58 protein-coding genes (1 of these 58 running past the window's edge) are annotated in these 57,671 nt (G+C 34.4%); 31 read left to right on the top strand and 27 right to left on the bottom strand.

Annotation, left to right across the window (positions count from 1 at the left end; all coding sequences use genetic code 11):
• Positions 1 to 1,530 carry the end of an alpha-2-macroglobulin family protein gene (locus M0D21_RS08670; RefSeq protein WP_248328471.1) on the top strand. It extends 4,503 nt beyond the left edge of the window, so only the last 1,530 of its 6,033 coding nucleotides appear in the window; the start codon falls outside the window, past its left edge; the stop codon is at positions 1,528 to 1,530.
• A 115-nt stretch (positions 1,531 to 1,645) separates the two neighbouring features.
• Positions 1,646 to 2,293, top strand: a complete 648-nt coding sequence (locus M0D21_RS08665; protein ID WP_248328469.1) for a TIGR02117 family protein — start codon at positions 1,646 to 1,648, stop codon at positions 2,291 to 2,293.
• A gap of 10 nt (positions 2,294 to 2,303) precedes the next feature.
• On the opposite strand, the gene M0D21_RS08660 is transcribed toward M0D21_RS08665, so the two are convergent.
• On the bottom strand, positions 2,304 to 3,014 hold the full coding sequence (locus tag M0D21_RS08660) for a hypothetical protein (protein WP_248328466.1): 711 nt from the start codon (positions 3,012 to 3,014) through the stop codon (positions 2,304 to 2,306).
• Between the two features lie 214 nt (positions 3,015 to 3,228).
• On the opposite strand from M0D21_RS08660, the gene M0D21_RS08655 reads away from it, so the two are divergent.
• Together M0D21_RS08655 and M0D21_RS08650 are read left to right on the top strand one after the other, a co-directional pair.
• On the top strand, positions 3,229 to 3,675 hold the full coding sequence (locus tag M0D21_RS08655; protein WP_248328464.1) for a nuclear transport factor 2 family protein: 447 nt from the start codon (positions 3,229 to 3,231) through the stop codon (positions 3,673 to 3,675).
• Between the two features lie 4 nt (positions 3,676 to 3,679).
• Positions 3,680 to 4,735 (top strand): SMP-30/gluconolactonase/LRE family protein, encoded by a 1,056-nt coding sequence (locus M0D21_RS08650; protein ID WP_248328462.1) that lies wholly within the window; start codon positions 3,680 to 3,682, stop codon positions 4,733 to 4,735.
• A 9-nt stretch (positions 4,736 to 4,744) separates the two neighbouring features.
• On the opposite strand, the gene obgE is transcribed toward M0D21_RS08650, so the two are convergent.
• From obgE to M0D21_RS08635, 3 genes are read right to left on the bottom strand one after another with little or no spacing between them, the layout of a single operon-like run.
• Positions 4,745 to 5,743, bottom strand: a complete 999-nt coding sequence (gene obgE, locus M0D21_RS08645) for a GTPase ObgE (protein WP_248328460.1) — start codon at positions 5,741 to 5,743, stop codon at positions 4,745 to 4,747.
• 22 nt (positions 5,744 to 5,765) lie between these two features.
• Positions 5,766 to 6,260 carry a hypothetical protein gene (locus M0D21_RS08640; protein ID WP_248328458.1) on the bottom strand — a complete coding sequence of 165 codons (495 nt, stop codon included), beginning with the start codon at positions 6,258 to 6,260 and terminating at the stop codon, positions 5,766 to 5,768.
• 53 nt (positions 6,261 to 6,313) lie between these two features.
• The gene (locus M0D21_RS08635) at positions 6,314 to 7,420 is read right to left on the bottom strand and encodes an adenylate kinase (protein ID WP_248328456.1); all 1,107 of its coding nucleotides are present in this window, start codon (positions 7,418 to 7,420) and stop codon (positions 6,314 to 6,316) included.
• Positions 7,421 to 7,574: 154 nt separating this feature from the next.
• On the opposite strand from M0D21_RS08635, the gene M0D21_RS08630 reads away from it, so the two are divergent.
• From M0D21_RS08630 to M0D21_RS08620, 3 genes are all read left to right on the top strand, one after another.
• A complete protein-coding gene (locus M0D21_RS08630) occupies positions 7,575 to 8,732 on the top strand; it encodes a 5-(carboxyamino)imidazole ribonucleotide synthase (RefSeq protein ID WP_248328454.1) in 1,158 nt (385 codons plus the stop codon).
• A gap of 19 nt (positions 8,733 to 8,751) precedes the next feature.
• Complete coding sequence (purE, locus tag M0D21_RS08625; RefSeq protein ID WP_248328452.1) at positions 8,752 to 9,237, top strand: 5-(carboxyamino)imidazole ribonucleotide mutase; 486 nt, start codon at positions 8,752 to 8,754, stop codon at positions 9,235 to 9,237.
• 610 nt (positions 9,238 to 9,847) lie between these two features.
• The gene (locus M0D21_RS08620; protein WP_248328450.1) at positions 9,848 to 11,869 is read left to right on the top strand and encodes a M3 family metallopeptidase; all 2,022 of its coding nucleotides are present in this window, start codon (positions 9,848 to 9,850) and stop codon (positions 11,867 to 11,869) included.
• A gap of 74 nt (positions 11,870 to 11,943) precedes the next feature.
• On the opposite strand, the gene M0D21_RS08615 is transcribed toward M0D21_RS08620, so the two are convergent.
• Complete coding sequence (locus M0D21_RS08615; protein WP_248328448.1) at positions 11,944 to 14,469, bottom strand: M20/M25/M40 family metallo-hydrolase; 2,526 nt, start codon at positions 14,467 to 14,469, stop codon at positions 11,944 to 11,946.
• A 173-nt stretch (positions 14,470 to 14,642) separates the two neighbouring features.
• Between M0D21_RS08615 and M0D21_RS08610 the strand changes: the two genes are divergently transcribed.
• The 9 genes from M0D21_RS08610 to M0D21_RS08570 all read left to right on the top strand — a co-directional run bounded on the left by M0D21_RS08610 (position 14,643) and on the right by M0D21_RS08570 (position 19,505).
• Entirely contained in the window at positions 14,643 to 15,146 is a 504-nt protein-coding gene (locus tag M0D21_RS08610) for a GbsR/MarR family transcriptional regulator (protein WP_248328446.1), read from the top strand.
• Between the two features lie 88 nt (positions 15,147 to 15,234).
• Positions 15,235 to 15,558: a hypothetical protein gene (locus M0D21_RS08605; RefSeq protein ID WP_248328444.1), complete on the top strand. Its 324-nt coding sequence runs from the start codon at positions 15,235 to 15,237 to the stop codon at positions 15,556 to 15,558.
• Positions 15,555 to 15,995: a hypothetical protein gene (locus tag M0D21_RS08600; RefSeq protein WP_248328442.1), complete on the top strand. Its 441-nt coding sequence runs from the start codon at positions 15,555 to 15,557 to the stop codon at positions 15,993 to 15,995. The genes M0D21_RS08605 and M0D21_RS08600 overlap by 4 nt, the downstream gene beginning before the upstream one ends.
• 10 nt (positions 15,996 to 16,005) lie before the next feature.
• On the top strand, positions 16,006 to 16,887 hold the full coding sequence (locus M0D21_RS08595; RefSeq protein WP_248328440.1) for a methyltransferase domain-containing protein: 882 nt from the start codon (positions 16,006 to 16,008) through the stop codon (positions 16,885 to 16,887).
• Positions 16,888 to 16,905: 18 nt separating this feature from the next.
• Entirely contained in the window at positions 16,906 to 17,820 is a 915-nt protein-coding gene (locus tag M0D21_RS08590) for a TIGR01777 family oxidoreductase (RefSeq protein WP_248328438.1), read from the top strand.
• Complete coding sequence (locus M0D21_RS08585; protein WP_248328436.1) at positions 17,817 to 18,269, top strand: SRPBCC family protein; 453 nt, start codon at positions 17,817 to 17,819, stop codon at positions 18,267 to 18,269. The genes M0D21_RS08590 and M0D21_RS08585 overlap by 4 nt, the downstream gene beginning before the upstream one ends.
• 130 nt (positions 18,270 to 18,399) lie before the next feature.
• Complete coding sequence (locus M0D21_RS08580; RefSeq protein WP_248328434.1) at positions 18,400 to 18,954, top strand: sigma-70 family RNA polymerase sigma factor; 555 nt, start codon at positions 18,400 to 18,402, stop codon at positions 18,952 to 18,954.
• Positions 18,955 to 18,959: 5 nt separating this feature from the next.
• Positions 18,960 to 19,214, top strand: coding sequence for a hypothetical protein (locus tag M0D21_RS08575; RefSeq protein ID WP_248328432.1), 255 nt, complete (start codon positions 18,960 to 18,962; stop codon positions 19,212 to 19,214).
• 36 nt (positions 19,215 to 19,250) lie between these two features.
• Positions 19,251 to 19,505 (top strand): hypothetical protein, encoded by a 255-nt coding sequence (locus tag M0D21_RS08570; RefSeq protein WP_248328430.1) that lies wholly within the window; start codon positions 19,251 to 19,253, stop codon positions 19,503 to 19,505.
• On the opposite strand, the gene M0D21_RS08565 is transcribed toward M0D21_RS08570, so the two are convergent.
• Entirely contained in the window at positions 19,494 to 20,321 is an 828-nt protein-coding gene (locus M0D21_RS08565; RefSeq protein WP_248328428.1) for a UbiA prenyltransferase family protein, read from the bottom strand. The two genes, M0D21_RS08570 and M0D21_RS08565, sit on opposite strands and share 12 nt — an antisense overlap.
• Before the next feature lie 136 nt (positions 20,322 to 20,457).
• Here M0D21_RS08565 and gcvP point away from each other — a divergent pair, with 136 nt between their 5' ends.
• The 9 genes from gcvP to M0D21_RS08520 all read left to right on the top strand — a co-directional run bounded on the left by gcvP (position 20,458) and on the right by M0D21_RS08520 (position 29,337).
• A complete protein-coding gene (gene gcvP, locus M0D21_RS08560) occupies positions 20,458 to 23,313 on the top strand; it encodes an aminomethyl-transferring glycine dehydrogenase (RefSeq protein ID WP_248328426.1) in 2,856 nt (951 codons plus the stop codon).
• A 67-nt stretch (positions 23,314 to 23,380) separates the two neighbouring features.
• Positions 23,381 to 23,743, top strand: a complete 363-nt coding sequence (locus M0D21_RS08555; RefSeq protein WP_248328424.1) for a group III truncated hemoglobin — start codon at positions 23,381 to 23,383, stop codon at positions 23,741 to 23,743.
• Positions 23,744 to 23,870: 127 nt separating this feature from the next.
• A complete protein-coding gene (locus M0D21_RS08550; protein WP_248328422.1) occupies positions 23,871 to 24,929 on the top strand; it encodes a 3-oxoacyl-ACP synthase III family protein in 1,059 nt (352 codons plus the stop codon).
• Positions 24,930 to 25,012: 83 nt separating this feature from the next.
• Positions 25,013 to 25,540, top strand: a complete 528-nt coding sequence (locus M0D21_RS08545; protein WP_248328420.1) for a class I SAM-dependent methyltransferase — start codon at positions 25,013 to 25,015, stop codon at positions 25,538 to 25,540.
• 48 nt (positions 25,541 to 25,588) lie between these two features.
• The gene (locus tag M0D21_RS08540; RefSeq protein ID WP_248328418.1) at positions 25,589 to 26,437 is read left to right on the top strand and encodes a glycosyltransferase; all 849 of its coding nucleotides are present in this window, start codon (positions 25,589 to 25,591) and stop codon (positions 26,435 to 26,437) included.
• 86 nt (positions 26,438 to 26,523) lie between these two features.
• Positions 26,524 to 27,087 (top strand): TetR/AcrR family transcriptional regulator, encoded by a 564-nt coding sequence (locus M0D21_RS08535; RefSeq protein ID WP_248328416.1) that lies wholly within the window; start codon positions 26,524 to 26,526, stop codon positions 27,085 to 27,087.
• 62 nt (positions 27,088 to 27,149) lie between these two features.
• A complete protein-coding gene (locus M0D21_RS08530; RefSeq protein WP_248328414.1) occupies positions 27,150 to 27,896 on the top strand; it encodes an SDR family NAD(P)-dependent oxidoreductase in 747 nt (248 codons plus the stop codon).
• 26 nt (positions 27,897 to 27,922) lie between these two features.
• Complete coding sequence (locus M0D21_RS08525) at positions 27,923 to 28,219, top strand: carboxymuconolactone decarboxylase family protein (protein WP_248328412.1); 297 nt, start codon at positions 27,923 to 27,925, stop codon at positions 28,217 to 28,219.
• Positions 28,220 to 28,284: 65 nt separating this feature from the next.
• Positions 28,285 to 29,337, top strand: coding sequence for a flavin monoamine oxidase family protein (locus tag M0D21_RS08520; RefSeq protein WP_248328410.1), 1,053 nt, complete (start codon positions 28,285 to 28,287; stop codon positions 29,335 to 29,337).
• Between the two features lie 504 nt (positions 29,338 to 29,841).
• Here M0D21_RS08520 and pafA read toward each other — a convergent pair.
• On the bottom strand, positions 29,842 to 31,485 hold the full coding sequence (pafA, locus tag M0D21_RS08515) for an alkaline phosphatase PafA (protein ID WP_248328408.1): 1,644 nt from the start codon (positions 31,483 to 31,485) through the stop codon (positions 29,842 to 29,844).
• 112 nt (positions 31,486 to 31,597) lie between these two features.
• Between pafA and M0D21_RS08510 the strand changes: the two genes are divergently transcribed.
• Positions 31,598 to 32,335: an MlaE family ABC transporter permease gene (locus tag M0D21_RS08510; RefSeq protein WP_248328406.1), complete on the top strand. Its 738-nt coding sequence runs from the start codon at positions 31,598 to 31,600 to the stop codon at positions 32,333 to 32,335.
• The gene (locus M0D21_RS08505; protein ID WP_248328404.1) at positions 32,335 to 33,099 is read left to right on the top strand and encodes an ABC transporter ATP-binding protein; all 765 of its coding nucleotides are present in this window, start codon (positions 32,335 to 32,337) and stop codon (positions 33,097 to 33,099) included. The genes M0D21_RS08510 and M0D21_RS08505 overlap by 1 nt, the downstream gene beginning before the upstream one ends.
• A 15-nt stretch (positions 33,100 to 33,114) precedes the next feature.
• On the opposite strand, the gene M0D21_RS08500 is transcribed toward M0D21_RS08505, so the two are convergent.
• The 5 genes from M0D21_RS08500 to M0D21_RS08480 are packed head-to-tail and all read right to left on the bottom strand — an operon-like array spanning position 33,115 to position 37,716.
• On the bottom strand, positions 33,115 to 33,654 hold the full coding sequence (locus tag M0D21_RS08500) for a Rossmann-fold NAD(P)-binding domain-containing protein (protein ID WP_248328402.1): 540 nt from the start codon (positions 33,652 to 33,654) through the stop codon (positions 33,115 to 33,117).
• 13 nt (positions 33,655 to 33,667) lie between these two features.
• Entirely contained in the window at positions 33,668 to 35,113 is a 1,446-nt protein-coding gene (locus tag M0D21_RS08495; protein ID WP_248328400.1) for a DUF389 domain-containing protein, read from the bottom strand.
• Between the two features lie 7 nt (positions 35,114 to 35,120).
• Complete coding sequence (locus M0D21_RS08490) at positions 35,121 to 36,197, bottom strand: mannose-1-phosphate guanylyltransferase (protein ID WP_248328398.1); 1,077 nt, start codon at positions 36,195 to 36,197, stop codon at positions 35,121 to 35,123.
• A gap of 3 nt (positions 36,198 to 36,200) precedes the next feature.
• Positions 36,201 to 36,797 (bottom strand): SprT-like domain-containing protein, encoded by a 597-nt coding sequence (locus M0D21_RS08485; protein ID WP_248329467.1) that lies wholly within the window; start codon positions 36,795 to 36,797, stop codon positions 36,201 to 36,203.
• A gap of 52 nt (positions 36,798 to 36,849) precedes the next feature.
• Positions 36,850 to 37,716 (bottom strand): DUF4349 domain-containing protein, encoded by an 867-nt coding sequence (locus M0D21_RS08480; RefSeq protein WP_248328396.1) that lies wholly within the window; start codon positions 37,714 to 37,716, stop codon positions 36,850 to 36,852.
• A 252-nt stretch (positions 37,717 to 37,968) separates the two neighbouring features.
• Between M0D21_RS08480 and M0D21_RS08475 the strand changes: the two genes are divergently transcribed.
• Positions 37,969 to 38,757 (top strand): hypothetical protein, encoded by a 789-nt coding sequence (locus tag M0D21_RS08475; protein ID WP_248328394.1) that lies wholly within the window; start codon positions 37,969 to 37,971, stop codon positions 38,755 to 38,757.
• Entirely contained in the window at positions 38,754 to 39,647 is an 894-nt protein-coding gene (locus tag M0D21_RS08470; RefSeq protein WP_248328392.1) for a hypothetical protein, read from the top strand. Before M0D21_RS08475 ends, M0D21_RS08470 begins: the two co-directional genes overlap by 4 nt.
• 25 nt (positions 39,648 to 39,672) lie before the next feature.
• Here M0D21_RS08470 and M0D21_RS08465 read toward each other — a convergent pair whose 3' ends face one another.
• The 6 genes from M0D21_RS08465 to porV form a co-directional block, all read right to left on the bottom strand.
• Positions 39,673 to 40,353 (bottom strand): SDR family NAD(P)-dependent oxidoreductase, encoded by a 681-nt coding sequence (locus M0D21_RS08465; protein ID WP_248328390.1) that lies wholly within the window; start codon positions 40,351 to 40,353, stop codon positions 39,673 to 39,675.
• A 19-nt stretch (positions 40,354 to 40,372) separates the two neighbouring features.
• Positions 40,373 to 41,371, bottom strand: a complete 999-nt coding sequence (locus M0D21_RS08460; RefSeq protein WP_248328388.1) for a M20/M25/M40 family metallo-hydrolase — start codon at positions 41,369 to 41,371, stop codon at positions 40,373 to 40,375.
• An 84-nt stretch (positions 41,372 to 41,455) separates the two neighbouring features.
• Complete coding sequence (locus M0D21_RS08455; RefSeq protein WP_248328386.1) at positions 41,456 to 43,063, bottom strand: pyruvate dehydrogenase complex dihydrolipoamide acetyltransferase; 1,608 nt, start codon at positions 43,061 to 43,063, stop codon at positions 41,456 to 41,458.
• Positions 43,064 to 43,066: 3 nt separating this feature from the next.
• Positions 43,067 to 44,068 (bottom strand): pyruvate dehydrogenase (acetyl-transferring) E1 component subunit alpha, encoded by a 1,002-nt coding sequence (gene pdhA / locus M0D21_RS08450; protein WP_248328384.1) that lies wholly within the window; start codon positions 44,066 to 44,068, stop codon positions 43,067 to 43,069.
• A gap of 150 nt (positions 44,069 to 44,218) precedes the next feature.
• Positions 44,219 to 44,701, bottom strand: coding sequence for a cytidine deaminase (locus M0D21_RS08445; protein ID WP_248328382.1), 483 nt, complete (start codon positions 44,699 to 44,701; stop codon positions 44,219 to 44,221).
• Positions 44,702 to 44,807: 106 nt separating this feature from the next.
• Positions 44,808 to 45,959 (bottom strand): type IX secretion system outer membrane channel protein PorV, encoded by a 1,152-nt coding sequence (porV, locus tag M0D21_RS08440; protein ID WP_248328380.1) that lies wholly within the window; start codon positions 45,957 to 45,959, stop codon positions 44,808 to 44,810.
• 548 nt (positions 45,960 to 46,507) lie between these two features.
• Here porV and gldJ point away from each other — a divergent pair.
• Complete coding sequence (gldJ, locus tag M0D21_RS08435; protein ID WP_248328378.1) at positions 46,508 to 48,184, top strand: gliding motility lipoprotein GldJ; 1,677 nt, start codon at positions 46,508 to 46,510, stop codon at positions 48,182 to 48,184.
• A gap of 83 nt (positions 48,185 to 48,267) precedes the next feature.
• Positions 48,268 to 49,548, top strand: a complete 1,281-nt coding sequence (locus M0D21_RS08430) for a UDP-N-acetylmuramoyl-tripeptide--D-alanyl-D-alanine ligase (RefSeq protein WP_248328376.1) — start codon at positions 48,268 to 48,270, stop codon at positions 49,546 to 49,548.
• Here M0D21_RS08430 and M0D21_RS08425 read toward each other — a convergent pair.
• The 9 genes from M0D21_RS08425 to M0D21_RS08385 form a co-directional block, all read right to left on the bottom strand.
• Positions 49,538 to 50,626: a DUF2652 domain-containing protein gene (locus M0D21_RS08425; protein WP_248328374.1), complete on the bottom strand. Its 1,089-nt coding sequence runs from the start codon at positions 50,624 to 50,626 to the stop codon at positions 49,538 to 49,540. The genes M0D21_RS08430 and M0D21_RS08425 overlap by 11 nt on opposite strands.
• 137 nt (positions 50,627 to 50,763) lie before the next feature.
• Complete coding sequence (locus M0D21_RS08420; protein ID WP_248328372.1) at positions 50,764 to 51,639, bottom strand: sulfate/molybdate ABC transporter ATP-binding protein; 876 nt, start codon at positions 51,637 to 51,639, stop codon at positions 50,764 to 50,766.
• Entirely contained in the window at positions 51,636 to 52,313 is a 678-nt protein-coding gene (modB, locus tag M0D21_RS08415; RefSeq protein ID WP_248328369.1) for a molybdate ABC transporter permease subunit, read from the bottom strand. The genes M0D21_RS08420 and modB overlap by 4 nt, the downstream gene beginning before the upstream one ends.
• On the bottom strand, positions 52,310 to 52,708 hold the full coding sequence (locus M0D21_RS08410) for a TOBE domain-containing protein (protein WP_248328367.1): 399 nt from the start codon (positions 52,706 to 52,708) through the stop codon (positions 52,310 to 52,312). The genes modB and M0D21_RS08410 overlap by 4 nt, the downstream gene beginning before the upstream one ends.
• Positions 52,705 to 53,472, bottom strand: a complete 768-nt coding sequence (modA, locus tag M0D21_RS08405) for a molybdate ABC transporter substrate-binding protein (protein WP_248328365.1) — start codon at positions 53,470 to 53,472, stop codon at positions 52,705 to 52,707. Before modA ends, M0D21_RS08410 begins: the two co-directional genes overlap by 4 nt.
• Before the next feature lie 393 nt (positions 53,473 to 53,865).
• The gene (locus M0D21_RS08400) at positions 53,866 to 54,516 is read right to left on the bottom strand and encodes a 4'-phosphopantetheinyl transferase family protein (protein ID WP_248328363.1); all 651 of its coding nucleotides are present in this window, start codon (positions 54,514 to 54,516) and stop codon (positions 53,866 to 53,868) included.
• A gap of 186 nt (positions 54,517 to 54,702) precedes the next feature.
• On the bottom strand, positions 54,703 to 55,641 hold the full coding sequence (locus tag M0D21_RS08395; RefSeq protein ID WP_248328360.1) for an ornithine carbamoyltransferase: 939 nt from the start codon (positions 55,639 to 55,641) through the stop codon (positions 54,703 to 54,705).
• A 64-nt stretch (positions 55,642 to 55,705) separates the two neighbouring features.
• Positions 55,706 to 56,428, bottom strand: a complete 723-nt coding sequence (locus tag M0D21_RS08390; protein WP_248328358.1) for a thioesterase II family protein — start codon at positions 56,426 to 56,428, stop codon at positions 55,706 to 55,708.
• A 94-nt stretch (positions 56,429 to 56,522) separates the two neighbouring features.
• On the bottom strand, positions 56,523 to 57,671 hold a 1,149-nt coding region (locus tag M0D21_RS08385), incomplete at its 5' end, for a thioesterase domain-containing protein (RefSeq protein ID WP_248328356.1).

The raw sequence follows: 57,671 nt of genomic DNA, 5'->3' as shown, positions 1-57,671 counted from the left end.
AATCTGGAAAAAAATCAGGAACTGAAATCATTAATGATCCAAGAGACGCCTTGGCTCAGAGATGCACAAAGTGAAACTGAGCAGAAAAAACGTATTGCGCTGTTGTTTGATCTTAACAAAATGAACAACGAATTACAATCTGCACTCAATAAATTAAAAAACATGCAGCTTGGCTCAGGTGGCTTCCCATGGTTCAAAGGAGGAAGAGAGAATCGTTTTATCACCCAACATATTACAACAGGATTGGGTCATCTTAAAAAACTTGGAGTAAGAGAGTATGATAAACCTACCTTAAATATGGTACAAAATGCTATCAGATTTTTGGACAATGCCTTTGTAAGAGAATATGAAGAGCTAAAAAGATATTGTAAGAAAAACAAAATCGACATCAATAAAGATCACTTAAGCTATACTCAGATTCATTATTTATATATGCGTAGTTTCTTTTCTCATATAAAAAGACCTAAAAAGACTAATGAAGCATGGGATTACTATTTAGGACAGTCCAAAAAATATTGGCTCAATCAAGGTTTATATGCTCAGGGAATGCTAGCACTTATCTTAGACCGAAATAATGAATCTACATACGCTAATAAAATAATTAGATCTTTAGATGAACGAAGTATAACAAACGATGAACTTGGCATGTATTGGAAATCGAATACATCAAGCTGGTATTGGTACCAAGCCCCTATTGAAACTCAATCCTTGATGATTGAAGTCTTTTCAGAAATAGAAAAAGAACCAAAACGTACAGAAATTGTAGATAACCTTAAAATATGGTTACTTAAAAACAAACAAACCAATCGCTGGAAAACCACCAAAGCTACTGCTGATGCTGTGTATGCACTATTATTGCAAGGAAGTGATTGGATTTCGATTACAGACATGGTAGAAATTGTTTTGGGAGATCAGAAAATTGACCCTAGTACTATGGAAGATGTTAAAGTAGAAGCCGGAACCGGGTATTTTAAAACTGTATGGAATGGCAAGGAAGTGAATCCAAAAATGGCAACAGCACAGATTTCTAAGAAAGGAAAAGGAATAGCCTGGGGAGCTTTATACTGGCAATATTTTGAAAATTTGGATAAAATCACTCCAGCCAAAACCCCATTATCATTAAAGAAAAAGCTCTTCCTTAAAAAGAATACAGATACTGGCGAGGAAATTACAGAGATCACCGATAAAACCAAGTTAGAAATAGGAGATTTGGTACGAGTACGTATTGAATTAAGGTCAGATCGCACTATGGAATTTGTTCATATGAAGGATATGAGAGCATCAGGCTTAGAGCCAGTCAATGTAATTTCTCAATACAAATGGCAAGATGGCCTAGGTTACTACGAAAGTACAAAGGATGCTTCTACCAATTTCTTTTTCGATTATTTACCCAAAGGCGTGTACGTTTTTGAATATGACCTTCGTGTTAATAATAAAGGAGATTTCTCAAATGGCATCACTACAATTCAAAGTATGTATGCCCCAGAATTCTCAAGCCATTCTGAAGGTATACGCATAAAAATAAACTAACACTATGAAAACCTGTCGTATTGCACGACAGGTTTTTTCTTTCACTTTATAGCCTTTGTATAAAAGTATAGCCTAATAGTTTGTAAATCATCTACATTTTTTTGTAATTCGCAGGATGAGAATACTAAAAAAAATAGCTAAATACCTTGGTGTTGTTCTCTGCATACCCCTATCGTATATCATTATTTCACTTATTTCGTCTTATATTACCGTGAATAAGAATAGTGCAAGTCCAGAAAAAAAACACACCATTTATTTATCTAGTAATGGTGTTCATTTGGAAATTATCATACCAAAATCAGAAATTGATCCTTCCATACTTTATAGTTTGAAATATGAAAATGATGAGGATTTTTTTTCGTTTGGTTGGGGAGACAAAACGTTCTATGTGGAAACACCAACTTGGGGGGATTTAACTTTTATCAATGGTTTTAGAGCTTTGTTTGTAAATACTTCTACCTTATTGCATGTTACAAGATATACCCATAAACAAGATGATTGGGTAGCCATTACTTTGAGTGGCAAACAGCTAAAAAAAATAAATCAATATATCAACAACTCATTTAGACTGAACAATTCTCAACAAAAAATTATTTTACCAGGTATAGGATATTATAAAAATGATGATTTCTATGAAGCCACTGGTAACTATACCTGTTTCAACACCTGTAATACTTGGGTAAACACGGGCTTAAAGCAAAGTGACATAAAAGCTTGTTGGTGGACACCTTACGATTTTCGTTTACTTTCTTTGCATCAATAATATTTCTTAATTATTTATTAGTATAACCTGAAAGTTCATCTTTAAGATTTAGTAAATTGACCATTACACTATCATATCCTTGTATTTGATTTCTCATAATCAAACCATAACCTATGATAATATTTTCGAATCTATGATCTCGAATGAGTCCTTCGTCATCAACCGGATAAAAATCTCTATATCTTATCTTCTCGAAAAAATAGGGTCTAGTTATATTCTTCACATAGTCATTTAACACCAATTCCTGTTCTTTTAAATGAACCAATGATTCATATGCTGTAATAATTTTTCGCTTTAATTCGTAATTCTTAATCAACTCAAAATCTCCAGATTCTTTTATACTCTCTAATGTAATAAGAGTTGGTTTATAATTAATTGCATTCAATAAACTTGGAGACCATCTACTAAGCCGTTGATCTGCATAATTCCCAATTCGCATAATATGCTGTAACGTATCAACCTTTGCTAATTGTTCATGGGAAGCTGCCAGGACCTCATTAAGGCTCATTATATTAGACGCATTCTCATTATCAAAACTAGTCAGATACGTACTCAACAAATCATCCTGTTTTTTTGATTCACTCCAGGCGTTTAATCTAAATGCAAGTGTAATACCTATTATTACAATAAATAAATCAACGATTTTAGATCTCCACTCGATGTTTGATCCAAACTTTTTTATTGGGTTTAGCAGTTTTTTGATGAGTCGTATAATTTTCATTGTTGAATATGTCTTATAGCCTTTTGGAAAAGTAAAAAATCTATTTTTCACTTATTTGGCTAAGATAAACTAAAATTGATGCTAACCAGACATATCAAATTTTAGTAGTTCTAACATTTATATTTGGTATATTTAAACCACCCCCGCAGTATTACATATCAAAAAACGATAACATTTATTTCATATCATTCTTATGACTACCAGAATTTTATCAATGATCTTTTGTTTAGTGTGGATATTAGGTTGCCAAACAACTACGGAATCTGACACAAAACACAAAAAAGAAACGTTAATCAAACAAATCGAAACCTTCAATAATGCTTTCAAAGAAGGAAACACAGAGTTGTTGGCTTCGATGATTACAGATAATTATGTACACACCAACGGTAACTCTAAGGCTATTCACAAAGAAAACTGGATTAATTATTTAAGCAAAAGACAAAAAGAAATTGAGTCTGGAGAACTTACCGTGAGGAATTATGAAATGAAAGACACCGAAATACAGTTGTACCAAGAAACAGCAATCGTAACCTCGAAAATCATTGTTTCTACCGTAAAATCTGACCGTTTACATGAAAACGAATTTAGAGTTACAAATATTTGGGTTTTAGAGAATGGAATATGGAAACGAGCAGGTTTTCATGATGGAAAAATAAAATAAAAACATGATGCGTATCACCACCAAACGAATCTTATTTGTAGTTCTAGTAGTAATTCTCGCTTTCGTTTTTCACACCTTAAATTCTACTGGCTTTTTTAGAACCGTCAAAAATTATTCTAAGGGTAAAACAATAAAGGCAGTGCCTATTAAAGGAGCAGAAGATATGACTATTAGTTATACAGATAATTTTGCGATCATCTCAGCAACCAACAGAGAGGTTTATCCTCCAAAAAAGGAGGAAAAAGGAGCGCTTTACCTAATGAATTTAGATACTCAAGAATTCAATACTGTTTCGCTCACCCAATCTTTTAATCAGCCTTTTGCTCCTCATGGAATCACTATGTTAAAAAAAGATAGTACCTATACTATAATGGCTATTAATCATACTACAACGGGGCACTCTATAGAAGTTTTTGAATTGGTTAACAACAGTTTAAGTTTTAAAAAATCGATAACCCATGCTTCTTTAAAAAGCCCTAATGATTTGGTGATGGTAAACGAAAATCAATTTTATTTCACCAATGATCATGGATACACAGAAGGAATCGGAAAAGTATTCGAAGAATACCTGGGACTTGCCGTCTCTAATGTGATATATTTTGATGGAAATGAGTTTACCGAGGTTGCGAAGGGAATAGCTTACGCCAATGGTATTAACTTCGATCCAACTATAAATCTAGTATATGTTGCTTCTCCCAGAGAGTTTGCTATAAAAGTGTATACGAGAAACGAAGATGGTACTTTAGCATTTATTGAAGATATTCCTTGTGAAACAGGAGTAGACAATATAGAAATTGATCAAAATGGAAATCTATGGACAGCAGGACACCCCAATCTACTCAGGTTCAAATCATATGCGAAAGGAAAAAAAGATACAGCACCATCAGAAATACTTAAAATAACATATCGAGGTAAAAATGACTATACTGTGGAACAGATATACGTAAACGATGGTAGCGAAATGTCAGGATCTTCTGTAGCAACCTCTTTTAAAAATCTAGTGCTTACCGGTAATGTGATGGATGATCAATTTTTAATATTACAAAGGTCTGAAGAATAAAACAATACTTTAAACATTTAGCATTTGCCAAAGTTTATCCTTTAATTCTTGAATACCCTGTTGTGCAACAGAAGAAATAAATAGGTAATCTACAGTTAATTGCTCATCTAACTCTTCTTTTAACTCTTGTTTCAATTCATCATCTAGCATATCACATTTAGAAATTGCTATAAGTCTTTCTTTATCTAATAAATCAGGGTTATAACGTCTAAGCTCATCTAAAAGGATATCATACTGCTTCTTAATATCGGGAGCATCTGCTGGTATCAAAAACAACAAGGTAGAATTACGCTCTATATGCCGTAAGAATCGATGTCCTATACCCTTTCCTTCGGCAGCTCCCTCTATAATTCCAGGAATATCAGCCATAACAAAGGTTTGAAAATCTCTATATTCTACAATTCCTAAATTAGGTTTGAGTGTCGTAAACTCATAATCTGCGATTTTAGGCTTTGCCGCAGTAATTACCGATAACAATGTTGATTTACCAGCATTAGGAAACCCTACCAAACCTACATCTGCCAGTACCTTCAGCTCGAGAGTAATATCATATTGCACACCCTCAACACCTGGCTGTGCATAACGAGGAGTTTGATTTGTTGGACTCTTAAAGTGCCAATTACCTCTACCTCCCATACCACCTTCTGCTGCAATATATTCCTGACCTTCTTCTGTAATTTCTATAATTACATTTTGAGTTTCAGTATCTCTAATTACAGTACCTAAAGGAACATCGATATAAATATCTTCCCCATCGGCTCCGGTACTTCTATTTTTGCTACCATGCCCTCCATGTCCCGCTCTAAAATGGCGTTTAAATTTCAGATGGTACAAGGTCCACATGTTAGGATTTGCTCGAACAACAATATGTCCTCCACGACCACCATCTCCGCCATCTGGACCTCCTTTGGCAATATACTTTTCGCGATGCAAATGCACAGACCCTTTACCTCCATTACCAGAAGTAACGTGCAGTTTCACATAATCAACAAAATTTCCTTCAGTCATAATTCAGTATATTTTGAACCTTTTAGTTTAAGTTCCTTAAAGATTTTCGTACTTTTTCTTCAAAAGTATCAAGTACAGATTCCCACTCCCCATTCATTTGGCGGCCATGAATTGTATAATTTGCCAAAAACTTATCAGAATTAAGATCGACATGAAGCTCCATTAAGTCATATTTTTCACTCTCGATATGCAACTTATACTTAAATCGCTTTACATTACCCTTTACTCTGTTCACCCGATATAACTCTCCTAAGCTCTTACTAGAAACCAATTGCCCATATGCCATACAGGTTAGAAAGTACTTACCTGCTCCTCTTTGCATTTTAGCTTTTACACTAGATCTTTGATTAAATTCGGTAAGCGCCTGATCATTATCGCAAAATTCAATAATATTTTTTGCTGTTTGATCGGCTACCCATTTTAAATCCTCTGGAATTTCGTTTAATGGAATTTCCTTAACTGTACTGGTACAAGCAGTAACTACAAACAGAATTGATATGAGTGTGATTTTATTCATCTGATCTAATTAAGATCTCTTTATTAGTTACTTACTACAACCTGTTTATAGAACTATAAGTTGTCTATAGTATCGCTAAGACGACCTGTTATCTCTTCTATTGCACCTACACCATCTACTCCAAAATACTTATCTTGTTTTTGATAGTAATTTTTCAAAATAGCAGTTTCGTCATAATATACTTTAATTCTATTACGAATAACTCCTTCATCTGCATCATCTGGTCTTCCTGAAGTTTTTCCTCTTTCCAATAAACGTTGTACCAAAACTTCATCATCTACTTCAAGCGCTACCATGGCACTAACTTCTGATCCTTTAGAAGCTAACAATTCTGCCAAAGAGTCTGCTTGTGCCTCTGTTCTAGGAAACCCATCAAAAATAAAACCATTAGCTTCGGCATTTTTTTCAACCTCTGCATTCAGCATATTGATCGTTACCTCATCAGGCACCAATTGTCCTTTGTCTATATACGACTTTGCCAGTACTCCAAGTTCTGTAGCATTTTTTATATTGTATCTAAATACATCTCCCGTTGAGATATGAATCAGATCATATTTTTGTTTTAAAACTTCTGCTTGTGTTCCTTTTCCAGCACCCGGAGGGCCAAATAACACTAAATTTGTCATGTTGCTTGTTTTTAATTGATATACATCAGTGAGATTACGCCCCTGTTCGTTATAATCGAGCCCGTAACCTACAATAAATCGATTTGGGATTTCGATCCCGAAATAGTCGATATGAATTTGTTTTTGATAAACTTCAGATTTGAAGAACAACGTAGCGATTTTAACCTCTGCACAATGCTTAGCCTCCAACATTTTTGATAAAGCTTCAATGGTATTTCCCGTATCTACGATATCTTCTATGACCACTACGGTTCGACCAGATAGGTCTGTTTCTAAGCCAATGAGTTCTTTCACATTATTTGTAGAAGTGGTACCATCATAAGAAGATAGTTTTACAAAACTCACTTCACAATCATGATTAAATCGCTTTAACACTTCAGAAAAAAACATAAAAGCACCATTTAACACACCAATAAACACAGGGTTTTTATCCTTGAGATCATGGTTTAATGTATCTGCAAGTTCATCTATAGCAGAAACAATTCTTTTTTCTTTTATAAATGGTACAAACTGTAAATCGTGCAGTTTAATCATAACTAGTTTAGCTTTCAGTACGCTAGTTTTTTATTTAAAGCGGCAAAGATAGTGATAATTTAAGGTTTGACTATAGCATTTAGCTCGTATTATTGTGGTTATTCCTTTTGAAAAAATTATTTTTGCTGCTAAAGTAAAATTTGAAACCCCAATAATGACAAATTTTTTCTCGTCAAAATTTAAATTAGGAATATTAGGAGGAGGTCAATTAGGCAAGATGATGTTATACGAAACTCGCAAGTATGATATTCAAACCCATGTTTTAGACCCTAATCCTGATGCCCCCTGCAAAATAGCCTGTGACCATTTCCAGCAAGGAAATTTGATGGATTATGATACGGTTTATGAATTTGGAAAAAAAGTAGATATACTTACTTTCGAAATTGAGACTGTTAATGTTAAGGCGTTGGCTAAACTAGAGAGCGAAGGGAAAAAGGTATTTCCCAGTTCCAAAACTTTAGAAAACATTCAGAATAAAGGGAAGCAGAAACTTTTTTATCAAAAAAATAAAATCCCTACGGCTCATTTTGTCAAATTGGCTAATAAAGCACATCTCGCAGAAGGCATTACCAGTAACAAAATAAAATTACCTTTTGTTTGGAAAAGTACACAAGGGGGATATGACGGGAAAGGAGTTTCTATTATTAAAACAGGTGCCGATGTAGCTAAACTCCCCGATGTAGAGTGTATTGCTGAAGAAATGATTAATTTCAAAAATGAATTGGCCGTTATCGTAGTTCGCAATCCCAGAGGAGAAATCAAAACATATCCAGTGGTAGAAATGGAATTTCACCCAGAAGCCAATCAGGTTGAATATGTTATATGCCCAGCAAGAATTGAAGATGATGTTGCTAAAAAAGCAATTGCAGTAGCTGAAAAAGTTTCAAAAGCTTTTGAACATGTTGGCGTTTTAGCTGTTGAAATGTTTCAAACCCAAGATGATGAAATATTGGTAAATGAAGTTGCTCCTAGACCACATAATAGTGGGCACTATAGTATAGAGGCTAGTTACACCAATCAATTTGAACAACATATAAGGGCTATTCTTGATCTTCCGCTAGGTGCAACTGAGAGTATTGTAGGCGGCATCATGGTAAACCTTGTCGGTGCAGAAGGACATACTGGAGATGTTTTGTATAAAAACATTGATAAGATTATGGAAATGAAAGGCGTTACACCCCATATCTATGGCAAAAAACAAACACGACCATTCAGAAAAATGGGACATGTTACTATTATTCATGAGAATATTGACGAAGCGCGTAAAATTGCAGAGAACGTAAAAAACACCATTAAAGTGGTTAGCAAATAAATATTAATCAAATTACATAATGAGCAAGGTTGGAATAATAATGGGTAGCACAAGCGATATGCCCGTAATGGAAAAAGCTATAGAAATCTTAAAAGGATTTGATATTGAAGTAGAGGTTGATATTGTATCTGCCCATAGAACTCCAGAAAAACTATTTGATTATGCCAAAAATGCTCATACCAGAGGTCTAAAGGCTATTATTGCAGGAGCAGGAGGTGCAGCACATTTACCAGGAATGGTAGCATCATTATCTCCGCTACCGGTAATTGGAGTGCCTGTAAAATCTAGAAATTCAATTGATGGTTGGGATTCTGTACTGTCTATTTTACAAATGCCAGGAGGTGTTCCTGTAGCTACCGTTGCTCTGGATGGCGCACTTAATGCAGGAATTTTGGCAGCTCAAATCATAGGCGCGAGCGATACTTGCGTACTAGATAAAATCTTAGTTTATAAAGAAGGATTAAAACAAAAAGTGATAGAAGGTGCAAAACAAGTAAAACAATAACAGTTTTAAAACACCCTATAAAATCATTCTATATTATAGAAAAGGAAAAAGAGTCGCTTTACAGCGACTCTTTTAATATTAGGTCTTACAAAGGAATATAACAATATTTATTAACCAACTTAAATATATTACACAAAAAATTCATCGTAAGACCATACTCTTAAAACCTATTGCAAAGGTAAAACCTTACTTTAATTACACAATAAAAGTAAAGAAAACTTATTAACAATTTTCGATAAAAAACTAACATTATCGACAAAATGCAATTTACACCTGTCTAACATTGAATTAATAGTAGAAAAGACATACAGATTTATTATTTTATACTTGTAGAAAATAATTTTTGATGATAAAAATCGAAAGAGCTGCGTAAATTGCAGCCCTTTCAATATATTTGGTCTATGCTTTGAAAACTAATTATTAACATCCATACCCCTGATACAATAATGTAGAAATTTTCGTCGCATGACCTCTTCACTAATAAACCTATATCAAAACTATTAGAATAGGACCTTATTGGAATCAAAAAGAGACAAAAGAAATACTCATTTATCGGTAAAAGGACCTTTTTTTCGACAAATGACCAAACAAAATAAATTATAATAGAATAATGAATAATCCTTTATTAGAATCATTTGATATCGCTCCTTTCTCAAAAATCAAATCAGATCATTTTCTTTCGGCAATAAAGAATGGAATTTCTCTGGCCAAAGAAGAAATCAATCAAATTGTTACCAATCCCGAACAACCTAATTTTTCGAACACTATAGAAGCCATGGATTATAGTGGTGAATTGCTTGATAGGGTGACCAGCGTGTTTTTTAACTTAAATAGTGCAGAAACCAACGAAGAGATTCAGAAAATAGCACAAGAAGTATCTCCTCTACTTGCTGAATTCAGTAATGACATCTCTTTAAATAACGACTTATTTAAAAGAATAGAGGCCGTTTATCTTCAAAAAGATGAAATTGACTTAGATCCAGAGCAACATACACTGCTAAGAAAGAGATACAAATCATTTTCTAGAAATGGAGCCAATCTACCAGAGGATAAAAAAGAAATATTGCGTAATATAGATAAAGAGCTTTCAAAGTTAGGTTTGAAGTTTGGCGAAAACGTGCTCGCTGAGACCAATAAATTTGAAATGCTACTCACCGAAGAATCAGACTTAGACGGGTTACCTGATGGCGCTAAAGAAGCTGCAAAAGAAATTGCTAAAGCAAAAGGCAAAGAAGGATGGATGATTACTTTGGATTACCCAAGTTATATTCCTTTTATCACCTATGCAAAAAATAGAGAACTCCGCAAAAAACTATCTCTGGCTTTTGGTTCTAAAGGATTTCATAATGATGATCTTGACAACCAAGAAATAGTTTTAAAAATAGCTAATTTAAGACATCAAAGAGCAGCACTACTGGGATATTCATCTCACGCACACTATATATTAGAAGAGAGAATGGCAGAATCACCGGATAAAGTGTTTGCTTTTTTAAATAACATCTTAGAAAAAGCAAAACCTGCTGCACAAAGAGAATTTAAACAATTAGCTTCTTTTGCAAAGGATCTTGACGGAATAGAAAATCTTCAAAAATGGGACGGAGCGTACTATTCAGAAAAATTGAAACAAAAACTGTTTGATCTGGACGATGAAAAATTAAAACCTTATTTCAAATTAGAAAATGTAATCGATGGCGTCTTTAAGATTGCTACTAAATTATTTGATCTTCACTTTGAAGAAACTAACGATGTAGATAAATACCATAAAGAGGTAAAAACATATAATGTTACCGATGCCAATGGTAATTTCATAGCATTGTTTTATGCAGATTTTCATCCCAGACCAGGAAAACGAAACGGAGCGTGGATGACTTCTTATAAATCACAAATGAGAAAAAATGACACGAATGTCAGACCTCATGTTTCTATTGTTTGTAACTTTACAAAACCCACGCCTAGCAAACCCTCATTACTAACTTTTAATGAGGTTACTACATTATTTCATGAATTTGGTCATGCACTTCACGGAATGTTGGCAAACACCACTTATCCGGGATTATCGGGCACTAGTGTATTCTGGGATTTTGTTGAGCTACCAAGCCAGGTAATGGAAAACTGGTGTTATGAGAAAGAAGCGCTTGAGTTATTTGCTAAGCACTACGAAACCGGTGAGGTAATTCCTATGGAACTGGTAAATAAAATAAAAGAATCTGCTACCTTCATGGAAGGTATGGCTACTATGCGCCAATTAAGTTTCGGTTTACTAGATATGTCATGGCATGGACAGGATCCCAGTTCAATAGAAAATGTAAAAGATCACGAAAGAAAAGTATTTAAAGAGACCTCTTTGTATCCTGATGTTTCAGAAAATTGTATGAGCACAGCTTTTTCACATATTTTTCAAGGTGGATATTCTGCGGGATATTATTCTTATAAATGGGCAGAAGTATTAGACGCAGATGCTTTTGAATATTTTAAGGACAATGGCATCTTTAATAAAGAAGTCGCTACTAAGTTTAAAGAAAATGTATTAGCCAAAGGAGGTACTGAAAACCCGATGACCCTATACAAAAGGTTTCGAGGGCAGGAACCAAAACCAGAGGCACTACTCAAAAGAGCTGGTTTGCTTACATAACCTTATTCAAAATAAATAAAAAGGTGCTTCATAGATTTTGAAGCACCTTTTCTTTATGTAACAAAATATATCACTTACTGAATTACGATTTTATGCGAGATCGTATCTTCTCCTTTCGTTTCAATATTAATCAAATACACTCCAGAGGTAAGGAATAAACGCTTAGCTGATAATGTATTCTTCCCAGATTCCAGATCAAATTCAGAAACTTTTTGCCCTTGTAGGGTATAAAACATTGCTTTTACACCTTGACTAGCTTTATTTCCTATCTCGACAGTAAACGTATCTTTAGTTGGATTTGGAGTAATCTTTATAGAAGACAATATTCCTTCTCCCTCGTTTCCAATAATCGGAGTTATGTTTTCAGAGTTTACTCTTTGTGTTAGTGCTCCGGAACAAGAACCTTCATAAATTTTCACATTAGAAAAAACAGAAGTGTTTCCACTTCCTGCATCATTATCATTAACAAACACCAATCGATTCATTGCACCAGTATAAAAATTACCAACAGGGATTACATATCGAGTAGTGCCACTTCCGTAGTTATCATAATTAGTCACTCCATAATTCTGTGTACCATGAACTTTAAAATATCTATTTGCAGTTAAATTATCATCATCTTCAAAACCAATACCATGAATTTCCCCCTGAGAAGAACTAGTAAAATCAAATTCTATTACGGTAGAAGCGGTTACGGTATAGTTAAAAGGAATAGATTTCCAAGTATTATTTTGTAGAGAAAGTCCAGCACCAGAATTTACCACAGAAAAATCTCCTGCAGAATCTTGGTTGGAGAATGATGAAATGGTAAAAGAATTAAAATTCAAACTATCACAATTATCTGGTCCTGGGTCTACGGTTGCCTCTCCTACCTTAAGATCATCTACGGTAATATCTCCCTGCCAACTATTACCAGTAACTGCACTAAGCCTCAATTCTATTGTTTTGCCTAAATAGGCAGAGAGATCGATAGTTGCTTCATTCCAATCACTACCTTGATCACCAGACTTACTAAATATAGTGGTATACGAAACTCTATCTTCGGTTACCTCAACAGAAAATGTTCCTATAGCACTACCTTGCATATGATACTGAAAACTTAAACTGGGACTAGATAGTCCCGTAAGATCAAAACAAGGAGAATTTAATATTGCTCTTTTACTAGGAAAACCAGTTCCATTACCAGAGGCCTCTACATAGATATATGAGGAACCTTCAATTGCACTGCTTGGTCCAGTACCATTCGAAGGAGTTCCGTTAGCATCAACAGTCCAATCCAGATCATCATTGGTTGCTTGTACCCAATTCCCTACTCCACTCTCAAATCCATTTTGATATGGAAATGATGTAATTGCAGTTGCGCAAGAATCTCCGCCCCCAGGACCTCCTCCTGTAACTCCATTAGAAATTTCGATCATATATTCTAACGCTAATTTGGCAAATTTAGCAGAATGCTCTGCATTTGGTGTAGGAGAACGATCAAAGGTATCTCGGGTAGTATGAATATTTGGGTTATGTTCTCCAAAACGAGCTTCAAATGGAAAAGTTACATCATACCCTTCTTGCGCCCAGCTATAATGATCAGAACACCCATAATTACATCTGGAAGTACCATAAGTAATTCTATGTGTACCGGAAGCATTATAGTAATTTAATAATGAAATCATAAAATCATTAAGAGTATCATCATTATAAGAATCTGTTGATATAAAGACATCTTCGGTAGATCCCTTATAATTTGTCATATCCAGTTGCATATAACTTATCACATTTACATTTCGACTTCGGTAATCCTGAGCAATTTCCTTAGACCCCCTTAATCCAACTTCTTCGGCTGCAAAGGCCATGAATTCTATAGTTCTTTTAGGTTTAAAATTCATAGAAAACAAAACACGAGCAACTTCAGTAATACTAGCTATACCAGAAGCATTATCGTCTGCTCCTGGAGCATTTGAATTATTTCCTCCGGCTGTAGAATCTGCATGCCCACCAAGAATTACAAATTCATCTGGCTTTTCTGTACCCGTAACCGTCATAACCAATGACGGCATAGCTGTACTGGTATGTTCTACTACTCTAACCGATACATCACTACGACCTGCGGCAAGATTTTCCCAAATGGTTTTTAGATCCAAAATTGCCTGTCTAGCAGTATTTGTAGTATGATATCGGGTTCCATAATTTTCCCAAACCTGAATTTGATCGGCAATGTTTAGATTATTTACTAAATCTAAACTTTGTCTAACTAGGGCATCTTGAGTAATTGAAAAACTTGCTTTCTGATGTACCTTATTAGCCATTTTAGCTATATTATCAATAGCGGAAACTGCATTTTTTTCTGAACTTTCATAGACAAAACCGGGTCCATGAACCAAAACTTTATGATGCAATTCCTCGGCAGCTTTGTCTGTAAGCATTACTGCACTATACCCATTTGCAGATTTAATAATCTTAATATCCTTTGGGTGATTTAGTTGAAGTCCCTTTGCATCTTTAGTTTGCATAGTTGCAAAGAACATGTCATTGGTTTGTTGCGCATAGCTATACGAAAAACATACGCACAGCAATACTACTGAAATAATTAGGTTTAATTTTTTCATTATTATACGAGTTTGTGTTAGACCTATAACTTACACAAAATCAACACATAACAAAAACGGATTCCCCTCAAAATAATAACTGTATTTACTCATATTTCTCCTATAGTATTAGTATAGAAATATTTAATTTTCAATAATTTTTGAAAGTTTGATAATTTTTATATATTTGTACTATGAATTACGAAGAAGCTAAAAACAGATTTATTTCTACCTGGGGATCTTTAGGGACACTATGGGGAATTAATAAAGCTATGGCGCAAATACATGCTTTGTTACTCATTTCTCCCGAACCACTCTCTATGGAAGATATCATGGAAGAATTACATATTTCCAGGGGAAACACAAGTATGAATTTACGTCAATTAATGGATTGGGGTATTGTATTTAAAGAAAATAAAATAGGAGAGCGTAAAGAATACTTCACCTCGGAAAAAAATGTACAAGAGCTTGCTAGACAAATTGCAAAAGAAAGGAGTCGAAGAGAATTGCAACCCACCATTAAAATTCTTAACGATGTATCTAACATAGATGATGATGGAAGTAGTAAAACTAAAGAACTTATTAAACAAACCAAAGCCCTACATGAAATGGCAGAAACACTGGACATAATGATGAATAAAGTAGTAGGACAGGGTAATAATTGGATCACCAAAGCCCTCGTAAAACTGGTCAAGTAGTAGTAAAAAAGGATCGTAAAGGAGGAAAACTCCTTTTTCTTTTCAATAGAATTTTCAATATTTTTTGAAACTTTAAAATAATTAAAACATGAAAATTATACATTATATCAACAGCACAAGCTTTATCATAACGCTACTTCTATACATTACCATCTTTTACGGTATGATGGCACAAGTTTTTTTAGGAGGCATTCAAATTATTATGGCCATAATAGTATTTACATTTTGGAAAAGAATGAATACTCTCCAAAAGAAACACCTTATCGTATACGCGGTCTTAGTCATCCTATATGGTTTGACATCAACAACTGATGTTGTAGACACCGATTTTGGAATATTATTTCTAACACTGGTTCCTATGTCTATAGCTGGTTATTTTGTTTTTATCACTCATCAAATAAGTAAAATATGAAATTTAATATTCCAAATTGGATCATAATTATTGCCGGAGCAGGTCAAATATTCACTGCACTTATATACCCCTATATAAGACATCAGGTTTTTGACTGGTATAACGATGTAAAGCAATTAAAACCGCTTAATCAGGAAATTGCTAAAACCTATGGCAGATACATTCAAGGATTGAATTTTTCCTTTGGAATAATCGCAATAGTTTTATCATCTCAACTTAAAGAACCAACGCTAATAGCAATAGCACTTAAGGGGCTTATCGCAGCATATTGGGTTGGTAAAGTCGCTACTCAAGTGGCGTACTACCCCATGTATGAAATTCCTCAAAAACCGATTTTTAAGATAGGGAGTTATTTTATGAATGCGCTGTTCGTTCTTTTTGCTACAGTTTTTACTCTCTTGGTTATTTATAACTGCATCAATTTTTTCAACCTTTAATTCTAATTGCATGAGCACATTATCAATACTACACAAATTAAAATTAAGAAGATCTGCAACCAAACAGAGTATAACTAAATTTTATGATGAAGCTACCGAAGATTATCAATTCTGGAGTAATGACTTTAATATGCACTTCGGATACTACATTCCATTTAAAACCAATCTCTTCAAAAGAGATTCTATGTTAAATGAGATGAATAATCAAGTGTTTAGTCGACTTAATATGCCTAAAAAAGATTCACTGGTAATTGACCTTGGGTGCGGGATTGGCGGAACCATGAGGTACGGGCTTCGAAAATATCCCTTATTGAGAATTATAGGTATTACGCTTTCTAAATTCCAAGTAAAAGAAGGAAACAAAAGATTAAACAACATGAACGGACTAATTCTTGAAGAAAACTATGAACATACTTTTTTCAAAAACGATAGTGTAGACGGAGCTTATGCAATCGAAAGTCTTTGCCATTCTGGTCATAGCTACAAATCTCTAAAAGAAGCTTATCGAATTCTAAAAACAAAATCGAGACTAGTCATTACAGATGCATTCCTAAAAAAAGACGAAAATCAATTGTGTCCTGGGAGCTCTTATTGCTATGATCAATTATGTAGTGGTTGGAGCCTGGAGGGACTCGGTAGTATTCATAAAGTAAAACAAAACCTTGAAGAAATAGGTTTCAAAAATATTCGTATCGAAGATGTTTCGCACAGGGTAGCCCCCTCGGTATTGCATGTACCATTTGCCATTACCGGGTTCATATTTAAAAAACTATTCAGAAAAGAATATCTAAAACCTCAGAGTTGGAAAAATTTAAAGGGATCTTTATTTGCATTATTATCTGGGTTACACATCAAAAGCTTTGGTTATTATATCATCACTGCTGAAAAATAATTACTAAAAATTATAGTCATGAAAAAATTAGTTATAGCAGCTGGCACCGGTTTTCTAGGAAATATTCTTATCGAGTATTTTAAAGATAAAGTAGAAAGTATTATCATTCTCACCAGAGGAGAAAGCAAAGTTCTGGATACTATTAAATATGTGCATTGGGATGCCAAAACCTTAGGCGATTGGAAATTGGAAATAGAACATGCCGATGCTCTCATAAATATGGCAGGAAAATCTGTAGATTGTAGATATAACCAAAAAAACAAAGACCTCATACTCAGCTCTAGAGTGGCATCTACAAAAATACTGGGACAGGCAATTAGTCAAGCCAAAGTGCCTCCAAAAGTATGGTTAAACTCGTCTACAGCGACTATTTATCGGCATTCTTTAGATAAAGAAATGAATGAGAATGATGGTGAAATTGGATCCGGATTCTCGGTAAATGTTGCGGTAAATTGGGAGAATACATTCTTCTCATGCACTACTCCACATACTCGAAAGGTAGTTCTAAGAACATCGATAGTGCTAGGAAAAAATGGAGGAGCATTACGCCCAATTCTTAATTTGGTGAAAATTGGATTTGGAGGTAAACAAGGATCAGGAAATCAAAAGTTTAGTTGGATACATGAAACTGACTTCGCCAGAAGCATCGATTTTATCATCAATACTCCGAACATTCAAAGAGAAATCAATATCGTGGCTCCAAAACCAACAACCAACTCGATTCTTATGCAAACCTTAAGGAAAATACTTAAGATCTCAATTGGAATTCCTTTTTCAAAACCACTTTTAGAATTAGGAGCCATATTCATAAAAACCGAAACCGAACTTATCCTCAAGAGCCGAAATGTAATTCCGGAAAAACTACAAAAACATGGGTTTCAATTCTCATATCCTGAGTTAAAGCCCGCACTACAACAACTAATCGTAAAATGACTACAATTCGCCTAAAGACCGAGATCAAAGCCCCACTTGAAATAGTATTTGATGCTTCAAGAGACATAGATTTACATATCGAATCTACCTCTACCAGTAATGAAAAAGCAATAGCCGGGAGAACCTCTGGCCTCATTAAACTTAATGAAACCGTGACTTGGAAAGGAAAACATTTTGGAATGTATCTAACACATCAAAGTAAGATTACAGCCTTTAACTTCCCCTTCAATTTTACCGACGAAATGATGAAAGGTCATTTCAAATCATTTAAACATCAACATATTTTCAAACCAAGTTCAAATAACACCATAATGACAGATATTTTGACCTATCAAACACCTTATGGGTATGCTGGAAAACTATTTGATACTTTATTTTTAAAAAAATACTTAACCAATTTTCTATTAACTCGAAACCATTATATCAAAACCCATGTAGAAACATCTTAATTTTATTTTATTCAATTAAACTTCAGAATTGTAAGGATCAAAAACAAATTACTACTCATTATACAATTGTAAAACGTATAAGATTCAACTTTTTATCCTATTTTTGGTGGATACAACAATAGAAACAATCATGTCAACAAATACCATAGACCCCACAACATGGGTTGATAAATACAGTGATTACCTATTTAACTACACCATCGTTAGAGTTGATGATAGAGAAATTGCTCAGGATCTAGTACAGGAAACTTTTTTTGCTGGACTTAAATCTATGAAAAATTTTAAGGGAGAGGCTAGTGAACGTACTTGGCTTATCTCTATTTTGAAAAGAAAGATTATAGATTATTATCGAAAAATAAATAGCAATAAAGGGAAAGCCGAAGTTCGCATTAATTATACTAGCGATTCTGAAACCGAAGGAGATTGGTTAGAAGAACGTGTTGCAGATCCTTTTGATCGTACTGCCGAAAGTGATATTGAAAACGAAGAGTTAGGTTTGGCAATACACAATTGCATGGGAAAATTACCAGAAAAACAAGCTTTGATTTTTAAAATGAAGACAATTCAAGGTTTTGACACAGAAGCAATTTGTAATGAATTTGATATAACAGCGTCTAACCTATGGGTAATCATTCATAGAGCCAGAACGGCTATGGCTGAGTGCCTGGAAAAAAATTGGTTTTAAAAGTAATGAGTAAAGGAAAAGGAATTTTTGTAAGTTGTTCTGATGCAAATCACTTCTGTGATAAAAATCAGTATAAAGAAGCTACTTTCTGGGAAAAAGTAAAGCTCAACGTGCATCTTTTATATTGTAGAGCTTGTAGAAAGTACTCTGCAAAAAATAACAAACTAACAAAGTTGGTGAAGGATCCAAAAGTCATAAGCATTAATGAATATGAAAAGAATGCTATGAAAGAACGACTAAAACAAAAAATGAACGAATAATTTAATAATACCCCAAAATTAAGTATTAAGATTGTAATGAAAACTACGAATAAATTATTGGTGTCTTGTGAAGAAGCAAAGCATATTTGTGATAAAAATCAGTATGGAGAGGCTTCATTATTAGAAATAATTAAGTTAAACATCCGTTTAATGTATTGTAAAGTAACACGTGCTTACTCTAAAAGGAATACCAAGCTTACCAAAACTATAAAAAAATCTGAAGTTCAAACCATCAGTTCTTCTCAAAAAGAGGAAATGAAAAGACGTTTGCAGGAAGAATTATCCAAATAGTTGTTGAAGTGTTACCAAAATAATTAACCACATTATTGGAACACTTTCAACCCAAAACGAGCAATAATATTCTGATTGCTTTCGATCTGTCCCCCATAAAAACAACAAACTAATTGTTGTTACCAAAATAGTACTCAAAATTTCTATAGATGATAATTCATCCTTTATCGCCGTGAGTAATAAAAAAAATACCAGCAAAATACTTCCGAATACTTTGGTACGAGTAACTCCGATTTTTTGAGGTACCGTTTCTAGAGATTCATGATCAAATTTTAAATCTCTTATTTCAAAGGGTAACATCATGACAATGATAAATAGAAATCGTTGCATCATTTCGATAAAAAAATCAAAATTCAAATCACCCTGCCCGTGTACCAAAGGAACTAATACGGTTATCCCAGCCCAAACAATACCAATGATAAAAATTTTTATACCTGCAATGCTTCTCAGGTTCTTTTTGTTAGGAAAGATGGGAACGGTATAAAAAATAGTTAGCACTATAAAAGGGAGCATATATAACAAAGTTTTCAATGACACTTGAAAACCCAAGTATACAAAACCAAGAAAGGATACAATTGTTAACGCTCTAATACCTTTCATCGATTTCGTTAAGCGACGATGATACAGTTTAGAAACCTTGGAGTATTTAACAAAGTTATAGGCAGCAATAGCACCTATGAAACTAAATAAAAGAAACGTGTATTTTTCAGAAACCCCAAATTTTATGAATGTAATCTGTACCAATGATGTTATAGCCAAAGCCACATGAATACTTCCATTAATATAAAATCTAAATATACTTTTTAAGGTTTCCACGTCTAAAATTTAAGGTTATCTGTTAATAACCTTCGAAGTTGGTTAAAAACTTGCCATTCTATGGTTAATTAATTGTGAAATTTTTAAATTTTAAATATGTACTTTTGCGGTCAAAATCTCAACTGTTATTTTAGCTATGAAGACTGACTCATTTAAACTGCGTCATAATGGTCCTTCTATTAAGGACTTAGACAGTATGTTACAAACTATTAAAGCAGACTCTATAGATCAACTTATCTACGAAACTGTTCCTGATGATATCTTATTAAAAAAACCTCTCAATCTCGAAGAGGCAATGAGCGAACAAGAATATGCCGCCCATATTCAAAAGTTATCATCAAAAAATAAAGTTTTTAAAACGTATATAGGATTAGGTTATCACGAAGCCTGTCTTCCTGCAGTGATACAAAGAAATATTCTTGAAAATCCTGGATGGTATACTGCATATACTCCTTATCAGGCTGAAATAGCCCAAGGAAGACTTGAGGCATTACTAAACTACCAAACCATGATCTGTGATCTTACAGGAATGGAGTTGGCAAATGCTTCTCTATTGGATGAAAGTACTGCCGCTGCAGAAGCTATGACTATGTTATTTGCAGTGCGCTCTAGAGCACAAAAAAAGGATGGGGTGAATAAATTCTTTGTTTCAGAAGAAATACTACCTCAAACACTTTCTTTGCTTAAAACGAGAGCTATTCCTTTAGATATCGAATTGGTTATAGGCAACCATGAAGATTTCGATTTTTCTAAAGAATTTTATGGTGCAATTTTACAATATCCCGGTAAATCAGGAGAAGTATATGATTATACAACTTTTGTAGAAAAAGCACATCAGTCAGAAATAAGAGTAGCTGTTGCTGCCGATATTCTTAGCTTGGTTGCTTTAAAATCACCAGGAAGTTTTGGAGTAGATGTAGTGGTAGGAACTACCCAACGTTTCGGGATTCCACTAGGATATGGAGGGCCACATGCTGCTTACTTCGCTACCAGAGAAGAATTTAAAAGAAATATTCCTGGTAGAATTATTGGGGTAACTCAGGATATGAACGGAGACAGAGCATTACGTATGGCTCTACAAACCCGAGAACAACATATTAAAAGAGATAAAGCAACTTCAAATATTTGTACGGCTCAAGTACTATTAGCAGTTATGGCTGGTATGTATGCTGTATATCATGGACCAGAAGGGTTAAAATATATCGCCAACAAAGTCAATTCTTCGGCGTATACCTTATCAAAAAAATTAGTAGACTTAGGTTACGAACAACTTAACAGTACTTATTTTGATACCATAAGAGTAAAAGCAAATGCAACTCAAATAAAAGAAATTGCCGAAGCAAAAGAGATTAACTTCTATTACATCGACGATGCTACTGTATCTATAGCGCTAAACGAAGCTACTACAATAAATGATTTAAATGCTATTGTATCGATTTTTGCAGAAGCGGCAAATGTTGAAAGCACTGCAATAGATACTTTGGAAGAAGCCAATATTATTTCAGGAAATTTGGCTCGAAATACAGAATATTTAGTCAATGAAGTGTTTAACTCTTATCATTCTGAAACAGAATTGATGAGATATATCAAAAAGCTGGAAAGAAAAGATTTATCTCTTAATCATTCTATGATTCCGCTGGGATCATGTACGATGAAGCTAAATGCAGCTTCAGAAATGCTTCCTCTTAGTGACCCAAAATGGGGTAACATTCACCCTTTTGCTCCTGTTCAACAAGCTGAAGGATATCAAGAAGTACTGAAAAAACTAGAAGATCAGCTTACTGAAATTACTGGTTTTGCAGGAACATCTCTTCAGCCTAATTCTGGTGCGCAAGGTGAATTTGCAGGATTAATGGTAATACGTGCATATCATGAATCTAGAGGAGATCATCATAGAAACATTTGTCTTATTCCTTCCTCAGCTCATGGAACTAACCCTGCTTCTGCGGTTATGGCAGGTATGAAAGTAGTAGTAACAAAAGCTACCGAAGAAGGAAATATAGATGTTGAGGATTTAAGAGAAAAAGCACTTAAACACAAAGATAATCTAGCAGCTCTAATGGTTACTTACCCTTCTACTCATGGGGTATATGAATCTGCTATTTGTGAAGTTACCAAAATTATTCACGACAATGGTGGACAGGTATATATGGACGGAGCCAATATGAATGCACAAGTTGGATTAACAAATCCTGGTGCTATTGGAGCAGATGTTTGTCACCTTAATTTACACAAAACCTTTGCGATACCTCATGGAGGTGGTGGCCCTGGTGTAGGACCAATATGTGTTGCCAAACAACTAGTACCATTTTTACCAAGTAACCCAGTAATCAATACAGGAGGTAACCAGGGGATTACAGCAATTTCTGCTGCACCCTGGGGATCGGCTTTAGCTTGTTTAATTTCTTACGGCTATATCACCATGCTTGGTGTAAATGGTTTAAAAAGTGCAACAGAATTCGCTATTTTGAATGCCAATTATATCAAAGAACGTCTTAACGGACACTATGATGTATTGTATACTGGAGAAAGAGGAAGAGCCGCACACGAAATGATTATAGACTGCAGACCGTTTAAAGCAAATGGCATTGAGGTTACCGATATTGCTAAACGTTTGATGGATTATGGATTCCACGCTCCTACAGTATCTTTTCCAGTTGCCGGGACTATTATGATAGAACCAACTGAAAGTGAAAGTAAAGCAGAACTTGATCGTTTTTGTGATGCACTTATTTCTATCCGTAAAGAAATTGCCGAAGCAGATATCGACAATCCTAATAACGTAATGAAAAATGCTCCGCATACATTGGCGATGCTTACTTCGGATACATGGGAATTTCCATATTCTAGAGAACAAGCGGCATATCCATTATCGTATATCGCAGAAAATAAATTCTGGCCTACTGTTCGTAGGGTAGATGATGCCTACGGAGATCGAAACTTAATATGTACTTGTGCTCCTATTGAAGAGTATATGGAAGCAGAAGCATAAAAGAACTCAACATAATAAAAAAGAGGTAACCGTAAAAAAGTTACCTCTTCTTATATACGCATTTAGCATGAAGGATATAACCTCTAGAAAAGATTTAGAATTTCTGATGAAGACTTTTTATAAAGAGGTATTTAGTAATCCTCATATCGGGATGTTTTTTACCGAAATTGCCAAGATTAACTTAGAAGAACATTTGCCAGAAATTGTAGATTTTTGGGAACAACAGCTTTTCAGAAAAGGCAGCTACAAGAAGAATGTACTTCAAATTCATAAAAACTTAAATGATAAAAAGAAGTTAGAAGAAGTGCATTTTCAAACCTGGCTTTCTATTTTTCAAAAAACAGTAGATAATAATTATAAAGGAACAAACGCCGAACTTATAAAGACCAGAGCCTTGTCTATAGCTACAGTTATGAGGATAAAAATCTAAAAAACCTTCTTAACTCATCATAAAATTACCTAAAACAAGTTCTTAGGCATCGTAAAACTTGTTATGCGTGCATAGTAAATAAATTTCTATTAACTACCTTAACTATTCAACGCATAATTGATTTGTCATGAATATTAAGATAACAGGCACTGGAAGCTACATCCCGACCGAAATAGAAAGAAACGAAGACTTTATTGATCATCATTTTTTTAATGGTAATGGGGTAGAAATCGCCCATCCTACGCATATTATAATAGACAAATTCAAAAAAATTACAGGTATTGAAGAGCGTAGATACGCGGAAAATAACCAAAACACCTCAGATCTTGCATATTATGCAGCTCAAAAAGCTATTGAAGACGCAAAAATAGATCCTGAAACTCTAGATTACATTATCGTAGCACATAACTTTGGAGATGTCGACAAAAACTCTTCTCAATCTGACACTATTCCAAGTTTAGCAGCTCGTGTAAAGCATAAATTAAAAATCAAAAATCCTTATTGCGTAGCATATGATCTTCTCTTTGGATGCCCTGGATGGATTGAAGGAGTAGTACAAGCTCAATCGTATTTAAAATGTGAAATGGCAAAAAAATGTCTGGTTATTGGCGCAGAAACCTTATCTAGAGTTATCGATGAACACGATAGAGATTCTATGATTTATTCTGATGGTGCCGGAGCTACAGTTTTAGAAACCACAAGTGATCCCGGAGGCATACTCGCTACAATAAGCGCCTCATATACTGTAGAAGAAAGCAATTTCCTTTTCTTCGGAAAAACCTACAATTACCAACGTAATGATGATAATAAATATATTAAAATGCATGGGCGAAAAATATATGAGTTTGCTCTGAAACATGTTCCTTTAGCTATGAAAGCTTGTCTTGACAAAACCAATATTCAGATCACCGATGTAAAGAAAATTCTTATTCATCAGGCTAATGAAAAAATGGATGAAGCGATTGTAAAACGCTTCTACGGTTTGTTTAACCAAGAAGTACCGGAAAGTATCATGCCAATGAGCATTCAAAAATTAGGAAATAGTAGCGTTGCGACCGTACCTACATTATATGACCTTATACTTAACCATCAAATTGAAGATCAGTCTATCAATAAAGGAGATATACTTCTTTTCGCAAGTGTAGGCGCAGGAATGAATATTAATGCTTTCTTGTACCAACATTAGCATTATCATAAAAATCTCGTCTCACTTCTACTGGTAATTTCTGTAATTGTCTATTTTTACAGCAAATAACCTATTTTATTACTATGTACGAAGGAACCTTTCCTCATAAACGTTACAAAAAAACACTAGAATTCTTAAGGCAACATGTTCCCGCACCAGCCAACATATTAGATCTTGGCGTTCGAAATCCTTTTGTTGAGTTTATGGAAAAAGAAGGATATATCGTCTCCAACACCAAGGGAGAAGACCTCGATTTACATATCGATGCAGTAAAAGCAACTAAAGTAGATATCGTAACCGCTTTTGAAATTTTTGAACATTTAATCGCTCCTTTCAATGTTCTTAAAGAGATAAATGCCGATAAACTAGTAGCCTCTATCCCTATGAGACTTTGGTTCTCTAAGGCATACCGTAGTAAAACAGATCCCTGGGATCGTCACTATCATGAATTTGAAGACTGGCAATTTGATTGGTTACTAGAAAAAGCTGGCTGGAAAATTGTTGCACGCGAAAAATGGACACACCCGGTTAAAAAGTTAGGTTTCCGACCATTATTAAGGCTATTTACTCCAAGATATTATATTGTGTATGCCGAAAGAAACGCATCATAGTTTAAAACACGTTTTTAAAAACAGGATGACCAAATAGAACGACTAAATTTGAATATTTATATTGTCATACCCGCCCATAATGAGGAAAAACTCATATCCAAAACCTTAGAATCTCTGGTTTCACAAACCGTACAGGCTAAAAAGATTGTAGTGGTTAATGACAATTCTACCGATGATACTGAAAAAGTGATTGAGGGTTACGTCGATAAGTTTTCTTATATCTCATTGGTCAACACCAACTCTTCTGAAGATCATTTACCAGGTAGCAAAGTGATTCGTGCTTTTTATAAAGGATTAGACACTTTGGATACCAACTACGACATCATTTGTAAGTTTGATGCCGATTTAATTTTTCCCTCAGATTACTTAGAAAAAATGACACAGCATTTTACCACTAACGATAGTGTTGGAATGGTTGGAGGCTTCTGCTACATCCAAAAAAATGAGAAATGGATTCTAGAAAACTTGACAAATAAAGATCATATACGTGGAGCCTTGAAAGCGTATCGCAAAGCTTGCTTTAACGATATTGGTGGGGTTAAAAAAGCGATGGGTTGGGATACTATAGATGAATTGTTAGCGCAGTATCACGGCTGGAGTATAGCCACAGATGACTCATTACAGGTAAAACATCTTAAACCCACCGGCAACACATATAACTCCAAAGCAAGGTATAAACAAGGAGAAGCATTTTATCGTATGCGATATGGCTTTACTCTTACATTTATTGCTTCTGCTAAGTTGGCTTTCCTCAAAAAACAACCCGCTCTAATCTTAGATTATTTAGGTGGTTTTTTTAAGGCAAAAAAGAAAAATGAGACTTTTTTAGTTGGCAAGCAAGAGGGTAAATACATTAGAAAACTTCGCTGGAAAAAAATTAAAGAGAAATTAATATAGTCTGATTTTTGACGTAAACTTTGTTAAAAATTCACAAAAATAGACAGACTTGTCTGTTTTTGTTTTTTTTTGACTATGTTTGCACCATGAAACACTCAAAAGTAAGACAACATATTATTGAAACTGCTTCAAATTTATTCTATAGAAATGGGTATAACCTAACAGGAATAAATGAAATTATAAGAGAAGCGGGAATTGCCAAAGCGACGCTTTATAATCACTTTGCTTCTAAAGAAGATATATGTCTTGCTTACCTTCAGTATAAAAATGAAGTGTTTCGAAATGACATAAAGGATTTTGTAAACGAAGCGAATAATGGCGAGCATAGGCTATATGCATTGTTTGAGTTTCTGAATAAGTTTTTTGATCAAAAGGACTTTAACGGATGTTGGTGTTTGAATACTGTCGCAGAACTTCCACATGGAAACGAGAGAATCAGAAACGAAATCCAAACACAAAAAGAGAGTTTTATTCAGTTTATTAAAGAATTGGTAGAGAACAATCGAAATCAAAATTCTGATCTAGAAAATGACCGATTAGCCAAAAAAATTTATTTGCTTTATGAGAGTGCAATCGCAGAGAGCAAACTACATCAAAACAAATGGCCTATCGAAACTGGATTATCTCTTTGTAAAAGTTTAGTAGCATAACTTTTTTTAATCATAAGAAGACAGACTTGTCTGTTCATATTTATTAACTTTAAAATAAAAAAATGGAAACATTTAATAACAAAGTAGCCTTAGTTATAGGAGGAACAAGTGGAATCGGTAAAGCTACCGTAGAAAATTTAATTAGTAATGGTGCCACTGTTCATGTAGTAGGTCGTAATACCGGTAAAGTTGAAGATACCAATAACGTGATTAAACACCAGGTAGATATCACCAGTCAAGATAGCGTAAACGGGTTGATCAATAAAATTGAGAATCTAGATCGATTAGATTATCTGGTAAACGCTTCGGGAATCTTTGGTCCTAAAGCATTTTTAGACCATACCATAGAAGACTACGATTCTTATCAAGATTTAAATAGAGGTTTTTTCTTTATCACACAAGCTGCAGCCAAAAAAATGAAAGAAAATAATCATGGTTCTATAGTAAACGTAGGATCTATGTGGGCAAAACAAGCAGTAAAAGCGACTCCATCTTCTGCATATTCTATGCAAAAAGCAGGATTACACTCACTAACCCAGCACTTGGCTATGGAACTTGCAGATCATGGTATTCGTGTAAATGCAGTTTCTCCAGCCGTTGTAGAAACACCAGTATACGATAGCGTTTTTGGAAGCGCCGAAGAAGCAAAAAAAGCATTGGTTGGATTTAATAATTTTCATCCCATTGGAAGAAACGGAACACCTCAAGATATTGCAGATAGCATCACCTTTTTACTATCAGACAAAGCATCGTGGGTAACGGGCGCAATATGGGACACAGATGGAGGAGTAATCGCAGGAAGAAATTAATCAAAAACATCTCTACTATGTATGATATGAATCACCTAAAACAATTAGGTACACTTGGTAAAAATGCAGAAAAGGCTATGAAAGCATTTCAAGCATTTGATAGTATTGCTCTAGAAGACGGTGCAATTCCTGTAAAATACAAAGAGTTAATGGCAGTCGCTGTGGCATTAACTACACAATGCCCGTATTGCCTTGAAATCCACAAAAAAAATGCTGTTAAAGCCGGTGCAACACAAGAAGAACTAGCAGAAGCTACATTTATAGCAGCAGCTCTAAGAGCAGGTGCGGCGGTAGTACATGGAACACATTTAATGGAAAAATAAGAATCTATAGATATGTTAAGAGTAAAGCACAAATGCTTTACTCTTTTCTTTTAACTTCGTAATACATGAAAACAGATGTACTCATTATAGGAGCTGGCCTCACGGGATTAACGCTTGGTTATCAACTAAAGCAAAAAGGTATTCCCTTTAAGATTATCGAAGCTAGAAACAGAGCTGGAGGCAGAATTAACACCATATACTCAGGACAAGAAACCCCTATAGAAATGGGAGCCACCTGGCTGAGTACAGAACATAAGTATCTATTATCATTATTAAATGAGCTAAATATTCCAGTTTTTGAACAATTCATGAGTGGTATAGCACTTTTTGAATCACTCTCTACCGCTCCCCCACAACATTTTCAAATACCCGCTAATCAAGCACCAAGCTATCGAATGAGTGGTGGTACTAGTAGACTTATAGATGCTCTAATTGATTATATTGGCAAAGATCATATTATCTTAAACCAAGTAGTTAAAAAAATCGAACATCAAGAGAATAATGAATTTCAAATCTACACTAACAACGCAGAGTATATATCTGGAAAAGTGATTTCAACCCTACCTCCTAAACTTTTGGTGAATACTATTAAATTTACCCTCGAACTGCCTGAAAAGCTTATATCCTTAGCAAATAATACTCACACCTGGATGGGAGAATCTATAAAATTTGGTATTACTTTTCAACATCCTTTTTGGAGAACGCAGAACTATTCAGGAACTGTTTTTAGTAATGTAGGGCCAATTACAGAACTATATGATCATTGTAGTGTTGAAGATAACAAATATGCCTTAAAAGGTTTTTTACAAAGTCCATTGTGCCACGAGAGTGAAGAAAACCGAAAATCGAAAGTACTATCACAACTACAAAAGCTATTTGGAGACCAAGTTTTACACTATGTCACCTATGAGGAGCTACTTTGGAAAAACGAGAAATACACCTCTTGCGATACAGATCAGTTCCTATTACCTCATCAAAATAATGGGAATGAGCATTATCAAGATGGTTTTTTCAATAACAATTTCTATGTTGGCGGTTCTGAAACCTCCAGAACATACGGAGGTTATATGGAAGGTGCTATTCTAAGCGCAAATTTTATTTTCAAAAAAATAACCTAAATAGTATTACAATCACTCTTTTTCACTTATCCTGAAATAATAGCAGCATAGTATATTGGTACATATACAGTATTTGTACTTCCTTGTAATTAACTTTAAGTATTTAGAAAAAAAACATCGTTTTATTTGTCGGTATAATTAAACTCTTAAAGAGTATTCTTTCGCGAAGAATAGGCACAAGCTATGAGTGTCGGTTAATGTTCATAGTACACTATTAATTTGTAAATACTTATATCATGTTAAAGTACATTTCAGATTTTGGAAAACCGCTAAACAAAAACGAACAACAAAAAATTAAGGGCGGGCATTGGAGAACTTGCGACATAGAACAACTAACTCAAGGGTGCTATGACTCAAGATTCGGGTGTGTCTGCCACTTATAGTCGTTCAACAATAACTTTGTATCATATTTAATACAGAAGAAGTAATAAAAAGTCGAGAATAACACTGTTATTCTCGACTTTAAAAAAATTATAATATACTTTCTTTTTCAGTGAAAGACTCCTACTCTAATACAAAAGGCAATACCTCTCCGGTAGCTCCATTTGGAAAAGCAATTCCTAATAGCGCCGATATAGTTGGAGCAATATCGGTAATATGAGTCTCTTTGGTTGTACTACCTTTATTGATCCCTTGCCCAAAAAACAATAGAGGAGCATGCGTATCATAAGTTAAACCACTACCATGAGTAGACCCGGTTTTGGAATAACTTATTACCGCTGGATCGTGCACAACAATTACATCTCCACTTCTTTTCTGATTAAATCCTTTCTGAATTAAAGCTGCTAATCCAGAAGTGAAATTTGTAGTCTGCAACTGGTTTCTGGTAAACACTTTATCTATTTGTTTTTGTTGTAAGATAAAGTGAGCCAAGGTTTTTTGAACTTCTTCTGCATTAATGCTATTTTTATCTAAAACCTCGTAGTTAAAGAAAATCTGATTATTCGATACATTTTCAATAATACCATCTACTTTAAATTTCTCTTTAAGTAATTCTTCAACCCTTTCTTTAACGCCTTCTGAATCATAATAGCCAGCAGGAATTTTAACCGATTTCAGGTAAGAAGGCACATGAACAGCTCCATGATCTGCAGTAAGAAAAACAGTATACTCTCCTTTACCCACCTTTTTATCCAATGTATCGAAGAAACGTTCTAAATCTTTATCTAATCGTAAATATGTATCCTGAATTTCTTTAGAATTTACCCCAAAGTTATGCCCCACATAATCTGTGCTAGAAAAACTAACGGTAAGAAAGTCTGTTACGGCATCTGCCCCCAATTGCTCCCCTTCTATTGCGGCAATAGCAAAATCTGCAGTAAGACTATTACCATATGCAGAAGATTTGAGAATATCATACCCCGAATTTTGATCTTTTAGTTTAGCTAAATCATAGGGGAAAGTTGCTGTCTTCTTACCCTCATATCCTCCTTCAAATTCATTTAAGTCGTCACCACTCTCTACATAAGTGGAAATATCATATAGTGTATTCCATTCTTTAAAATAAGAGGTTGCTTGCCCAGAAGCATTGAATTTATTAACCCAATCTGGCAATTCATTTCTATAGTACGTACTGGTAATCCATTTCCCTTCATTTTTACCTCTAAACCAATATGCTCCATTTGCAGAATGTCCTGCAGGAAGTATCGCTCCACGATCTTTTATAGCAATCCCAATAGTCTTTCCTTTTAGCTGAGTATGTAACCTATTTTGATCAGCAATAGAAGTGGTTTTCATTCTATGCGGAGACATTTGTTCCATATCACTATCTGATCCCACTGCTTTTACAGAAGGATCACTCGCACAATACACCATTTTCTTTTCAAATTTATTGTACCAGTGATTAGAAATGATTCCGTGATTTTGTGGTGTAGTCCCTGTATAAACCGATGCATGACCCGGACCAGTATAGGTAGGCACATAATTAAAATGATTGTTCTTGCAATTGAAACCTTCATTTATCATACGCTTAAAACCACCTTCTCCAAAACGATCATAAAATCTTGTGATATAATCATACCGCATTTGATCCACAACAATACCCACCACAAGTTTAGGGGAGTTATTAATGGTTCTTTTTTCCTGAGATCTTGAAGATATGGTCACAAATGTGAATAACAAGATCGTGAATACTCTTTTTGTCATCATTCTTTTGAATTTGGATCGCAAATGTACTATTTGTGCAAATGTAAAACTTTAATGAAAGGTTAAATGCTATGGATGTTTTTTTTTCTATTTTAGCCTTTCTAATAAAGAACAAATGTTTTATCTAGACGATATCGGTCGTTATTTTTTAATGCTTAAAGGAGTATTTAGTCGAATGACCAAAGGCTCTGTTTTAAGAAATCTCATCTTTAAGGAAATCGATGATTTAATCATGGGCTCTTTAGGAATCACAGTATTTCTGGCATTCTTTATTGGAGCTGTGGTTGCTATCCAAACCGCACTCAATCTTACCAATCCGCTTATTCCAAAAAAGTTAATTGCATTTGCATCTAGACAATCGGTAATTTTGGAATTTGCTCCTACTTTTATCTCTGTAATTATGGCTGGAAAAGTTGGATCTTTCATTACCTCTAGTATTGGAACGATGAGAGTGACTGAGCAAATTGATGCGTTAGAGGTTATGGGAATAAATTCTTTAAACTATCTAGTATTTCCAAAAATCATAGCTATGCTTACGTATCCATTTGTTATTGCTATTGCTATGTTCATAGGGATTTTTGGTGCTTATGTAGCTGGAGTATATGGTGGATTTGTTTCAAGTACAGATTTTTTAACGGGTTTGAGAGAAGAATTTATACCGTATCATCTTACCTATGCATTTATTAAAACATTCTTGTTTTCGTTTTTACTGGCAACCATTCCTTCATTTCATGGATATTATATGAAAGGAGGAGCCTTAGAGGTAGGTAAAGCAAGTACATCAGCATTTGTTTGGACCACTGTGGTAATCATTATATCAAATTATGTACTCACTCAATTATTACTTAGCTAATGATAGAAGTTAAAAACATACACAAAGGATTTAATGGCGAAGAAATTCTGAAAGGTATAACCACTACTTTTGATCGAGGTAAGACTAACCTTGTAATTGGTACTAGTGGTAGTGGAAAAACTGTCTTTTTGAAATGTTTATTAGGACTTTTCACCCCTGAAAAAGGCACGATCTGTTATGATGGGGCTACATATTCTGACCTTAATGAACAACAGCAAAGAGATTTAAGAGAACAAATGGGAATGGTATTTCAAGGAAGTGCTTTGTTCGACTCTATGACTGTAGAAGAAAATGTGATGTTTCCCCTTATGATGTTTACCAAACAAAACAAGGAAGAAATGTTGGAGAGAGTGCATGAAGTACTAGATCGTGTAAATCTTGAAAACGCAGAAAAGAAACTTCCTTCAGAAATAAGTGGGGGTATGCAAAAACGTGTAGCTATAGCTCGAGCCATTGTAACCCAACCAAAGTACTTATTTTGCGATGAACCTAACTCTGGGCTTGATCCAAGAACAGCTATCGTAATTGACAATCTTATTAAAGAGATTACCGAAGAGAATAATATTACTACAGTGATCAATACGCACGACATGAACTCTGTAATGGAAATCGGAGAAAAAATTGTCTTTTTGAAAAATGGCTATCTGGAGTGGGAAGGTGACAAAACGCAGATATTTAAAACCGATAATAAGGCTGTAACCGACTTTGTATACTCTTCAAATCTATTCAAAAAGGTACGAGATGCCCAGTTGAAAGGTCTTTAATCCCTCATTTAAAAGCTATTCATTATCCTTTTTGATCTTTTCTTTGTCTTTTTTAAAAAGATACTTTTCAGGTATTTTAGCTTTTTCTGTTTCAGCGGTAAAAAGGGTGCTGGCAATCCACCATCTCTCATTAGAGTACACCAACTGATAACTATTAATTCCTCTCTTTTCGAACGTTCCTTTTAAATTACGGCAATAGTAGCTTTGAAAAACGTTGGCAATACCATTAAATTCATTCACTTCGAGTCCAATTGCATATTCTTCAAAACCATCTCTTTTATAAAAAGGGCCTACATTTCTTATAAATTCTTCGAGATTCATTACTCGAACTCTTTCCTTCCCCTCTTTATTTACACTCAAAGACATTTTTTGAGCTCTTGGTAAAAACAAATTACGGTACTCATCCCAATTTCTTTCTTCACCAATATCACCAGAGATTAGTTCAATCATTTTATTGGTCACACCTTCAATAGTTTTCAAATAAGACATATCGTCTTGACCAAAAGAGCTCGCTTGCACTAAAAGTAAGAGTGCTATAAAGATGTTATTTTTCATGTTAAGGAAATAGTTATTCTACATACAAAGTATCAGCTTTCATCTCTTTGGTGATCCATTGGTGCAATTTATTTACACGAAGCTCATTAAGGCTATCAGATACAATAAATTTCCATTTTGGAAAGATCACTTTTACAGTATCTACCTTTAAAAAGTTGGAACGTAACACTTCTCCGTATCCCAGCGTTTCTAAATCTGGGAAACGAATCTTCGCATCTTTGGCTATACTAGCATAAGGCAAGGTTTCTACGGGAACAACTTTGTTTGCCTCCCTTAAATTGGTTTCAAGTCCAGCAATTTGAATTTTTAAATCTTCTATTTCATCCAACAATTTGTTGTTTTCTTTTTCCATACGATCTAACTCTACAATTGCTCGATCATAGGCTTTTGAAACCTGTTCCAAACCTCTTGCTTTGTTTCCGTTTATCGCCAGCTCAAAATCTCCTATATGATCATATTTTTTGATTTCGTTTTTAAGATCACTCATTACTGCTTCTGGCATTTCACCATCGAAGTATAATTTTATCGTTTTCTCGTTATAATTATAGAAATCTTTTCTCAAGTATAAGTTCTCGTTACTATGAATATCTTCTTCCAAAAAGGTACGATAATCACGCTCGGCATTACTCTCATTTAGTGTCACATAAAAAGTATAACTAGCGGGTATCATTACCAATATTGCCAATAATGAAGCAAGTTGTGCTGTACGTTTTCTTTTTGCTGAATTTGCATAACGCAACATGGGAAAACGCAAAAGCTTTGAAACAATAAACGTAGATAATGCAATAAAAATGGCGTTAATAGAAAACAAATACAAAGCTCCTAATGCATAATCAAGTTTCCATTCTGCAATACCATAACCCACGGTACATAATGGTGGCATCAGAGCCGTAGCAATTGCTACTCCAGCTATAGCATTTGGCATTGTCCCTTTTTTCGACTTTGCAACTATAAGAGCCAGACCTCCAAAGACAGCTACCAATACATCCAAAATTGTAGGTGCAGTTCTTGATTCTAATTCTGGAGTTAGTTCAGTTAATGGTGACAACCAAAAGTATACCGTAGCGGCAACAACACTTAAACCAACCATTACACCAAGATTCACCAGAGATCTTCTAAGCGTATCGATATCATTGATAGCAATAGACAGCCCAACTCCAACAATAGGCCCCATTAATGGAGAGATTAACATGGCTCCTATAACAACTGCAGTAGAACTTACGTTAAGACCTATCGAGGCAACAAACACCGAAAAAATAAGAATCCATGCAGTATGTCCTTTAAAAGGGATATCATTTTTAACATGCTCTATAGTTTGATCTTTGTCGGTCTCAGATCTAATATCTAAAAGCTCCCTTAAAAACTTACTTACACTAGCAAAGAGTCCTTTGGCATCACGCTTTACAGATTCGGTTACTTCTTCTTGATTATTAACTGGTGGTTTTGTGTTTTCTTCCATGGGTAATTTAGCCGTATTGTTCTCCGTATGTGTCTTTTACTTGTTTGAGTACTTTTTTAATATCCTGTTCTTTTTTCTTAGGAAAAATAAGCAGCACTTCTTCTTTATCTACAATAATATAATCTTTTAATCCATCAACAACTACTATTTTATCTTTTGCTGTTCGAATCATATTACCCGAAGCTTCATCAGATAACACCTTAGCGTTTACTATTGCATTGTTTTCTTCTGTTTTATCCAATTTATCATAAAGTGATCCCCAGGTACCTAAATCATTCCAATCAAAGGTTGCAGGTAACACGTATACATTATTTGCTTTTTCTAAAATTGCATAATCTATTGAAATATTTTCTGCAAGAGGATAATTTTCTTGAATAAACTCTCCTTCTTCATTGGTATTATAAACACTAATGCCTTTTTCAAACAATGCTGTCATTTTTTCTTGAAACATTGAAAATGCTGAAATAATACTTTTCGCACTCCATATAAAAATCCCAGCATTCCAAAGATAATTTCCTTCTTCCAAAAACTGCTTCGCAGTTTCATAATTTGGTTTTTCTGTAAATTGAGCTACTGTCTTTATAGGTTGATCTCCTCTTTCAAACCGAATATATCCATATCCAGTATTTGGAAACGTAGGTTGAACCCCTAGAGTCATTAACATATCATTTTGCAAACAAGACTCGAAACATTGCTTCAAATTATTAATAAAAGCATTTTCATCTTCGATCCAATGGTCACTAGGTGCTACCACCATTGCCGCATTTGGATTTTCTTTTTGTATTTTCATAGAAGCATATAAAATACATGGGGCTGTATTTCTCATTGCAGGTTCGGTCACTACCTGTCGCTGTTCAATCTCTGGCAGTTGCTCTAATACCAAATCATTATATCGCTCATTGGTAAGTATTAATATATTTTCTTTGGGAACTATCTTAGTTAAACGAGAGAATGTTTTTTGAATTAATGTTTCTCCGGTTCCCAACATATCGTGAAATTGCTTAGGAAAACTTGTAGTACTTACTGGCCAGAATCGTGACCCTACTCCACCAGCCATCAATATGGCATAATAATTTTTGTTCATAAGTTAATGTAACAGTTCGACTTCAGCGTTGGGGTTAAATAGGTATATTCTACCTGTTGCAATTTCGACGCACTCATATCGTTTTACCTTTTTATTTCCTTTTTTAAAGATTTTTCCGTTGTATAATCTAAAGGTACTACCGAAAGGCAATTCAAATATATAACTTTTATCGTTCTCGGGATCATACTGCTTTAGTGCTAAAGACAATTTCTCATCGGTATCACTACTTGCCCTGGGGTTCTTAAAATGATTGGCGATAACCGGTAATAATTTAGAAGGAAAAACTTCTGGGTTAATATAAGGCAACATCAATTGTTGAAAGACCCTTTTCCACTCTATACCATGGGGTTTTATAAAGCGCCCATATTTTTCAAAAGCTACCAGATGTGCAATCTCATGAATTAAGGTTATTAGAAACCGATACTTATTGAGAGAAGCGTTTACTGTGATTTGATGTCTGCCATCTTGTGTCTTACGGTAATCCCCATGACGGGTTACTCTTTCATTAACTATTTTAAGATGCACATTGCAGGTTACAATTAAATCGAATACCTGATCTATCGATCTTTCTGGAATATATCTCGCCAATATTTCTTTCACAGGTGAAAAATACAAAATTAAGCGTATCACCGGGATACGCTTATATTAATTTTTACTTTCTGATCCACCTAAAATAAACTACAATCAAAATTCCAACCACAATAAATGGCCAAATATAAAATAGTAGTAGCGCAAAACTTTCTATTAATCCCCAGCCAAAAGAAAATCCTTTTTTGGCTTTATCTCCAAACTTTGGCGTATAGCTATTAGGTTCCTCCTTAGGAATTACGGTTTCATATAAATCTACTTGAATAGTACTAAAAGAAACTTTATTGGTTAAGTATTGCAACCTTCCTTTAGCGGCTTCTATTTCTTCTTGTATTTCTTTGATTTTATGTTCGGCTTCAAGAATCTCTTCTACGGTTTTTGCTTTTTGTCTCAATATGGTTTCATATCGTTCTTTAACTTCCAATTTAGTTTTTAGCCTAGCTGAAACATCAACATACTCCTCGGTAACATCTTGGGTAGAAATGTTTTTATGATCAACAAATTGAGCCCAGTCACTAAGGCTATCCAAAACAACATCAAATTTATTATTAGGTATTCGAATTATGAACCTGTTCTCCTTTGTATAATTTGTATGCGTAAATCTTTCATCAGAGATATACCCTCCATGCTTAATAACAAGTTTTTTTGTCTGTCTTGTTACTTTTTCTACTTCCTGTACGTTCAATTTACAATTCGCATTTTTTATAATTTTTATATCGAGATTGGATCTTTGATTCTGATCTGTATCATCTATCAATTCATGTTTCCCCATATTTTCATCCTCAAAAGCATTTAGTTTCGAAGTTTCTCCTGTGCTCTCTACTTCAATACTTTCTGAAACCATATCCAAATTGGGTGCATTGTGATTACAGGACACCCCTATGAAACATACGACCACCAACAATACTTTAAACAATCTTACCATTTTCATTTTTATATTTTTTATCTTGTTATACTCAAATCAAAAGTATTGGAAGCCCTGCGTTATGTTTTGTAAAATGCTTGTAAAACCTTTGTAAACTATTTTACAAGCCACAATCAACTCATTATCAACAGCAATAAGAATATCACACCAGAAGAAGACATAGTATTTAACCATCTTAAAAAAGCAATCACAAGGCAATTTTTAAGAAGAAACAATGCCTCCAGTTCTAATATTTCTGAATGGAAAGGCCAAGATATTGTGCTGTTTCAAGAAGATTTACAAAACAAAACACAAGCTACTATAAGTGAAAAATCTTTCTATAGTTATTTCAAAAACACTCCAAAAAAATTACCAAGAGTAGATGTATTGAATATTCTTTCTCAATATTGTGACTATGAAAATTGGAATGATTTTAAGGCGACATACACAAAACCCGATAGCACCAAAAACACTACACAAAAACTTAAATGGATAGTATTGGCAGTTATTGGAATTGGCTTATTGTTTTCCCTATATCAATTTATCCCATCGTATAAGACCTATCACTTTTGTTTTATAGATCATGACCGAAAACAACCTATCACCCAAATCCCAATTGACATTATTGTGTTGAACGATACACAATCACCGTTTTACACCAAAAGCGATAGTATTGGATGTTTTAAATGGAAAACTAAGGATGGTTTTATTCATTTTGTTTTACAATCTCCTTATCACAAGACGGACACTATTTACAGAATCGCTTCTACAACTAATGAAGAACAAATACATATACAGACAGATGATTATGCTATGATGCTTCACTATTATGCAAACGGAAAGGTAGAAGACTGGCAACGTAGGAAGAAAGAACTTTCTGAACTTATAGCTGATGATGCTGTTATTTTCCAGGTATTACCGCATGGACTAGGGATTGAAATATATTCTAAAAAAAAGTTTATTAATACCTTGACTACACCTACTCAAAGTTTAAAAAACATCGAGATCATTGAATCGAGAAGGGCAAACGAACAAATTGTTAAACTAAAATTTAGAGTAAAGCTATGAAGTTTCGATTTGATTATTTACTGATTTGTAGTTTACTCCTTGGGTGTGCAAACAATGCACCTAAAGAACATGACTCTATGAAAACGGAGTCGTTAATTGATGTTGAGGAAGAAAATTCTATGGTTTCTGAAGAAGAAGCGTACACAATTCTGGCCATGCAAAAACTAAAAGAATTGATCGACAAAAAAGCTTTAACCAAGTCACATCCTGAATTTAATGATAATTCAGAAACCGAATTTATCATTTCTGAGGTAGAAGATACTTTGATTAAAACTGTTCAATTTATTGAGCCCTTTAAAATACAATCTGACTCTGTTAAATATGCAAAAACAAAAGTTATATACCCATCCAGAATAGACACCTTATTTACGTTTATCAAAACATCAACAACGGCTATCGATGGAGAAACCTATAAAACCACAGAAATCTCTTTTGCACCTAGTACACTTCCCAAATATTATACACATCAGGTCAAAAAAACAAATAACCATCCTCCTAAACGGGTTGAGCGATTTTCTATTAATGATTTAAGTTTTACCTGGGAAGAAATTAATGCTTGCGATTGTATATTTATGGTAAAAGCAAAAAACACCCCATTCAAAAGACTGTATTTTGGAAGATTTAAAGATAATACCACTGGTATTCTTCAACTTGGAAAAAACTCAGAAAAATATACATTGCCAATATCATCTCCTCGACTCAAAGATAGAAAACCTGGAATCCCATGGAATGAAACGTATCAAAACACCCAATACAAAGTTGAGTTAATTGCCGAACCGATGCCAAACAGAGTAAAAGGTAAATTTACCTATGCTATACATTTCAAGTTAATTCATTTATCTTCTCAAGAAATAATTGAATCCACAATTTTATCCAATTGCAAATCCTAAGCCCTACTCAAATCAATAGTAATAATTAAGGAGTACTGCTTGACACCTGAAGTACTTTACCATTGTAAAACTTATTCGCCGTAAGCGCAAAATCTTTGATATAGGTCGCCATTTCTATTGCCGAAAGTGGAGCTTGGTAACCCGGAAAAGCTTCTTCGAGCATCTCAGTCTGCACTGCTCCCAGAGCAAGAACATTAAATGCAATACCAGTATCTTTATATTCCTCTGCAAGTAATTCACTTAATGTAATAACAGCTCCTTTGCTAGAGCTATACGCTGCTAGACCAGGAAACTTCATACTTCCTTGAATTCCTCCCATACTACTGACAGTTACAACATGACTTCCCTCACTCATAAAAGGGAGCAATCTTCTGGTGATCTCGGCCACACCAAAAACATTTACTTTATAAACTTCTTCAAACTCTTGTGTACTAATTTCTGAAAATGGCTTGTTCAATAACTTTCCTGCATTATTGATTAACACATCTACCTTGCTCCACCTTTCAGAAACAAAATTGGTCATTCTTTCTAAATCCCCTTCTTTGCAGATATCAAACGAAAATGTATTAATATTCTTATGATTAAGATCCTGAATAGGTTTTTCATTGCGTGATAATGCTAAAACCTGGTGTCCTTCATCACCCAAAAGTTTTGCCAATTCATAGCCGATCCCTCGGCTCGCCCCTGTAATAATAATATGTTTCATATGGGTAAGTACCTATCGGTTAATTTAGTTTAATTTCTTTTGACGGTGTATTAGATATTTTTAATACCGCGGGCAAACATTTATTAATCAATTCGGCCATAAATTCAAAATTCATTTCAGACGTTTCGTCATCGACATGATGATAATATTCATAATTCGTGAAATCGAAGGTTGAAATTGTTTGGCATGGCACCTTAAATTGCTGATAAAAAGGGTAGTTATCACTTCTTTGAAATAATTGAAATTGTTTAGCTTTTGCCAAAAACCCTATTAATTCTTCCCCAGAATATTCATTAATCTTAGCAGCCATATTTGACTTATCATACCCAGTGATATAGGCCTGGTAAGACTTATCATTTAAGGGAACACCAATCATTTCAAAATTTACCATAGTATATAAATCAATATTTTTATCTTTCAACACTTTGGCAAGATGTTTTGACCCTAATAACCCTTTTTCTTCAGCTCCAAAAAGGACAAACAAAATGCTACGTTGGTTCATTTTAAGTTCTGCAAGTTGTTTGGCTAATGCAAGTACTGCCGAGCTACCTGCTGCATTGTCATTCGCTCCATTTGCAATACTATCACCATTAACTTCATCAGCTTTTCCGATGTGATCCAAATGCGCTCCAATAATCACAAATTCATTTGCCAATACTTTATCATGTCCTTTAAGATACCCAACTACATTAAACGTCCCTACACCTTTTGCCATCAATGAATCTCTATAACTTTCAAAATATGGCTCGATCCCCAAAGATTTAAATTCTTTTTCAACAAATTGTGCTGCCATTTCATACCCTTGACTTCCCGTATCTCTTCCTTCTAACTCATCACCTGCTAAAAAATTCATTGCTTTTGCAACATATTCAGTCGTAATAAAGCCCTTGGGATAAGCCGGTTCATCTTCTCCATCAACATTGGCGTGCTTATGTTTTTCACCCGACTGGGCAACAGTTACTTGTTTGCAAGCAATGAATAATCCAAAAACTAATAGTAATCCAATATATTTTTTCATTTGAAATTTGTTTTGTGCTAAAGATAAAAAAATCCCACCTCTACAGAGGTGGGAATATATAAAATACTCTTTATTATATGTTAATTAAGCCAACATAGTAACCGGATTCTCCAAGTACTGTTTTAATGTTTGTAAAAATTGTGCGCCGGTAGCACCGTCTACGGTTCTATGGTCACAAGCTAATGTCACTTTCATTGTATTTCCTACCACAATTTGACCATTTTTAACAACAGGTTTTTCAACGATCGTACCTACAGACAAAATAGCTGAATTAGGCTGATTGATAATTGAAGTAAATTCCTGAATACCAAACATTCCTAAATTAGAAACTGTAAACGTACTCCCTGACATCTCTTGAGGAGTTAACTTTTTATTTCTAGCTTTTACTGCCAAGTCTTTTACTTTCGCTCCAATTTGTGTTAATGACATTTGATCTGTAAAAGGTAATACAGGAACTACTAAACCGTCTGGCACAGCAACCGCCACTCCAATATTAATATGCTTTGCATATCGGGTAGCCTTATCTGTCCATTGCGTATTTACCTGAGGATGTTTTCTCAACGCCATAGCACAAGCTTTTACTACCATATCGTTAAAAGACACCTTTGTATCTGGTATACTATTAATATTTTTTCTTGATGCCATCGCATTCTCCATATCTAACTCTACAGTAAGATAATAATGAGGAGCTGTAAATTTAGATGCCGAAAGCCCTTTTGCAATAGCTTTTCTCATCTGCGAGTTATTCACTTCTTCAAAACTTTCTTCTCCAGCTGGGGTAAAAGACTGAACCGGAGATGATGCTTTTGCCTCAACCGCTGGTGCGGGTGCTGCAGCTGGTGTAAATGACTCTACATCTCTCTTTACTATTCTGCCATTTTCTCCGCTACCTTTTACTTGAGAAAGGTCAATACCTTTATCACTTGCAATTTTTTTAGCCAAAGGAGATGCAAATATTCTTCCACCACTGTCTCCAGTTCCACCAGAAACTGATACTGAGGCTGGAGCAGCTTTTTCCTCTGCTACAGGCGGCGCTTCTACACTTTTAGCACTAGAAGTAGTAGCTACAGCTCCATCTTTAATTCCAGACACATCGGTTCCGGCAGGACCTATGATCGCCAAAAGAGCGTCTACAGGAGCAGTTTGACCTTCTTCTATACCTATATGAAGTAATGTTCCATTGTAGAAAGATTCAAACTCCATAGTTGCTTTATCTGTTTCTATCTCGGCAAGAATATCTCCTTCTTCAACGGTATCTCCTACTTTTTTTAACCAAGAAGCAACTGTACCTTCTTCCATGGTATCACTTAGACGAGGCATTGTGATTACTTCAACTCCTTCAGGAATTTCAGTCGATCCAGATGATACTGAAACGGTATCTTCTACTTTTTCTTCTGCTGCAGTTTCAGATTGAGGCGCTCCATTACCATTAAGTAATCCCGAAATATCTTCACCTTCTTCACCAATAATCGCCAATAATTTATCAACTGGCGCAGTTTCTCCTTCTTCAATACCAATATGAAGCAGTGTACCCTCATAAAAGGATTCAAACTCCATAGTAGCCTTGTCTGTTTCTATTTCAGCAAGGATATCTCCTTCACTTATTTTATCTCCTTTTTTGACAAGCCACTTTGCGACTACCCCTTCTTCCATGGTATCGCTCAATCGCGGCATATTTATTACTGTAGCCATAATTTATTGTGGTTTGTGTGATAAAAACGGATAATCATCTTGTTCATATACTACATCATACATCACGTTCTTTTCTGGGAACGGTGATTCTTCTGCAAACTTTTGACATTCTGCTACTCGATCTTTCACCCTTTTATCTATAGTCGCAATTTCATCATCGGTAGCATACTTCTTCTCCTTAATAATATCTAATACCTGAGTAATAGGATCTATTTTTTGATATTCTCCAACCTCTTCTTTGGTTCGATATTTTTGAGCATCACTCATAGAGTGCCCTCGGTAACGATATGTCTTTAATTCTAAGAACGTTGGTCCACCTCCGGTTCTGGCTCTGGTAATTGCCTCATCCATAGCTTCTGCTACTTTCACAGGATTCATAGCATCTACAGGACCACATGGCATTTCATACCCCAATCCCAGTTTCCAGATATCGGTATGATTTGCAGTTCTTTCAACAGAGGTTCCCATTGCATAACCATTATTCTCTACACAGAAAACTACTGGTAAATTCCAAAGCATAGCCAGGTTAAAGGTTTCATGCAATGAACCTTGACGTGTTGCACCGTCTCCCATAAAGGTTAGGGTAACCGAGTCTCTCTTATGATATTTATCTGCAAATGCAAGACCTGCTCCTAAAGGAATTTGTCCTCCTACAATACCATGTCCTCCGTAAAAACGATGTTCTTTCGAGAATATATGCATTGATCCTCCCAAACCTTGAGAAGTACCTGTTCCTTTACCATATAGTTCTGCCATAACTCGTTTAGGATCTTCTCCCATTCCAATAGGCTGAACATGGTTTCTATATGCAGTGATCATTCGATCTTTGGTAAGGTCCATGGCATGAAGAGCTCCTGCCAAAATAGCTTCTTGTCCATTATATAAATGCAAAAAACCTCTAACTTTTTGTTGAATATAAACTTGTGCTAATTTATCCTCAAACTTTCTCCAGAAGAGCATTTCTTCATACCAATTAAGGTATACTTCTTTGGTTATTTTTTTCATCTACAATTGTACTGAATGTGTGACATTTAATTATCCCCAAAAGATAATTATTTAATTTTTTCCGATAATTTCGTTAAAGAACGAAAAACAAAAATAAGGGATTAGAAATTAAAGGAAAAGGAGTTTAATAAAATATAAATTACGAAAACGTTATAAATACGAATTATCGAAAATAAGTGGCAATAAATTAGATAATGATGAAGATTTCACCACTTTTCCTGTCTCTCCCATAAAAAATATCTCTATAGGCTTCTCCTGTTTCAACTCATATTCTGCAATTGCTTGCCTACATGCTCCGCATGGAGGTGTTGGAGTTACAAGTTGATACTTAAGAGATTTTGCGGTAAGTGCCATCCTTAAAATGGGTACATCTGGAAAATTGGCTCCTGCATAATAGATAGCTGTACGCTCAGCACACAATCCTGAAGGATAACATGCATTCTCCTGATTATTTCCCACCACTACCTCTCCGTTTTCAAGCAATAAAGCAGCACCAACTAAAAATTCTGAATATGGCGCATAGGCTTTATCTCTAATTTTCATCGAAGCCTCCATTAACATTTTAACATCATCTGAAAGCTCATCGAATGATTCAAAAACCTGCAAAACTGATTTAATTTCTATTTCCTTCATCTTGTTTTATTAACTACAAAAAAATGGGCACTCAATGTACTACAAACAAAAAAAGTATCAAACTCTAAAGCTTGATACTTTTTTCAAGTTGCATTACTATATCTATTTAATCGTAATATTCGTCTCCGAAATTAAATGTTAGTCCGAATCTTAATGTTCCTTCTAATGGGCTTCTAACCGCAGAAGTAGAGAATAAATAGGAAACATCAAGGTTCACCACATTGTATTTAAATCCTGCTCCTAGTGATAGGAACTTTCTAGCTCCTTTTTCTTCAGCTTCATTAAAATAACCTGCTCTAAAAGCAAATACATCTCTATACATATACTCTGCACCTAAGGCCCAAGTAATCTCCTTTAACTCCTCACTAAAACCTCCATCGGCATCTCCCCAAGAAGAAAAAATAGCTCCAAATTCACTTATATCTTGATATTCTCTGTTATCATCGGCATCAATATCACCATCGTTATCAAAATCTTGAGGTGTAGGCACTAGTAGTTTACTAAATTCTATAGATGGAGTAAGTCTGTTATCTTCATTAAAAATAAAATCGAAAGATCCCCCTAATCTAAAATTGGTTGGAATAAAGTTTTCTTGTCCTGCATCGTCATATTTAATTTTCGGACCTATATTAGAAATCGTTGCTCCTGCTCTCCATCTACCATTAAAAGAATTAAAAGCAATTTCCTCGCTTCTAAAGAAACCAGCGATATCTACACCGAAGCTTCCTGCAGCACTAGCGTCATCTGCATCTGCTGTTTGAAGCCTAAGGTCAGAACGTAAATAACGACCAGCAACCGCCATCGAAAAATGATCACTCAATTTCAACGCATATGATACATCTAGAGTAAATTCGTTAGGACGCTGTGTATTAGCTGCTCCATCAGCAGTTTGTCTAAACTCAATATCACCAAGACTGAAATATCTAAAACTTGCTGCAACCGCACTTCTTTCATTAATACGATTATAATAATTAAGATTACCTAAAAAGATATCATTCACCAAATTACTAAGATAAGGTGTATAATTCACCCCTACCCCTTGTTTATTTTTGATGAAAGCATATTTAGCCGGATTCCATTGTTGTGAAAAAGCATCTGGCGAAGTAGCTACCCCCTGATCTGCTAATCCCGCCGCTCTAGCATCTGCTGCAATTAATAAAAATGGTGTGGCTGTTGTGATTGCTCTGTTATCTTGAGCCTTGGCGTTGAAATTACAAAGCAGTAAAGCGACAAGACCAAGAATAATTGTTTTTTTCATACCTGCAAAAATTGAGTTTGACAAATATATAGTTATTTAGTGATTAAAAAATAGTGAGTTATTTAATTTTTTTCATCTGCTCTCTAGTTAACGTAAAATTTCCGAATATCTTATATGACTCATAAAATGATTTAAACAAAACCTATTTTAGAAGTAGAAACATCAGGAGGTTTACCAATATAATATCAAGAACAAATCTTTAAAATTAATTAACTACAGTTGATTAGTTATTACAGTAGTATTCACTTTGTGCTATCAGAGATTAAAGAAAAGAAATTACTATTACATATTAACGATGAAATCTAATTAATTTTAGTATTCCTATTACAGTGGCATTATAACCGTGGTATAACAAAGGTTTTTTTTAATTTACATTTTACCGTTTTTCTTCTTTTTCAAATAATAAACCAAGAAATATTCCGTTAAACCAAAGTCGTTGGAAATTCATAAAAAGTTATGAATTGATAATATTTTAAAAAATTTAGGCAAAATTTAACGTTTATTGTTATATTGCAAGCCCTAATTTCTACTTTAACGAACTTAAGATTATGAAAAACGCGTTTATTATTAAGTCGCTAATGGCACTTTCCGTTAGTGTTTTACTATTTAGTTGTTCTAAGAACGATTATGGGAGTAGTTCTAGAGCCACCGGTTGGAAATATAATTCCAAAGACGGCGGTTTTCAGGTAAATACAAACTACAAAGAACAAGAAACAGGTCCAGGTTTAGTTTTTATTGAAGGAGGTACCTTCACCATGGGAAGAGTTCAAGATGATGTGATGCATGACTGGAATAACACTCCAACTCAACAGCATGTACAATCTTTTTACATGGATGAAACTGAGGTAACCAACATCATGTATCTTGAATATTTAGATTGGTTAAAAGGAGTATATCCTCCTACCGAGCCTAAATATAGAAACATTTATTACGGTGCTCTTCCTGATACACTAGTTTGGAGAAACCGTTTAGGTTTCAATGAAATGATGACTAACAACTATCTTCGTCACCCGGCTTATGCTAATTACCCTGTTGTAGGTGTAAATTGGATTCAAGCTGTAGAATTTAGTAACTGGAGAACAAATCGCGTTAACGAAAGAATTTTAGAAGAGGAACAAGTTATAAAGGAAAATGCTCCTTTTGAAGATGTTTCAGCTGAAAGTACTTTCGATACTGAAACATACTTAAACGCGCCTTCTCAAACTTATGGAGGAAACGATGAGGCTATTCGAGGAGGTAAATCTTCTGAAAGATATGCAAAGACCAACGACTCTACTGGTTTGTACATTCAAAGAAAAGATGGTCTTTTGCTTCCAAAGTATAGGCTTCCGACCGAAGCTGAGTGGGAATATGCAGCTTTAGGATTGGTTGAAATTAGAAGTTACAATATTTATAGAGGAAGAAAAAAATATCCTTGGAGTGGGAAATATACTCGTTCAGGAAAAAGAAGAACCCGTGGTGATCAATTAGCTAACTTTAAGCAAGGAGATGGTGATTATGGTGGAATTGCAGGATGGAGTGATGATGGTGCCGATATTACTGCACCAGTTAAATCGTATGATCCAAATGACTATGGATTATATGATATGGCAGGTAACGTTGCAGAATGGGTAGCTGATGTTTATAGACCTATTGTAGATGATGAGTATAACGATTTCAACTACTACAGAGGTAATGTATATACCAAAAATGCTATCAACCCTGACGGAACGGTTAAAGTTGTAATGACAGACTCTATTGTTTATGATACTTTAAGTAATGGTAAAATTATAGCTCGTGTATTACCTGGAGGAATTCTTCAAGTTCCTATCTCAGATGAAGATACTTATATGAGAACTAATTTTACTGATAGTGACAATAGAAACTATAGAGATGGAGATAAAAGTTCTTCTAGATATTTTGAAGGTTACCAAGATGACAATCTTCCTAACAGAAGAATGTATAATGCTCCTATTCATTATGTAGGTCCAGATTCTCAAGATAGCACGAAGTTAGATCGAAGATATGATGAGTCTAGTACAAGAACTACTATTGTAGACGACAATGTGAGAGTTTACAAAGGAGGTTCTTGGAAAGATAGAGCATACTGGTTAGACCCTGCTCAAAGAAGATTTATGCCACAAGATATGGCAACAGATTATATTGGTTTCAGAAATGCGATGTCTCGCGTGGGAACAAAAGCTAGAAAGAAAAAGACCCCTAGACACCAGAAACCAAAAAGATAATTAAGAATTATATTAAAGTTCGTTATAATTACCAAGAAGCCCTGAACATATTTGTCAGGGCTTTTTAATATTATCATGTTTTTATGACCATCGATCAAATACACCAATTATTTTTAAACAGTACCGGAGTATCTACAGATACGCGAAAAATAAAATCTAACACCATTTTTTTTGCTCTGAAAGGTGAAAATTTCAATGGAAATTCATATAGTTCTCAAGCCCTAGAACTTGGCGCCTCATATGCTATTATAGATGAAGTCGAATTTAAAAATTCTGATAAACACATACTGGTTACAGATGTTCTAAAAACGCTTCAAGATCTAGCCACTTTTCATAGACAGTATCTTGGTATCCCAATTATTGGACTTACCGGGAGTAATGGAAAAACGACTACTAAAGAGTTAATTAATTGTGTACTATCAACAGACTACAATACGACTGCGACTAGAGGGAATCTGAACAATCATATTGGTGTGCCTCTTACATTATTATCCATGACTAAAGATACCCAAATAGGTATTGTAGAAATGGGTGCAAATCATGTTGGTGAAATTGCTCTCTTATCAGATATTGCAATGCCAGACTATGGGTATATTACCAATATTGGCAAAGCTCATCTAGAAGGTTTTGGTGGGATAGAAGGTGTACTTAAAGGAAAAACAGAACTGTACAAACACTTAAAAAAACGCGATAAGTTGGTTTTTCTGAACATTGAGGACAAAAAATTATTAGATGCCTCAAAAGGAATGAACACTTATAGTTTTTCACAGCGAAAAGAAAGCGAGGCAAACATTGAGTTGATAAATGTCAAACCTAATGTTGAAGTTTTATATAAAAATCTTAGCATACAAAGCAATTTAATTGGCTCTTATAACTTTACCAATATTGCAGCCGCAATTGCCATTGGAAGTTATTTTAAAATAGACAAAACTAAGATCAAAAAAGCAATTGAATCTTATGTCCCTACAAACAATCGCTCACAAATTATTAATCGAGGTAATTATACCATAATTCTTGATGCATACAATGCCAACCCAACAAGCATGGAAGCAGCTATTAACAACTTTGACCATCTTAACTATCAATACAAAGTATGTTTTCTTGGAGACATGTTTGAATTAGGGGATGATGCTGAAGTGGAACATCAAAAAATAGCTGACCTAATCTCTGGTACCTCTGTGAATGAAATTTTTCTAATTGGCAATCATTTTAATTTGGTCACTGCCCATATTTCCAGAATACAAAAATTTAAATCTTTTGAGGATCTAACCAAAGGGTTAAACATTAAAGATCACAAAATGGCAATTTTGATTAAAGGATCACGCGGAATGAAACTAGAACGCATTTTAGAGCTTATTCATTAATCATAACTCCCTCGGCAATTGCGTTTTGCAAATTATGTAAAGAAGCTTGCATACTTTTTCTAAAGGCTCTTTTCATAACTAGAGACACCAGAATTTTTTTTATCAAAGATTTTGCTTTCGGATACATCTCTACGGTCAACATACAAGAAGATCCTGAAATTGGTTTGATAATAAAGAACTGGTATAACGCATGTATGGGAGCATCATGTGTAAGTTCTCCATAGACCAATTCCCCTTCTTGCACTTCTTTCGTAATGGTGGTAAAATTAAGTCGTTTCCCATCTATAACACAAACATGCTCCGTCCCTAGTCGAGTAACTTCATCAGGATTATACTCAAACTTATCTACCCCTTTTACCCAATAATGCCGATATTTATAATTTGTGATATACTCTAACAACTTAGGTGCTGAAACATCAAAATCCTTATTAACCTCAATACAAGGTTTACATTTTAAATCTACAGTCTCTGGAATTGCAAATGCATTCAGTTTTAGCTTGGTCTTATCTATATTAGAATAAAGATATCTAATTTCTTTGTTATCATAGATGTCTTCTCCTTGATCGAACTCATAAAGCATACTTCTATAGTTATCTGAAAGACCAATACGATTAGAAACTGAATTACTTATTAACGCATAATTATTACTCACTATGGAATTCTTAAGCAATCGATGTGCTTCTATTACAGATTGCCCAAAAGGTTTTCTTTTACTTTGCACTGTTATAAACTGCAAATCCCCTGCATGTACAATTATTTTAAGTTCCAGATTTGGCGCCGTAGCACATGCATTACAAGGGCAGATACGATTTTTTTCTAATAATTTAAGATGACTATAAAAAGCGGTAAACATCGTTTCGATTTGTGCAAGAAGCTTCTCTTGAGAAGGGATTTCATTCTCCTTATAAAAGAATAGTGCATCGCCTTCAATTTCTGCTAATTTTAGTTGCTGTGTATTGGCATCGATCAATACCTCCAAAAGTTCAGAAATGACATGTTGGCTATGTTCAATTTCGGTATTTTGAACAAATTGAGCAAATCCAGAAATATCTGGAATGAAGAGTAATGAGCTATTCATTTTTATGGTATTATTCTGAAAAGAGTCTTGAAAAGAGTTAAATATACAAATCCAATCTTTCCTTAATCACATATTTACTTTTATTTAACCATATACAAAAACCCAATAAATAGTTTAAATCATTATTTTAATTACCCTTAATTCACCTTTTGCAGTACTGGATTAAATGCTTTTGAGGCCACTAAAACTTTATCACCATTCTGTAACACCTCTGCCTCTTCGTGGCTTACTACTACTTTAATAAAATTTGTTCCAATTAATACGGTTACCACACTAATCACCTCCTCACGCTCTACATGAACTACTTCTCCAACAAACTGAAACTTACCGCTAATTTGTTTATTAGAAAAAACATTTATAGGTTTTCCCTGCTTGCTAATCTTGCCTCTTTCAATCAAAAAAACTCTATCACACATCTTAATCACTTCTCCTATTTCATGACTGATCAGTAAAGTAGTCAGATTAAATTCTCTATGCACTTGAAGGATATAGTTCTGTAACTTAATTCTCATTTTAGCATCTAAGGAAGAAAGTGGTTCATCTAGCATCAAAACTTGTGGTTTTTGTACCAACGCTCTTGCTAGTGCCACCCTTTGTTTTTGCCCTCCTGAAAGGTTTTCGGGTTTACGATCTTGTAAATCTCCTAGTTCTACGATTTCTATTAAGTCTTTTATTATTTGTTTGTTTTTTCCCTTTGGTAAGGCAAATAGTAAATTTTCCCGCACAGACATATTAGGAAATAATGCATAGTCTTGGAACACAAACCCCACATTTCTTTGCTGAGGCTTTAGGTTAACAGAATTTAGAGTATCTAACCAAAATTTTTCACCCACTTTTATCAATCCACTATCTGGTATCAAAAGACCTGCTAGCATTCTAAATATTGACGTTTTTCCAGCACCCGATTCCCCGTATAAGGTTACCAACTCCCCTTTTTCGATTTTTAAATCGATATCGAGCAACATCTCTCCAAAAGGAGCCAGCAGTTTTTTTTGTAATGAACAATGAATCATTTCCAAAACTTTTTAAGATAACCTCCATTAACCGTATATACCATCAAAAGAATACAAAAAGCTATAATAAATAGTATAATAGAATAAATATTGGCAGTATCATAATTCAAAGCTTCAACCTCGTCATAAATGGCTATTGAGGCAACTTTAGTCTTACCAGGGATATTGCCTCCTATCATCAAAACAACTCCAAATTCACCAATAGTATGTGCAAATGCCAATACTATTCCTGTTAATAATGAAGGTTTTATATTTGGAAGTAAAACTCTAAATAGTGTTTCTATTTTTGATTTTCCCAAAACATAAGATGCTTCTATTAGTTTTGAATTCAGTCCTGAAAATCCTGCCTGTATGGGATGTACCATAAAAGGCAAACTATAGATTATTGATGCAAAAACCAATCCTGGAAATGAAAAAACAAGTTTAATCCCTATGAATTCCTGTAACCAGCCTCCAAAAAAACTATTTGATGGGCTAAAAACTAGTAATAAATAAAACCCTAGTACCGTAGGAGGCAATACCAAAGGCATACTTACCAATGTTTCTAAAACAGGTTTGATACGAGATTTTGTGTATGCTAACCAATACGATAGAGGAATTGAAATTAGAACTAGCAGTACTGTAGTCACCGCAGCCAATTTAAAAGTTAATAATAGGGGTTCCCAATCTATCATGCTGATATCATTATTTCAGAAGCCTTTACCATAGCATACACTGGCATTCCGACCTCAAATTGTATTTTTTCAACCACTTCAGAAAGTAAAATAGAAGTAAGCTTTCCTAAATTTGTAGTAACCGTTAATTTAGTCAACACCTTTCCCTTTTCCAGATCACTTATTTCTCCTTTTATTCTATTTGGAATACTTATCAAAAATTCTTGGTGATTCGTAACAACCACCTCAGTTTCTTTGAAAATAAGGTGAACAAATGTTCCTAATTTTAAATATGAAGCCGATTCTGGAGTTTCTATAACAACTACCTTAAATACTATACCATTTACATCTACAGTAACACTAGACAAGTTTTTACTACTTTGTATTGCCGTTATTTCTCCTTTTAACACATTCATATATCAGAATTCACTACACTATAACCATGCTTTTTAAGTATTACTTTGGCCGATTCAGAAAATAGAAAATTGAAAAAAAGTTTTGCTTTTTCTTCTTCAGCATCTTTTTGTTTAATAAGTATAGCCCCTTGCTCTATTTGAGAATATTTAGCGTCATCTAGGGGTATCCATTTTCCAATATTTTTACTTCTATCTGATAAAACTACGGATTTCGAAGTAAATCCAACCTCTGCGACATGCGAAATAATAAATTGATTTGCTTGAAGAACACTTTCACCATATACCAGTTTGTCCTCTACAGTTTGAAATATATTGTAGTTCTTTAGTATTTCTATCGCCGCTTTACCATAAGGGGCCATTTTGGGATTGGCAATCGCAATATGACGAATCTCGTCCTTACCCAGTAAATCTAATGAAGGCTTTACTCCTTCTATAGCAGACCATAAAACCAGATTGCCAAGAGCATAAACTTTTGCTTTTTCCACTGCGAGCCCTCTTTTATATAATTCGTTTGGATATTTCATATCTGCTGATACAAATACATTAAAAGGAGCCCCTTCTATAATTTGAGCTGTGAGTTTACCCGAAGAACTAATAATGAGATCACATTTTATACCATACTGCGTAGTAAATGCTTGAGCAATTTCTTGCATAGCGAATTGCATATTTGCAGCCACAGCAACATTTATAACCTCTTTTTTTTGTTGAGTGCAGGAATGATGAATAATCAAAATTAGTACTAACAAAAATATCTTTTTTGTCATTCTAAGCAGTTTATATTACAAAGTAAAGGAAATACACCATAAAAAAAGGAGGACTTTGTTATTAAAGTCCTCCTTTTAACTTCTAAAAAAACAAAAAAGGGATTAAAAATTAATTTTGATTAATCGAAACACAGACATCTTCACCAGCATAAATCTGCGAAACACATAAAATGGAAGGAGTAATTGCCCCTCCCTTTACTTTATTCATATCGGCTCAGGCAATAGTTACTTTTCTAAGCTCCAAACTTTTTTACTTTTTTTTACATAATATATTGATTTAATAGATTAGATACTTGTTAAAGCTCTTGAATTAAACATTACACTATTGGCTTTACCATCAGATGAATTCAAATGATAATCCGAACCTTACACGATTTGAATTTACTTAGTAACTCAGTAATACGTTACGGCTTGTGTAATAGAAAGAAGATCTACAGCAGCCACTTCATCAATTTTATGCAATGACGCTATATGTAGCATATATTCTTTATCTATATCGACTTTTATCAAGTAATATTTATTTGTGTCTATTTGGGTAGACATTGAAGTAACATCAACATTATTTAAAGGAATTTGCATTCCTCTTCCGTCTGCTTTTACAATAGCTTCTTTACGAGTCCAAAATGTATAGAACTTCTCATAGCTATCAATTTTTTTCCTCTCTTCATAAGAAAAAACGCATTTGAAATCATCAAATACTATTGGCTTTATTTGTTCGATATCGACACCTAAGTTTTCATTTTCATCAGTGCTAATGACACATACCACATATTTTCCTGAATGGGAAATGTTAAAGCCAAATGGAAACCCCTCAAAATAAGGTTTACCGTACTTAGTTCTTTTCATCGACTCTAGAGAATCGTCATATCCTAATCGAAGCATTCCTTCTTTAAGAAGTAACCTCCCATATAAATAAGCATGTGCATCTTGCCACCGCCTAAATCTTCTCAGTCTTTTCTGCATATCTGCAGGTAATAAAGAAACAGAAAATTCAAATTCGTCTGTAGGCATCTGCTGGCACAAAGTATAATAAATTGTTGTCATAAGGATAAAATTATTATGAATAAAACCCTGTAAAATTTTTAGTAATCACGTATTAATAAGGATCATCATATACTCCTAAGTCCTCACGGGACCTGGTTGAGATCTTAAAGATTATTACTTCGATCAGCAATAATCAAATACAATACACTTATGTATTAAAAAAAGTTAAGAAATTTAGTGTAGATATTATCTCATACACCATTCGAGCACGGCTTTGGCACTATGCGCTTTATTTTCGGCTTGATCAAAAACAATACTTTTGGCTCCATCAATAACAGAAGCTTCGACTTCGTCTCCTCGATGAGCAGGAAGATCATGCATAAAAGTTGTTTGAGGGTATTTATCCATAAGCTCTTTGGTTACTCTAAAAGGTACAAAAGTATCTCTCCAATTTGGATCTGGCTTTGTTGTTCCTGTGGTTTGCCAACGTGTTGTGTAAATAATATCTGCATGATCCGGAAGTGTTTTTAAATCATGAAACTCGTTAATCACGGTATTTGTAATTGCAGCCTCTTTTTTTGCATATTCCATCGTTTGGGGATCTATTCCATACCCTTTTGGAGTATAAAAGCTTAACTTAATATTTGAAAATTTAGCCAAAGCTAAAGCTAAAGCTGCTGCAGTATTATTGCCTTCTCCCATATAAACAATATTGAGACCAGATAATTCTCCAAAATGTTGTTTTATCGTTGTCAAATCTGCCAACGCTTGTGTTGGGTGCTCATCTGCTGTCATTGCATTGACAACAGACATTCTATTCTGATCTGCAAAAGCTCTAAGCACGGCAGGGTCTCCTGCGGTTCTAACGACTAGACCATCTAACATTCTAGACATTACTTGCATGGTATCACTCATGCTTTCTCCTGTATTTATCTGCAAATCATTAGGACCATAAGCAATAATTTGTGCTCCCAGTCGAAGAGCGGCAGTCGAAAATGAAGTTCTTGTCCTAGTAGAGGTTTTGGTAAAATAAATCCCTACGATTTGCCCCTTTAATTGGTGACCGAGTTCAACCGTATTATTTGCATATTCTACACCTCTATTTATAATATCCATTGTTTCCTGCGCCGAGAGGTCTTTTAACGAAATAATATGTTTCTTTTTATTTATAAGTGTAAGTCCCATTTTTGTTATCTTTTGTTATTGATATTTACCTTTTAAAGAGTATTCTAATTTAACTTTAATACTATTACATTGCAACCATTAAACTTTCTTGTACTAAATTTTCATTAATAATTTCTAAAATAGCTTCCTTTTGTTGCAACAAGAAAAAGTGATTCCCTTCAAAATATTGAATATTACACTTTTTGGTCGTATGAGAATACCACTGAACCGAAGTCTCAGGTGGAATTCCTTCATCTTCCCCCAACAGAATAGAAATATCGGTATCTAAAGGAATGATCTCTGGCCTATCAACTATGGTTTCAGATAACGAAAAATCACTTCTTAATAATGGTATAAATATTTCTTTTAATTCAGGATATTTAAAAAACTCTGGTGGGGTTCCGCCTAATAACATTATTTTTTTTTCAAACTCTGTCGAACTCAATAAAGACCACTTTTCTTTTCTATGGATATGTGGTGGTTTTCTTCCAGAAAAAAACACATGCATAGGTTGGTTTAACCCTATCGACGTTATTTTTTGGGTAAGCTCATAAGCTAACATAGCTCCTAAACTATGCCCAAAAATTGCATAATCGTAATTAAGAATATCTTCAGAGACCTGATCATAAATATCTTCTAAGGCCTCTTCAAGGTTCTGATATGGATTTTCGGTAATACGATTTCCACGTCCGGCCAACTCAATAGGACATAGTTCAATATTCGAATTTAAGCCAGATTTCCAACTGTTGTACATATTCGCAGATCCTCCCGCATACGGAATACAAAATAGTTTTATTTTTTTTGTCATAATTCTAAGTTTTAAAAAATTAATCCCCTTAATTAATAATTAATTGTATAGCATAATTTCAATGCTACTATTTGTTTTTTTATGTTTCGATTATTTATATATGAGTAGCTAGCACATTAACTTCCAAATGTTCATTTACAGTACGAGAAAGTTCATTTACAACTGGACTTCGCATTATAGAAAAATGATCTCCAGGCAATGTTATCGTGTTAGAGTTTCTAAACAAATGCTGTTGTTTCTCCCTATCAATATTTACTTGAGATTGATTAGGGCTGATATATAGAGTATTTGCATTTATTGGGTTATTAACAAAATAACGATCTGAAGCAGCGATCAACAGTCTTATTTTATTTGTTGCCTCCATAATCTCTTGAGCATTTTTATCGAGAAAATCTGGAATAAGAAGTTGTATCATTTCGGGTACCATATTTCTGATATCTTCCAAAGGTGTTTGTAAAAACTTCTTGGAATCTGATATATAATTCCATACTTCATTTATCGAATCAAAGTTTTGTTCTTCTATTTCTGGAATATCGAATTTTGATTTAGCCAACTCGATTTCTGACGATATATCTATAATTTGGTTTTCCAAAGTCTTTTCAAACTGTAGAGCTGAATCTATAATTATTAAGTTTTCAACTTTTTCTCCTTGCGCCTCCAGTTGTGCAGTAATTTCTGCTGCTATTACTCCTCCTAAACTCCAGCCTAGAATATGATACGGACCTGTTTTTTGAATTGTCTTGATCTCATTAATATAGTTTGAAGCTATTTGCTCGATGCTCGGAGATTCAAGAATATCATTAAATTGACCAAATCGAATACCGTAACACTTATACTTATTAATTTTAGTAGAGAGCTCAAGATAACCTTCCAATTCACCACTTCCATCATGTATAATGAACAAGTTTTCTCCGCTTCCATTATTTATAGGATGTATAACTTTATCTTGTTCTTCTGTTGCCTTCCAGTTCATAATTCTCTCCGACAACAAACGTATATTTGGATGTAAGAAAATTTCGGCTAGCGGAAGTTCAATATTGAACTTCTTGTTAACTCTATTTCTTAATGTCATTGCTAAAAGAGAGTTACCACCTAAATTAAAGAAATTAGAAATAATGCTAATTCTATCCTTTTTAATAGTTAGAATATCTGACCAAATGACTACAAGCTCCTCTTGCATGTTATTCCCTGGTGCTACATATTTTTCTTTTTCGATCCCATCATACTCCGGAAGTTGTTTTAA

This window comes from Aquimarina acroporae (assembly GCF_023195925.1).
Lineage (GTDB): Bacteria > Bacteroidota > Bacteroidia > Flavobacteriales > Flavobacteriaceae > Aquimarina > Aquimarina acroporae.
This window is presented reverse-complemented; position numbering and strand designations above follow the sequence as displayed.

Excerpts from the sequence above, each read along its gene's own strand:
- M0D21_RS08430 (WP_248328376.1), top strand. The coding sequence starts at position 48,268 with ATGACCATCGATCAAATACACCAATTATTTTTAAACAGTACCGGAGTA.
- M0D21_RS08555 (WP_248328424.1), top strand. The coding sequence starts at position 23,381 with ATGAAGGATATAACCTCTAGAAAAGATTTAGAATTTCTGATGAAGACT.
- M0D21_RS08530 (WP_248328414.1), top strand. The coding sequence starts at position 27,150 with ATGGAAACATTTAATAACAAAGTAGCCTTAGTTATAGGAGGAACAAGT.
- M0D21_RS08615 (WP_248328448.1), bottom strand. The coding sequence starts at position 14,469 with ATGAAAAAATTAAACCTAATTATTTCAGTAGTATTGCTGTGCGTATGT.
- obgE (WP_248328460.1), bottom strand. The coding sequence starts at position 5,743 with ATGACTGAAGGAAATTTTGTTGATTATGTGAAACTGCACGTTACTTCT.
- M0D21_RS08635 (WP_248328456.1), bottom strand. The coding sequence starts at position 7,420 with ATGATTAAACTGCACGATTTACAGTTTGTACCATTTATAAAAGAAAAA.
- M0D21_RS08460 (WP_248328388.1), bottom strand. The coding sequence starts at position 41,371 with ATGAAAAAATATATTGGATTACTATTAGTTTTTGGATTATTCATTGCT.
- M0D21_RS08490 (WP_248328398.1), bottom strand. The coding sequence starts at position 36,197 with ATGAACAAAAATTATTATGCCATATTGATGGCTGGTGGAGTAGGGTCA.
- gcvP (WP_248328426.1), top strand. The coding sequence starts at position 20,458 with ATGAAGACTGACTCATTTAAACTGCGTCATAATGGTCCTTCTATTAAG.
- M0D21_RS08520 (WP_248328410.1), top strand. The coding sequence starts at position 28,285 with ATGAAAACAGATGTACTCATTATAGGAGCTGGCCTCACGGGATTAACG.
- M0D21_RS08505 (WP_248328404.1), top strand. The coding sequence starts at position 32,335 with ATGATAGAAGTTAAAAACATACACAAAGGATTTAATGGCGAAGAAATT.
- pafA (WP_248328408.1), bottom strand. The coding sequence starts at position 31,485 with ATGATGACAAAAAGAGTATTCACGATCTTGTTATTCACATTTGTGACC.
- M0D21_RS08510 (WP_248328406.1), top strand. The coding sequence starts at position 31,598 with ATGTTTTATCTAGACGATATCGGTCGTTATTTTTTAATGCTTAAAGGA.
- M0D21_RS08445 (WP_248328382.1), bottom strand. The coding sequence starts at position 44,701 with ATGAAGGAAATAGAAATTAAATCAGTTTTGCAGGTTTTTGAATCATTC.
- M0D21_RS08495 (WP_248328400.1), bottom strand. The coding sequence starts at position 35,113 with ATGGAAGAAAACACAAAACCACCAGTTAATAATCAAGAAGAAGTAACC.
- modA (WP_248328365.1), bottom strand. The coding sequence starts at position 53,472 with ATGACAAAAAAGATATTTTTGTTAGTACTAATTTTGATTATTCATCAT.
- M0D21_RS08410 (WP_248328367.1), bottom strand. The coding sequence starts at position 52,708 with ATGAATGTGTTAAAAGGAGAAATAACGGCAATACAAAGTAGTAAAAAC.
- M0D21_RS08570 (WP_248328430.1), top strand. The coding sequence starts at position 19,251 with ATGAAAACTACGAATAAATTATTGGTGTCTTGTGAAGAAGCAAAGCAT.
- M0D21_RS08660 (WP_248328466.1), bottom strand. The coding sequence starts at position 3,014 with ATGAAAATTATACGACTCATCAAAAAACTGCTAAACCCAATAAAAAAG.
- M0D21_RS08465 (WP_248328390.1), bottom strand. The coding sequence starts at position 40,353 with ATGAAACATATTATTATTACAGGGGCGAGCCGAGGGATCGGCTATGAA.
- M0D21_RS08545 (WP_248328420.1), top strand. The coding sequence starts at position 25,013 with ATGTACGAAGGAACCTTTCCTCATAAACGTTACAAAAAAACACTAGAA.
- M0D21_RS08650 (WP_248328462.1), top strand. The coding sequence starts at position 3,680 with ATGATGCGTATCACCACCAAACGAATCTTATTTGTAGTTCTAGTAGTA.
- M0D21_RS08590 (WP_248328438.1), top strand. The coding sequence starts at position 16,906 with ATGAAAAAATTAGTTATAGCAGCTGGCACCGGTTTTCTAGGAAATATT.
- M0D21_RS08665 (WP_248328469.1), top strand. The coding sequence starts at position 1,646 with ATGAGAATACTAAAAAAAATAGCTAAATACCTTGGTGTTGTTCTCTGC.
- M0D21_RS08580 (WP_248328434.1), top strand. The coding sequence starts at position 18,400 with ATGTCAACAAATACCATAGACCCCACAACATGGGTTGATAAATACAGT.
- pdhA (WP_248328384.1), bottom strand. The coding sequence starts at position 44,068 with ATGAAAAAAATAACCAAAGAAGTATACCTTAATTGGTATGAAGAAATG.
- purE (WP_248328452.1), top strand. The coding sequence starts at position 8,752 with ATGAGCAAGGTTGGAATAATAATGGGTAGCACAAGCGATATGCCCGTA.
- M0D21_RS08575 (WP_248328432.1), top strand. The coding sequence starts at position 18,960 with ATGAGTAAAGGAAAAGGAATTTTTGTAAGTTGTTCTGATGCAAATCAC.
- M0D21_RS08455 (WP_248328386.1), bottom strand. The coding sequence starts at position 43,063 with ATGGCTACAGTAATAAATATGCCGCGATTGAGCGATACCATGGAAGAA.
- M0D21_RS08630 (WP_248328454.1), top strand. The coding sequence starts at position 7,575 with ATGACAAATTTTTTCTCGTCAAAATTTAAATTAGGAATATTAGGAGGA.
- M0D21_RS08610 (WP_248328446.1), top strand. The coding sequence starts at position 14,643 with ATGAATTACGAAGAAGCTAAAAACAGATTTATTTCTACCTGGGGATCT.
- M0D21_RS08500 (WP_248328402.1), bottom strand. The coding sequence starts at position 33,654 with ATGAAAAATAACATCTTTATAGCACTCTTACTTTTAGTGCAAGCGAGC.
- M0D21_RS08600 (WP_248328442.1), top strand. The coding sequence starts at position 15,555 with ATGAAATTTAATATTCCAAATTGGATCATAATTATTGCCGGAGCAGGT.
- M0D21_RS08620 (WP_248328450.1), top strand. The coding sequence starts at position 9,848 with ATGAATAATCCTTTATTAGAATCATTTGATATCGCTCCTTTCTCAAAA.
- M0D21_RS08425 (WP_248328374.1), bottom strand. The coding sequence starts at position 50,626 with ATGAATAGCTCATTACTCTTCATTCCAGATATTTCTGGATTTGCTCAA.
- M0D21_RS08395 (WP_248328360.1), bottom strand. The coding sequence starts at position 55,641 with ATGGGACTTACACTTATAAATAAAAAGAAACATATTATTTCGTTAAAA.
- M0D21_RS08550 (WP_248328422.1), top strand. The coding sequence starts at position 23,871 with ATGAATATTAAGATAACAGGCACTGGAAGCTACATCCCGACCGAAATA.
- M0D21_RS08585 (WP_248328436.1), top strand. The coding sequence starts at position 17,817 with ATGACTACAATTCGCCTAAAGACCGAGATCAAAGCCCCACTTGAAATA.
- M0D21_RS08470 (WP_248328392.1), top strand. The coding sequence starts at position 38,754 with ATGAAGTTTCGATTTGATTATTTACTGATTTGTAGTTTACTCCTTGGG.
- M0D21_RS08480 (WP_248328396.1), bottom strand. The coding sequence starts at position 37,716 with ATGAAAATGGTAAGATTGTTTAAAGTATTGTTGGTGGTCGTATGTTTC.
- M0D21_RS08390 (WP_248328358.1), bottom strand. The coding sequence starts at position 56,428 with ATGACAAAAAAAATAAAACTATTTTGTATTCCGTATGCGGGAGGATCT.
- M0D21_RS08655 (WP_248328464.1), top strand. The coding sequence starts at position 3,229 with ATGATCTTTTGTTTAGTGTGGATATTAGGTTGCCAAACAACTACGGAA.
- M0D21_RS08640 (WP_248328458.1), bottom strand. The coding sequence starts at position 6,260 with ATGAATAAAATCACACTCATATCAATTCTGTTTGTAGTTACTGCTTGT.
- modB (WP_248328369.1), bottom strand. The coding sequence starts at position 52,313 with ATGATAGATTGGGAACCCCTATTATTAACTTTTAAATTGGCTGCGGTG.
- M0D21_RS08535 (WP_248328416.1), top strand. The coding sequence starts at position 26,524 with ATGAAACACTCAAAAGTAAGACAACATATTATTGAAACTGCTTCAAAT.
- M0D21_RS08420 (WP_248328372.1), bottom strand. The coding sequence starts at position 51,639 with ATGATTCATTGTTCATTACAAAAAAAACTGCTGGCTCCTTTTGGAGAG.
- M0D21_RS08595 (WP_248328440.1), top strand. The coding sequence starts at position 16,006 with ATGAGCACATTATCAATACTACACAAATTAAAATTAAGAAGATCTGCA.
- M0D21_RS08400 (WP_248328363.1), bottom strand. The coding sequence starts at position 54,516 with ATGACAACAATTTATTATACTTTGTGCCAGCAGATGCCTACAGACGAA.
- M0D21_RS08605 (WP_248328444.1), top strand. The coding sequence starts at position 15,235 with ATGAAAATTATACATTATATCAACAGCACAAGCTTTATCATAACGCTA.
- M0D21_RS08525 (WP_248328412.1), top strand. The coding sequence starts at position 27,923 with ATGAATCACCTAAAACAATTAGGTACACTTGGTAAAAATGCAGAAAAG.
- gldJ (WP_248328378.1), top strand. The coding sequence starts at position 46,508 with ATGAAAAACGCGTTTATTATTAAGTCGCTAATGGCACTTTCCGTTAGT.
- porV (WP_248328380.1), bottom strand. The coding sequence starts at position 45,959 with ATGAAAAAAACAATTATTCTTGGTCTTGTCGCTTTACTGCTTTGTAAT.